Raw genomic sequence first — 51287 nt, 5'->3', positions numbered from 1 at the left:
GTCAACAACGATGTCGGCAGCGGCGCGGTCGACGTGATCGACGCGCACGGCACGGTGGTCGCCGCGAGCAACTGGAATCAGCCGGTCAGCTTCGTCGGCACCAACGTGTCGTATCGCCCGTACTTCAAGGACGCGCTCGCGCAGGGCCGCGGCCGCTTCTTCGGCATCGGCACGAACACCGGCATTCCCGGGCTCTACTTCGCCAGTGCGATTCACGACGGCGACACGGCGATCGGCGCGGCAGCCGTGAAGGTCAGCGTCGACGCGCTCGAATCCGCGTGGCGCACGCCTGGCGAGGCGGCCATCGTCGTCGACGGCAACGGCGTGATCGTGATCTCGACCCAGCCCGAATGGAAATTCACCGCGATGCGCGCGATGACCGAGCCGCAGCAGCGCGATATCCAGGCATCGCGCCAATACGCGGGGCGCATCGTCGAGGCGCTCCGATACCGGCGCGTGGGCGACTGGAATGACAGCGCGTGGATCGGCATCTTCCCCGACCTGCGCCGCGCGGGCCGCACGGCCCGCTTTCTCGTGATGTCGCGCCCCGCGCCGCAAGGGCAGGACACGATCATGGTGCTGCTCGACACGGCGGGCGCGCGGCGCCAGCAACGGCTTGCGTTCGCGTTCGTGACGGGCGTGTTTCTGATCGCCGCGCTCTACGCGCTGTATGCGGTGCAGCGCCGCCGTGTGATCGTGGAGAAGCTCAAGGCGCAAGAAGCCTTGCGGCGCGCGAACGATCAGCTGGAAACGACCGTGGCGCAGCGGACCGCCGCGCTCACGCAAGCGAACGCGCAGATGCAGCGCGAGATCGCCGAGCGCGAACGCACCGAGCAGCGTCTGCGCGCCACGCAGCAGGAAGTCGTCCATGCCGGCAAGCTTGCGGTGATCGGCCAGATGGCGGCGGGGCTCACACACGAACTGAACCAGCCGCTCGTCGCGATCCGCACGCTCTGCGACAATGCGCGTACCTTCTTCGAGCGCAATCAGGGCGCACAAGCGATCGCCAATCTCGAGCGCGTCGGCCGTCTCGTGGACAGCATGGCGGTGCTCACGAGCGAGCTGAAGGCGTTCGCGCGCAAGCCGGAAGTGGAGCGCGTGGCGGTGTCGCTCGGCGAAGCGGTCGCACATGCGCGGCTCATCTACGAGTCGCGAATCCGCGACGAAGCGGTGCGGCTCGATGTGCGGATCGCGCCGGGTACGACGGTGTATGCGGAGTCGAGTCAGCTGCAGCAGGTGATCGTCAATCTGCTCGGCAATGCGCTCGACGCCGTGCGCGCCGCGAGCACGCGCGTGATCGCGATCGAGGCGAGTGAGCCTGACGCGCAAGGCCGTGTGCGCTTCACGATCGAGGATAGCGGCCCCGGCATCGCGCCGGATGTGCTGGCGCACCTGTTCGAGCCGTTCGTGACGACCAAGCCGCGCGGGCAAGGACTCGGGCTCGGGCTCGCGATCACGTCGCGCATCGTCGAAGGCTTTGGCGCGAAAATCACCGCAACGAATCGCGACGAAGGCGGAGCCCGCTTCACGATCGAATTCGCGGCCGCCGAGCCGCAAAGGACAGAACATGGCAGATGAGATTCGGGTGCTGGTCGTCGAGGATGACGAGAATGTCCGCATCGGCGTCGAGCAGGCGGTGGCGCTGGCGGGCTTTCCGGTGAGCGCCTATGCGTCGGCGGCCGATGCGTATGCCGACATCGCGCCGGGCGCGCCGATCGTGATCGTCTCCGACGTACGCATGCCCGGCATCGACGGCCTGCAACTGCTCGATCACGTGATGGCGATCGACCCGCAAATTCCGGTGCTGCTGATCAGCGGGCATGCGGACATTTCGACGGCGGTCAGCGCGATGCGCGTGGGCGCCTACGACTTCATCGAAAAACCCTTCTCCTCCGATGTCATCGCGGGCCGCGTGGCGCGCGCGGTCGAGAAACGGCGGCTCACGCTCGAAGTCGAGGGCTTGCGCGCTTCGCTGCACAACTGGCAGGGGATCGAGGCGCTGGTGCTAGGCAAGTCGCCGGCCATGGCGGAGGTCCGCAAGAAAATTCTGCGTCTGGCGGATACCTCCGTGTCGGTGCTGATCACTGGTGAAACCGGCACGGGCAAGGAGCTGATCGCACGCAGCCTGCATGACTTCAGCGCGCGGCGCGACGCGCATTTCGTGGCGCTGAATTGCGGCGGTTTGCCCGAGCAGGTGTTCGAGAGCGAACTGTTCGGGCATGAGGCGGGCGCGTTCACGGGCGCGATCAAGAAGCGCGTCGGCAAGATCGAATGGGCGAACGGCGGCACGCTCTTTCTCGACGAGATCGAAACGATGTCGATGGCGCTGCAGATCAAGATGCTGCGCGTGCTGCAGGAGCGCGTGGTCGAGCGCCTCGGCGCAAACGAGCTGATTCCGGTGGATTGCCGGATCGTTGCCGCTTCGAAGGCCGACCTCGCGGAAGTGTCTGCGCAAGGAGGCTTTCGAGCCGACCTGCTGTACCGGCTGAACGTCGCGCAGATCGAATTGCCGCCGCTGCGCGAGCGGCGCGAGGACGTTCCCCTGCTGTTCGAGCATTTCGTGCTCGCGGCCGCGCGGCGTTTCGGCACGCCGGCGCCGGTCGTGACGGCTGCGCAAGTGTCCGAGCTCATGACGCACGCATGGCCCGGCAACGTCCGCGAGCTGCAGAACGTCGCTGACCGCTTCGTGCTCGGGCTGACTGGCGACAGCCTGCTCTCAGCGGGCGCGGCTACCGTGAAAGGGGAGACGCTGGCGGACCAGCTGGCGTATTTCGAGCGGATGCTGATCGAGAACACGCTGCGCCGCCATCAAGGCAACGTCGCCCAGGCGAGCGAGGAGCTTGGGATGCCGAAGAAAACGCTGTATCACAAGCTGCGTCAGCTGAAGATCGCGGATCGCGACACGCAGGGCGACGAGAAGGACGACAAAGACCTCTGACCGGATTAATTGGTGCGGTACGTGGTCGTCGACGATTGCAGCCTGGTGAGCGCGCCGTTCTTGAGCCGGAACCAGCCCTCCGAGCCTTGCATCACGACTTCGTCGGGTTGCCAGAACACGCGCTTGATCGTCATGCGCGTGTTCACGTGCTGCACGAGCGGCGGATTGTGGCGAAAGTCGTACAGCACCGGGCCGTATGCGGTTTGCACGAGCATGCGCGTAATCGTGCTGTTGTCGTGGCCCACTTCGTCGAAATGCGCGAGCGTCTTCGCGTCGAAGCGGTCGAAGATATCCTTGCCGAGGACCGCCACGAAGTCGCGGTCGTCGCGCACGAATTGCACCGTGCCTGCGGCGGTGGCGAACGAGCCGGTCGCGTCGCTTTGCGCATGAGCGCAGGTCACGAACGAGGCGGCGGTGAGTGCGGCGAGTAACAGTCGTTTCATGTTGCTTTCCAGTGGCTTCGCAGGATTTTCGTTCATTTCTGTCGCTGCGTCGAAAATTCAAGGGTTCGAGAGTGCCGCGAGCAGGCGTCGCGATCACGTACGCCGTGCAGAGCGATGCCCTCGACAATCACTAACCGATGAGGCCGTGAAGGATCTGTGCAGCCGGATGTCGACGTCGAATTCTCCATGTTCCGGCTCGCGGATGGACAGAGCGCAAGTCTACCGCGGCAAGCATGCCTCGCCGACGGTAAACGGAAGAGGCGCCCGGCCCGCAGAACAATGTCCGCGGGCCGGGCGCCTCGGGGTACAGCTTGTTTCGCGCGACCAGGTGGCCGCCCGGTTCGATTAGTTCGCCACGTAGCCCGTGGGCAGCGTCGCATTGGCGCTCGCCACCGAAGCGTTCTGCGAAATCACATACACCGGCGACTCGGTCAGGCTCAGCGCGACCTTGCCGTTGGTGTAGCTCTTCGTGGTCGGATTGCCCATTTCATCGAGCACGGTGACCGTGCCGCTCGTGCCGGGTGCATCCACCGCGAGGCTGTAGCCCACGCTATAGGTCGAGCTGTAGCCGGCGCTCGCGCTCCACACACTGTTGTTGTGCGTCCACAAGGCCGTGATGACCGCGCCGTTGTTGAGCTGCTGGAACGCGTAGGCGTAGACGCCCGAGGGGGTCTTCTTCACCGGACCGAGCGTGTTGGTGCCGTCGAGAATACGCGTCATGGCCGCGACGGACATGGCCGCGGGCTTCGGGCTGATGTTCTGCGCGCCATACTGACCCTGTGCGTCGGCGAGATCGAAGAACGTGCCGTAGCCCACGAGGCCCGGGAAGTCGGCACCGTAGAAGATCCAGGTTTGATCGGCGCCTTCGCCCAGAATGATCAGGTGGCTGCGCGCCACCACTGCGCCTTGCGCGTACAGGATATTGCCGGTCGGATAGTTGGGACCGTACGACGAACCGTTGTCGTAGCTGATGCCAAGCTCCGTGCTGAACAGCTTCGTGCCCGGCTTGTAGTCAGCCGCCATTTCGCTGCGCAGCGCGCGCATTTGTCCCATCAGCGAGCCGGACGCGTTGGCCGGATCGGTTTCCTGACGCTCGGGCGGGAACGAAGGCGAGCTGCCGTTGATGTCGTAGTAGCCGTGCGTCGTCACGCCGTCGATGTCCTGCGCGTAGCCGAGCGGCGCGAGGGCCTTGAGGTGATCGGCCGTGCCGGACGGCGCCGTATCGGTCGGCCCCATCACGACTGCGTGCGGGTCGGTCGAGTGAATACCTTGATAGACGGCCTGATAGAGCTGCACGAATTGCGTGTTGTTGCCTTGCCATTGGGCGTCCGGCTCCCAGGTGAGCTGGTAGTAGTTCGACGCCTGCTTCGGAAAATAAGCCGTCCGAATGAGGTTCGACTCCGTACCGATCCGGCTCATGTAGTTCTGGTAGTACGAGAGGTTACTCGGCGGAAGGGCTTCGTCCTCGAACGCGCCGGTCGGGCTCGCCCAGGCGGGAATGCCGTCCAGACGCACGAGCCGCATCACGTTGCCCGTGTTGTAGAACGGGTCGAGATTGTTGACGTTCGGGTTGAAGGTGTTGGGGCCGTTCGGCTCCATGTTGTACAGCTCGCGGTGGTCGTACGTCCACGAGATGCCGAGCGAGGAGAGCACCGAAGTGTTGTCGTCTTCGCCTTGCATGCCGAAGCGGTGCAGGTCCTGATGCGAATACGTCACAGTCGGCACGATGCCGGCCAGATTGGGCAGCACGCCGAAGGTCGCGGTACCGGCGGGGCGGGTGCCCAGTTCGGGGAGTTGACCGCCGGCGGTCGCGAGCTTGGCGGTCACGGCAAAGTAGCCCGCGAGCGTCGACGAGCAGCTCAGCGTGGTCGTCACCGGGCCTGCCGTCACGCGCAGGCTGCCGCTCGTGACCACCTTGCCGAGATGGTCGCTGATCGACCAGTTCACGGTGTCGGCCGCGGGCGCGTTGGTGGTGAACGCGAGGGGAAATGCCGCGCCCGAGGCGAAGACACGGCCGCTCTGCGTGGTCGGCGTATCGACGCTCACCAGTTCGCTGCTGGAGCCCGCGCTCGATTTCACGGCGGAGCCGCAGTGCAGTGTGCCGCGCGTGGTGGTGGCCGCATTTGCGGTGGCGTCCATGGCAGTCGCGTCACTCGCGCTTTGTGCCGTGGCCGAGGCATTGGTTGCATTCGCACCGGAGCTTCCGGAGCCGCCGCCGCACGCCGCGAGGAACAACGACGACGACAGCAAGAGATAGAAGAGTTTCATCGATCGAAGAAAAAAAAGACAAAACGACGCCCAGCCGGCGACGGCGCGCGATAGCGCTCGGATGCTGGCTAAGGTCTGAAGAATGAGATTTAACGGACGCTGCACAACGGCTCGATGAGCCCTGCGCCCGCTACGTGCGCCGCGCGGCTCGCGCTATTGCGCGAACGTGCGTATCTGTCCTTGCTTTCACGTGGGTAAATCTTGCACCCTCGCTACGGCTGCCCCGTCGGGAATTCGGCCCTGCGCTGGATCCCTGAAGGAGGGGAGACGTGCGCAATTTTTTCGGACGAAGATTACGAAGTCACTGCTTGAAGTCAGACGCGCGGCGGATATTACCGATAATTCCCCCTGCCATGTGAAAATCAGACGTAACAAAATGTCACACGAATTGGCTCGAGTTTCAATTACCGAAACTTAGTCAATTTTCGCCAATAGCAAGGTATTAATTACCTCAAATGCAGAAGGTAATGCTTACTGCATGGATCGCGTGTTTCGCCTGCTATTGCCGGCTATATCGGCAGTTCTGGGATGGTCTGAAGTGTATCGATGTAATTTATTCTTTCGTCTATATTTCCCTTTTAAATTGCTTTCTGTTTTATTCGGGTCGGATTTTAATTGACTCTATTGGTATTATTGCGAGCACGTAGGGCGTCGAGTTGACCGAGGCGGGTCGTCACGCGTTTTCAAGCGCGGTGGCGGTGCACGACCAGTTGCAGTCGCTGGCGCGGGAAGTCCGGTCGCTCAGCGGCGAGGTGGCGGGCGTGGTGCGCCTGTTCGCTAACGCGTCCGCAATCATTGGTTTTCTGCCGGAACGGCTCAAGGACTTTCAGGCGCGCTACCCGCTCGTGCAGATCGCCCTGACCGAACAGATCAGCGACGGTGTAGTGCGGGCCTGTATGGAAGACCGCGCGGACGTGGGGATATCCTCGAGCGCCAGGTGCCGATCGAGCACTTCATCGCGCCGCACGCCGCCGTCTAGATTTCCCCTCAAGGAGAAATTGGATGGCAACACTGGAATTGACCGGCCGCGTACTGTTTCTTTGCAATGACCCGGTGCAGGTCGAGCGGCAACTGAACGGCGCCGATCTGCCGGGCGTCACGCCGGACGCATTGAAAGACACGTGTCGACCGATGAGATTGCGCCGATGAGCGTGCTCACGCGCTTCGACGACCGCCTCGGCCGCGTGCCTTATCTCGGCTTTCAGACCGGCGAGCGCAATCCTGTTGGTATGGATTCCGTACGAAATGGCGGATTCAGCGTGACCGTGGCCGGCAATCGCTACGGCAAGGGATCCCCGAAACAACTCATGCTGGCATTTGCGCTCAATAAATCGAGGCTCGTTCGCCTGATCGAGCATCGATATCCTCTACTCGTCAACGAGCGGATCACACTGGCAGCCACCGATCTCTGAGTGCGTTCCGGACCGCTCGCCAATATTTACCCGACTAGCGCGAAGCCCCCGAGACCTTTCGTCAACGGGGGCTTCGCTTTTGCCAGGCGCATCGATGGCGGGCGTTTCCACGAGGTGACCCTTGCACGCGGCGATAGAACACGCCTCTGCCTTCGCGCTTCGCCGCGGGTCGGATTCTCGACTCGCGTAGTAGCTGCCAGGTTCTATCAGTTCCGAGGAATAGCGAGGAATGTCGAACCGGCGGATCTGTAGCCGGCCCATTGCCGACGGACATGGCACGTGCGCGCAGGCTCAGCGATCCACCCGCTGCTGCCACTGGGCCGGATAGCGGTCGCCCACGACCTGGATCTCGTTGAGCGCCGCTTCGATCGCGGCGAGATCGCCGGCGCTCAACTCGACACTGGCCGCGCCCACGTTCTCGTCGAGCCGGGAAAGCTTCGTGGTGCCAGGAATCGGCACGATCCACGGCTTTTGCGCGAGCAGCCAGGCCAGCGCGATCTGCGCGCGCGTCGCGCCTTTGCCGTCGGCGAGGCGGCCGAGCACGTCGACCAGCCCCGCGTTCGCCTTGCGGTTCTCCCGCGTAAAGCGCGGCACCATGGCGCGGAAGTCGCTCTGGTCGAACGACGTGCGCTCGTCGATCGCGCCGGTCAGAAAGCCCTTGCCGAGCGGGCTGAACGGCACGAAACCGATGCCCAGCTCCTCGAGAACCGGCATCACCTTGTGCTCCGGCTCGCGCCACCAGAGCGAATACTCGCTCTGCAGCGCCGCGACGGGCTGCACGGCGTGGGCGCGGCGGATCGACTGCTCACCCGCTTCGGAAAGGCCGAAGTGCTTGACCTTGCCCTCGCGGATCAGGTCCTTCACCGTGCCGGCCACGTCTTCCATCGGCACGTTCGGATCGACGCGATGCTGATAGAACAGGTCGATGCGGTCGGTCTTCAGGCGCTTGAGCGATGCTTCGGCCACGGCGCGGATGCGCTCGGGGCGGCTATCCATGGGCTTCTTCGAATCGCCGTCCTGAAAGCCGAACTTCGTGGCGATCACCACCTGATCGCGAATCGGCGCGAGCGCCTCCCCAACCAGTTCCTCGTTGACGAAGGGCCCGTAGACTTCGGCCGTGTCGAAGAACGTGACGCCGCGCTCGAACGCCGTGCGGATCAGGCGGATCGCGTCGTTCTTTTCGGTGGCGGGGCCGTAGCCGAAGCTTAAGCCCATGCAGCCGAGGCCCAACGCGGAAACTTCGAGGCCGTTCTTGCCGAGTGTGCGCTTTTGCATGTCTTGCTCCTTTTTGCGTGAACTGAAATGACCGGCGCTCCAGTTCGCACGGGAGCGGCCTTCTACCCGACCGAGTGTAGGTTCCTGCAGGTCACTCAACAATGCCGCTAAACTTGCATGGGGTATTGAAGGAAATTCACAGATGGTGCGCACCGGCTTATCCGAACTGACGGCCTTCGTGACGATCGCCGAGCAGCACAGCTTCAGCGGCGCGGCGCGCGTGCTCGGCGTTTCGCCTTCCGCGCTCAGCCACACCGTGCGCAACCTGGAGGCGAAGCTCGGCGTGCGCCTCCTGAACCGCACCACGCGCTCCGTGGCGCTGACCGAGGCGGGCGAGCGGCTGCTTAGCCGCGTTCGGCCTGCCATGGCCGATCTCGAAGACGCCGTCAACGACGTCGCGACCGCGAGCAACCGGCCTTCGGGATCGATCCGCATCAGCGCCTCGGAATCGGGGGCGCGCCCGCTGATTCGCCATATGCTGCCGGGGTTCCTCGCCCGCTATCCGGACATCCGCGTGGAGTTCGTGACGGACTCGCGGCTCGTGGATATCGTGGCCGGTGGATTCGACGCCGGTGTGCGCGTGCTCGAAGACGTGCCGCGCGACATGATCGCCGTGCGCTTCACGCAGGACATGCGCTTTGGCGCGGTGGCCTCGCCCGCGTATCTGGCGCAGCATGCGCCGCCGCGCGCGCCGCACGACCTCGAGCAGCACCGCTGTATCCGCTTTCGCTTCGAGAGCGGCGCGCTGTTCCGCTGGGATTTCGCGCACCGCGGCAAGAGCGCCAGCATCGACGTGGACGGGCCGCTCACGCTCGGCAACCTCAACCTGATGGTCGAGGCGGCGCTCGCCGGGGTGGGCGTGGCCTGGGTGCCGGAAACGCTCGTGGCCGAGCATGTGGCTGGCGGGCGGCTCGTCCACCTGCTACCCGAGTGGGGGCCGGTGTTTTCGGGGCTCTGTCTTTACTATCCGGCCAATCGCCATCCGCCCGCGGCGCTGCGCCTGTTCGCGCAGGCCGTGCGCGAATGGGCCGATGCCGCACCGCAGCGCAAGCCGCAAACATGAAAGGACGCGGTGAAATGAACCGACCTGCAATGTATTGTGTCCCGTGCCCGCGCCGATACAGTGGGATACAAAGCCGCTCGCGGCATGGGGTATAAACGCATCATTCCCTGCACACGGAGTCCGAACATGCACGCCGATGGACTTGCGGCCCGCCGCACACCGCCGGTTTTAGCGGGCGGCGCGGCAATGCGCGCGCTGCACTGGCCGCGCACGCTGTTCGCGCGCCTCGCCCTGATCCTTTGCGTCGGCCTCGCGCTCGCGCAGGGGCTGTCGTTCAAGCTCACGATGACCGAGCGCAACGACGCCACCGCGAACATGATGACCAATTACATCTCGCGCGAAGTCGCCATCTCCGTGGCGCTGCTCGACCATCTGCCCGCCGCCGAACGTGCCGCGTGGCTGCCGCAGCTCGCGCGGCGCACTTATAGCTTCATCCTCGGTCCCGGCACGCCGGGCGAGCCGCCCGAAGCGAGCCGCTCGAAGAGCGTGGCCTCGGCCATCGCGGCGGGCCTGGGTGACAAGTACGCGCTCACGACCAATTCGGTGCCCGGCAAGCACGAACGCCTGCAGATCCACCTGCAGCTGTCGGACGGCTCGCCGCTCACGATCGATTACCGCCCGGGTCCCGCGCTGCCCCTGTCGGGCTGGCTGCCGGCCGTGCTCATCGCCCAGCTCGTCGTGCTGGCGGCGTGCTGCTGGTTCGCGGTGCGCACCGCCACGCGGCCGCTGCACGAACTCGCGCGTGTGGCCGACGCGCTCGGCCCGGACCTGAAGGCGGAGCGTCTGGAGGAAGAAGGGCCCTCCGAAGTGGCGCGCGCGGCGCGAGCGTTTAACGCGATGCAGGAGCGCATCTCGGCGCACGTGGCCGAACGCATGCAGATTCTCGCGGCCATCTCCCACGATTTGCAGACGCCGATCACGCGCATGCGCCTGCGCGTGGACCAGATGGACGACGAAGCGCAAGCGGGCAAGCTCGCGCAGGACCTGCACGAGATGGAGCAGTTGGTGAAGGAGGGCGTGGCCTACGCGCGTACGCTGCACGGCACCGGCGAAGCGCCCGCCCGCGTCGACCTGGATGCGCTGCTCGACAGCCTCGTATGCGACTACGTGGATGCGGGCTCGCCCGTGACCTTCGAGCGCCGCCTGAACGTGGCGATCGTCACGCGCGTGCAGGCTCTGCGTCGCATCGTCGGCAATCTCGTCGATAACGCGCTGAAGTACGGGAGCACGGCGGCCATCGAGGTGAGCGCGTCGCCGCAGGACAAGACCGTCACGATCTCGGTGCTCGACAGCGGTCCCGGCATTCCGGAGGAAGCGCTCGAGAAGGTGTTCGAGCCGTTCTACCGGCTCGAGACCTCGCGCAACCGGGGCACGGGCGGCACGGGTCTCGGTCTCGCAATCTCGCGCCAGCTCGCCGTGGCGATGGGCGCGGAGCTCACGCTGCGCAACCGGCCCGAAGGCGGCCTGGAAGGGCGGCTCGTGCTGCGCGGCGCGCAGGCGTGAATGGCGGCGCGCCACGAGCGCCCGGTCGTGCGAATCAAGCGGTTACTCAGGCGAGCGGAATGAACACGTTGAACTGGCCTTCCTCGGGATGGCGCGAGCGATGGCCCTTGCCAATGGTGTCTTCGCACAGCACGACCGTGCCCGGCTCGCAGTGGCGCGTGTCGCCGTCGCTCGTTTCGAACTCGACCCAGCCGGTCATCCAGATCACGAACTGACGAACCGGCGTGGTGTGCCAGTCCGCCTCCTTGAGGCCGGCCGGCACCCAGCCGAAGCGCACCGCCTTCGCCGGCTCCCACGTCGACAGGTAAATGGGCGGGATGTTCGGAAAGAGCTCGAGTGGCGTGAGCGGGATATCGATGTCCTCGAAATGGGACTCACCCTGGGCGTCGGCGTAGATGCGCAGACATTTCATGGGGACCTCCTGGAGCCGTTCTCTGCGTTTCGCTCGCTATCAGCTTGCGAGCATAAACAATGCCGGTTTGTGGCTGGCCCGGCTGTGGTCATCGCCGGCCATTTCAGGTCGATATGCGTCGCGCCGGATGGGCGCTAGCGGTCATTGTCGTCCCGAATCGGGCGGGGCGGTTCCAGGTTGTACGCGGCGGGTGGCGCGCTATCCATCACCCATCGAAATAATGGAGAGCAAGATGAGCACGTCGACGAGCACGACCCGCTGGAAGGGTTCCTGTCATTGCGGTGCGGTAAAGTTCGAAGTCCACACGCCGATCGAGCCGGCCGGGCGTTGCAACTGCAGCCTGTGCCGCCGCAAGGGCGCGCTGATGAGCCCGCCGTTCGAGGGCCGTGAGCTGACGATCCTCGCGGGCGAAGACGCGCTCACGCTGTACCAGTTCAATACGCGCGTGGCGAAGCACTTTTTCTGCAGGCACTGCGGCATTTATCCGTTTCATCAGACGCGCAGGGACCCGGCGCGCTGGCGCGTCAATCTCGGCTGCCTGGAGGGCGTGGACGTCTACGCGCTCGAACCGTCGGTTGCCGACGGTGCGAGTCTTTCCCTGGTGGAGGACGCATGAAACGCCTGCTCGCCATCCTGTTCTTCGCGGCGAGCGGCCTGGCTGCGGAGATTGCGCATCCGGTGTACTGTTCGTGCATCGCAGAAACCCGTTCACGCCTCGCGCGCAAGGAGAAAAATACCAATGACGGAAAAGATGGATCACGTTCTGATCGTCGATGACGATCGCGGCATACGTGAACTGGTCGGAGCCTACCTCGAAAAGAACGGCATGCGCGTGTCGCTGGCCGCGAACGGGCGCGAAATGCGCTCGGTGCTGGAGGGCGGCGCGCCAGACCTGATCGTGCTCGACCTCATGATGCCCGGCGACGACGGGCTCGTGCTATGCCGCGAGCTGCGTGCGGGCAAGTTCCGCGCCGTGCCCGTGGTGATGCTCACCGCGCGCAACGAAGAGACGGACCGCATCGTGGGCCTCGAAATGGGCGCCGACGACTATCTACCCAAGCCGTTCGCCGTGCGCGAACTGTTCGCGCGCATCCGCTCGGTGCTGCGCCGCACACGCATGCTGCCGCCGGGCATGGAAGTGAGCGAGGCGGCGCAACTGCTCGCGTTCGGCGACTGGCGACTCGACACCACGGCGCGGCATCTGCTCGACGCCGAGGGCACGATCGTCGCGCTGAGCGGCGCGGAATACCGGCTGTTGCGCGTGTTTCTCGACCATCCGCAGCGCGTGCTCACGCGCGACCAGCTGCTGAGCCTCACGCAAGGCCGCCAGGCCGACGCGTTCGACCGCTCGATCGACCTGCTCGTGAGCCGGTTGCGCCAGCGCCTGCGCGACGAGGCGCGCGAGCCGCGTTACATCAAGACGCTGCGCAGCGAGGGGTATGTGTTCTCCTCGGCGGTGACCACGGTCGAAGCGCCGGAGTAACGCCGGCCCGAGTCAGGTCCGGCCGAAGAAATGCAGCAGTGCTTCGGCCACGGCCGCGGGCTGCTCCTCCGGCAGGAAATGGCCGCAGTGGGCCAGCGTCGCGCCTTGCACTTCATCGGCGTAAGGGCGCAGCGGACCGGCCATGTCGGCAATCGAGCCCTGATCGGCGCTCAGCGCGAGAACGGGCATCCGCAATTTGCCGCGCGTGCTCAACTCGCGATTCTGACGCGCCGAAACATCGGCCGCTCGGTAGTAGGCCAGCCCCGCGCGCAATCCGCCTTCCTTCGTGAACACGCGCAGATATTCGTCGATATCGGCATCCGTGAAGGTCTGCGGATTCGCCGTTTTGCGGCGCAGAAACCACTCCAGATACGCGCGCTCCTTGCCCGCTATCAGCAGCTCCGGCAGATCGGGCACCGCATGGAAGGCGAAGTGCCAGGTGCGCCACGAGCGCTCGGGCGCGACTGGCAGCGCTTCCGGCAGCGTGATGCCGGGAATGCCGGCGTCGAGCAATGCGAGGCTCGACACTTCATCGCCGAAAAGCGCCGCATAGGGATAAGCGACCCATGCGCCGACGTCGTGGGCGGCGAGGTGGTAACGGGGCGCTCCGAGCTTGCCGATCAACGCGTGCAGGGCGGTTGCGAGCGATTGCGTGTCGTAGCCACCTTGTGGGCGGTCGGAATCGCCCTGGCCGGGCAGGTCCGGTGCGATCACGCGATAACGCCCGGCGAGCAGCGGCATGACCTTGCGCCACGCGAACCAGCTTTCTGGATAGCCTGCCAGCAGCACGACTGTTTCGCCATCCTTATTTCCGCCGATTACGTAATGGAGCCGTGTGCCTTCGACAGTTTCGAAGCGATGCGCGAAGCCGGGCAGGACGGGGTCGGCCAGCGACGGTGGACCGTGGTCGATGATGCGTGAGAGCGTACTCATGACGTGAAGCTCCGTTGGTTTTGAGGAACACAGGCATAGATTGGAAATATTTGTTTCCAAATTAACCAAAAAAATTTCAACGCAGCAAGCGCATGGCTTCGTCGGCCGCGGCAAGCATGTCGCGCTGCGTGCGCCCGGATTTGCCGATCAAACGAAAGCCGTGGAGCAGGGCGAGCAACGTGCGCGCCATCGCCGGGACATGGACTTCCGCTGCAACCGAGCCGTCTCGCTGGCCTTGCTGGAGGAGTTCGCGCAGCATCTCTTCGGTGCGCCGCATGGCGGCTTCGATGCGCGTGGCGACTTCGTCGTCGAAAGTGGCGAGCGCCGTTGCGCTGGAAACCACGAGGCATCCGCGCCGACCCTCGCTGCCATGGGAAGATTCGGCGTAGAAAAGGAAGATGACGCGGATCTTCTCGCTTGCTTTGGACTGCTTGTCGAGGCGATGACGCAGTTCGGCGTGGCGCGTAGTGACGTAATGGTCGAACGCGGCGAGAAAGACACCGCGCTTGTCGCCGAATGCCTTGTAGAGGCTCCCTGCTGTCAGGCCCGTTGCTTCGCTGAGATCGCCTACTGAGGTGGCGTGGTAACCGCGCTCGCGGAAAACGCGCACGGCGCCGTCCACGACAGTTGCCATGTCGAACTCGCGTGGGCGGCCGGGGGAGCGGGCCAGGGGTTGGGATGGGTGCTCGGATGCCATGGGGAAGATTATAGGAAATGTTTATTTCCTAATCAACAGCCTCATTTCAAACACCTCACTCCACACTCTCCCCCCGCCCCTTATGCTGCGCCGCGAGCCTTTCCTGATGCGTCGGCGGCACCGGATCGTAGTGGCTCAGCTGAATGCTGTAATTCCCATGCCCGCCCGCGAGTGAATTCAGCCGCGACTGATAATCGTTGAGCTCGGCAAGCGGCACCTTCCCCGCAATGACCATGGCCTGCCCGCCCATCGTGCGCGTGCCATGCACCTGCCCACGCCGCGCCGAAAGATCGCCGATGATGTCGCCCATCGCGGCCTCGGGCGTCATCACCTCGATATCGACAATCGGTTCGAGCACGATAGGCTGCGCTTTCAATACCGCATCGATAAACGCCTTGCGCCCCGCGGTAACGAACGCCACTTCCTTCGAATCCACCGGATGGTGCTTGCCGTCGTACACGATCACGCGCACGTCCTGCATGGGAAAGCCCGCGAGCGGCCCGCTGTCGATCACCTGCAAGATGCCTTTTTCCACGGCAGGCATGAACTGCGAAGGAATCGCGCCGCCTTTCACTGCATCCACGAACTCGAAGCCCGCACCGCGCGGCAAGGGCTCGACGCGCAACATGACTTCGCCGAACTGGCCCGCGCCGCCGGTCTGCTTCTTGTGGCGGCAATGGCCTTCGGCTTTGCTGCCGATCGTCTCGCGCCACGCAATCGTCGGCGGACGCGTCACGACGTCGAGTTTGTACTGATCGGTGAGCCGCTCCAGCATGTAGCGCAAGTGCAGTTCGCCCAGGCCGCGGACCACGGTTTCATTGGTCCCTTCGGGGTGATCGATCTGCAGGCAAGGATCTTCTGCCGCGAGCTTTTGCAGCACTTCCCACACGCGTTGCTCGTTGCCGGGTCGCGCCGGCTCGATAGCGAGACCGTAAATCGGATTGGGAAACGCAGGCGGCGTAAGGTGGATGTTGCCGTCTTCGGGCGCGTCGTGCAGCACGGCGTCGAAGCCGATATCGTCAGCCTTCGCCACCGCGCAGATATTGCCGGGCCCCGCGCGCTGCACCTCCGTATGCTCCTTGCCCTGCAGCATCAGCAGATGCGCGACCTTGAACGGCTGTCGCGCGTTGCCGATATAAAGCTGGCTGTCGCGCGTCACCGTGCCCTGATGAATGCGAAACACCGCCACCTTGCCGATATACGGGTCCATCACGATCTTGAACACATGCGCGAGCACGTGCTTGTCGGCATCCGGCTCGGCGCGCACGGGCTCCTTGCCTTCCTTGCCCTCCACTTCGCGGTAGAACAGCGGTGGATTGCCTTCGGTGACATTGGGCAGGAGCCGCACGAACACGTCGAGCAGTTGCGCGATGCCCGCACCCGTCGCCGTAGAAGTGAAGCACACCGGGACGAGATGGCCTTCGCGCAACGCGCGTTCGAACGGCTCGTGTAGTTGCTCGGGGCTGATGGCTTCGCCTTGTTCGAGGTACAACTCCATCAACTCGGGATCGAGTTCGATCACCTGGTCGACGAGCGCATTGTGCGCTGCCTCCACGGAATAGAAATCGGCCTCGCCAGCCGGGTTGAAAAAGCAGTCCACCACTTCGCGGCCGCCTTGCGCAGGCAGATTGATCGGCAGGCAGGTCTTGCCGAAGGTCTCCTGGATCTGCTCGAGCAGCCCCGGCAAATCGACCTTTTCCGCGTCGATGCCGTTCACGATGATCATCCGGCACAGCTTGCGCTGCTGCGCGTACGCCATCATGCGGGTCGTCGTCATCTCGATGCCGGTGCGCGCATTGATGACGATGGCCGCCGTTTCCACCGCAGGCAGCGCGCTCATCGACATGCCGGCGAAGTCGGGGTAGCCGGGTGTGTCGAGCAGGTAGATGCGCGTGTCCTGGTGGTCGAGGTGGGCGATGGCGGAGTTGAGGGAGTGGTGGTATTTGCGTTCGAGGGGATCGAAATCGCAGAGGGCGGTGCCGCGATTCACGCTGCCTGGCGCGTGCAGCGCGCCGCCCTGGTGCAGGAGCGCTTCGGCAAGCGAGGTCTTGCCGCAGCCGGCATGGCCGACCAGAGCGATCGTGCGGATGGCTTCGGGACTGTAATCCATTTGTCGATCCATTGTTGTACAGATTTATCCGGTATGACCCACGAGCGTTTCCAAATTTCACTGTATAATCAATAGGTTGCCAACATAATGAGTCCGGTTCGATCCATTTTGTTCCGACTGCTGCCATGTGTCCAGTGGTGGGCTAGATGGTGGGTCAAAATCCTGGGAAATACCCTATGCCGATGCTGACCGACCGCGCGCTGCGCAACCTGAAACCCGGCGACATGCCGCTCAGTGATAGTCAGGTACCCGGACTGATGATTCGACCCAATGCTAACGGCGGCAAGTGGGCGCTACGTCTACGTCGCTGCGCGACGCCCGAGCGCGTGCGCTGGCAATGCGCAGCCAGATCGATGGTGGCCATGACCCCATCCAGGAGCGCAGACGCGAGCAGGTGATTATCGAGCGGGATGCGAAGGTGCCCACGTTCTTGCAGGCCGCCGAGAAAAAGCATGAGAAGGCTAAGAGTGCCTGGAAGCAAGCCGACGGCAGAAACGTGCGGCGGTGGCTCAGTAGCGTGAAAGCGCACCTGGCGCCGCTGCTGGAGCGCCGGGTCGATACGCTCAAGCCGTGTGACTTTTTCGATGCGCTCACGTCCGCATGGATCGAGTGCCCGCGTGTCGCGGATAACGTCTTTCAGCGTGCTAGCGCAATCATGGAATGGGCGTTCGCGGCGTACCGTTCATTCGCAACGCCGCGGGCCAACGATCTCGCTCCGCATGCTGTCCATTACAAAAGCCTCGCCGTCTTTCAAGGTCCTATATGACATTTGGTGGCGCTCATAGAATGCGACCTCCTCACCGACCGCCTCCGACTCGGGATGATCGGATTGAAAGTGCACGACGAGGGAAAACGGTAAAATTCCGAGCCCGTCCCAGACCACAGCCGGATCGTATCCCGGAGGAACTTCCGTGGGATCGCTGACGTGATCGAGTGCGCGCAGCGTGCTCGACGCAACGACCGCTGCCGCACTGAATCCCGAGTAGACGATTCTGTCACGTTCGAGCAAATCCGCTATAGCGACATCGAATCCGCTCTGCTTCATCGCCCTGCGAAGTATGAATGCGTTTCCACCGTTGATCCATACCGCGTCGAACTGCTCGAGTGTCTCATCTACGCGATCAGTTGTTCCGAAGAACTGCCGAAGATCAAGTTCCTGCACAGTGAAGCCAAGTGCTCGAAGTTTGATTGTTTGATTCTCCAGCCATTGGGCGCGCGCCGCTTCGCGATGGTCAAGTGCGTTGACGACAATTGCCGCTCGCAATTGACCACCGACCAAGCCGACGAGTTGTTCTGGTCTGGCGCCCACATCGAAGGAAGAAAGGTACACTCGCACAGCGAAGTCTCCGGCGAACTTAAGATGTTTTGGAATCGTCCATGAAAAAGAATACTTTGTCGGATGTGACTTGCTCGCCGCCCGATGCCAGACACGTTTCCGGTATTGTTCGCATCGCTAAATAAGTTCGGCGATGCGAACAATGATCAATGCCGCTGGAACGAGCGCTGCCTGAGCGCACAGCGTCCCGAGCACACGCGCACCCGCGAGGGTTGTAATGGCCCGCCGGAAGCTGTTTTCCGAAATCCGGCCTTCGATTACGTCGTCAGTCATCACTGAAACTTGCGGATCGATGACGAGTGCCAACACCACCGTCGCAAAACCATTGATAACGGATGACAGATTCGCACATGTAACCCGCAGATCAGGATTGAGGTATCCAGCGTAGAGCGACGCGAAAACGCCGACTGTCCAGATCGCCATTGCGACGACGTTTAGCCCGATGACTTTCCAGGAAACGCCCGCCCCAGTCGCTAGTTGGATGACGTTGTGGCGGGACGGGAGCCGCGCTCCAAGCCGAATGTAGCTGATGCCTCCGCGACTGAAGATATGGAGTAGCAGACGAGGGATCGAGCGATTTGCCTGGAAGTGGTCGACAGCGCGGCTGAAATAACGTTGAAACGTGGGAATCAGAAACGCACCGACAGTGCTTGCCGCCGTGGCGGTTAGCAGAAAGAGCCGAAAGTCCCCGAGCAAACCGTGCTCCAGGTGACGCGCGATATCCAGCTCAACCCGCTTCGCGATGAATGGCCCCTGAAAGGAATTTGCCGTCCGGGAAACAAGGGCGATGATTCCGAATAGGGAAAATGACACGGCGATACGGCGCGTGCGAACGCCGGCAATCCGAACCGCATATGCTAGCGTCGCAATCACATGGATTACGAATGTAAGCCCGCATATCATCAACAGCTGAATGTCCATGTCGTCGGCATACGGTTGGCATGAATCGAAGCCTCCAACTGTACACTGCCGCTCCGATTGTTGACGACGTTGGTTCACTCGTCGTGTGACGGGAATTGGCCGAGCCGAACCGAACCTCGCAGAGGGGCTTGCGCCGGCGCAGCCGGTACAATTAGGCAACAACCCTGCCGATGCGCGAACCGATGACTGACCTCGACCGATTTCTGGCGGAAGCGACTGCCGGCGGCAAAATTCCCGGCGTATCGCTAGCCGTTCTTCACGCGGGGACAATAAGCGCCGAGCATTACTTCGGCGTTCGTGGTGCGCACGACCGCGCAGGTGTCGATGCAGCGACCGTCTTTGAGGCTGCGTCTCTCACCAAACCGCTCGTCGCCTACGTTGCGCTTCAGCTTGCCGAAGAAGGGCTGCTGGATCTGCACAAACCCCTGTTCGACATCTGTGGAGAGTACGTACCCGGAGACTCGAATGCTCGGCGAATAACAGCCTTTCATGTGCTGACTCACACGAGTGGTCTTCCGAATATTGTCCGCGACCAAGCTCCACTCCGTACGTATTTCGTCCCCGGCGAGCGATTCAGCTATGGCAGCAGTGCGTTTGCATGGCTTCAGCGCGCGATGGAGGCCGTAAGCACACGCCCACTAGAAATGTTGGCGCGAGAGCGCGTATTCGAGCCGTTGGGCATGCGTCATTCGAGCCTTGAGTGGCAGGAGCGCTTCGCGGTCAACCATGCGCAGGGCCAGGGATGGGAAGGCGAGCCAGTGCCTAAGCGTCGCGTGCAAACGGCGCAGGCCTCCTGGTCACTTCTGACGACGGCATCTGACTATGTCAGCTTCATTCAGCATGTACTGGCTCGCCGAGGCTTGGCGGCCACGAGCTACGATCAATGGTTCGTGCCGCGCATCAATACGCGCCAAGGCGACGACACCGAAGACCTTATCGGTCAGAACCCGCCCGATCTGAACGTTGCCTGGGGATTGGGCTGGGGGCTCGAACCCTTTGAAGATTGCTTCTTTCACTGGGGAAACAACCCGGGATTCCGGGCACTTGTTCTCGCCAATCGTGCGACGCAGGATGCAGTCGTCTGGTTCGCCAATTCGGCCCGAGGCATGAGGCTGGTACATACGGTCCTACCAGAAGCCGTTCCCGGCGAGCACCCCGCCATCGAATGGCTTCGGATCGGTAGCTTGTGACCCATCGTCACGGGCGTTGAGCGACCGAAACCGGCAATCCCATACTGACACGATTGGTTCACAGACACGGGCGACTAAAGTCCCCCTGAGCGGCCCCTCCGCAAATTTCCACTACCGCCATTGGATCGTTGGCGTTAGCGGCCAATTCGCTTGACCGGCAACGCGGTCTCGATCACCGTCTCGTGTTCGCGATAGACTTGATATGCGGTTGATCCCTCTCGCCAGGAAAACACGCTATCGACAGAAGTGCTCAAGTACAGAGCGGCCGCAAAATCATCGATGGCAATGGAAGGTGGGACCGTATATGCTTTTTGCGCAGCATGCAGCATGCAGCGTCTCGCGTCTCTTTGGATCGCTGCTGTAGTGAACGGCGCAACCACCGGGCAGCAAGCCAAGGCAGTCGAGCGGACGATAAGCTGCCCCCCAAAACGAATCGGTCAGACCGGCCTCGTACCAACACATTGCGCCCGCACTCATGCCCGCGAGCAGCACGCCGCTCTCCCACGCCTCCCGAAGAACTGTGTCAAGCCCCCACTCGCGCCAGACAGCTAGTGCTGATTTTGTATTTCCACCGCCGACATAAATGGCGTCCTGCTCAAGCAGCCTTGTGCGGAAATCGGTGGTAAGGATCGACTTCGAGTCGGGTTTCCGAAAGAACGCAAGATGAGAAGTCTCACAGTCCATGTCGCCGTAGGCGGCGTGGAACTTGCCAAGATGCTCAGGCAAGTCTCCGCTTGGTGTGGCCAGGTAGCAGATACGTGGTCGCGCCTTTCCTGTGAGACTAACGATATGCTGGTCGATGGGCGAGGGTGCGTCTTCCATCATGAAGCCGCCACCACCTATGGCAAGGATACGCCGCATGGATGCTCCGTTCGTTGATCGTCTGTCGTGGCGCCAACCCGGTAGGCGGTTGGTTTTGCGATTGTCGACGATCCAGATGAGGTTGTCGAACGTCCGCAAGAGGCGGTCCCAGCCCGTGGACGGCGGGGCAGTCGATCCGTCTGGCGACCCTGCTCGACACCATCGCCGCCTCACCAGACGTCCGCTGAGGTCGCCACCCCTGTGTCGCGCATCTGCGCGGCATTCCGGCGACCGTATCGTAGTGCCGGTGCTCTTCGAGGTGGCTCAGGGTTTGGTGAAGGCGTAGCCGTCAAGGGTCGCTCCGCCGAAGTAGGTGCCGGGGAACTCGCCGAACTCCGTGAAGCACTCGCCGTTGACCGGATCGAGGATCAGCAGCCCCTCGCCCTGGATGCCGGCAATCACGACGAAGTGGGTCCCGCCGCTGAGCCAGGTGATCGAGGCGACAACAGGTCGCCCGGCGTCGATCTCGGCTCTGAGATCGGCGAGAGTCAGATCCGGTCCGTGATAGCTGGCGTAGTTGCCGACCGTCTTCAACGCGTCGGTCACCCCGCCGGATTTCAGATAGCGGGTGTCGATCCCCAGGCGGGCGTCGTCGAGCACGTAGCGGGCGCCGATGGCGTAGGGGTTGGCGTAGCGAGCGGCCAGGTCGGGGTTCTGGATCAGTGCCTGCGCCGACGGGCAGGCAGTGGTGTTCGTCGGGAACCCGTTGATCTCCTGTCCTATCTGCGTCATCACCTCGCATTGCTTCCAGGTGCTTGCCGGGTCGTAGAAGTGATCGACGGTGGCGCCGCAGGCGATCCAGCACCACTGGTCACTCTGCTGGTACTGCAACCGCACCGCGAGGCGGTTGGTCACGTCCGGTACGTACGTCTGCACCTCGATCGGCTTGGCGTCGAGGACGGTGATGTCGGTGACGACGTTCAGCGGCGAGTTCCAGTCCACATTGACGACGAAGGTGACGCCGTGGTTGGGGTCGTAGGGTGGTCCGTGGGGGCAGACGTTGTCGGCGGAGATCGTCGCCGCACCGATGAACCGGACCTTGTTGTCGGCGTACTCCGACGCCGTGACGATGACCGTCGAGTCGTGGTCGATGGCGTCCCAGTTGAAGTTGAGGGTCGTGCGGCCGAGGAACTTCCCCCAGTACTTGCGGATGGTCAGCGGCATGATCCCAGCCTCAGTACTGGATCTCGATCGGCGCATCGTCGAGAACGGTGACGTCCGTGACGATGTTCAGCGGCGCCCCCCAATTGACGTTGACGACGAAGGTGACGCCGTGGTTGGAGTCGAATGGCGGCCCGTGGGGGCAGACGTTGTCGACGGTGATGGTGGCCGCGCCGATGAAACGGTGCTCGCTGTCGGCGGGCGTCGTCACCTTGTACTCGGCGGCGGTGACGATGACCGTTGAGTCGTGGTTGATGGCGTCCCAGTTGAAATTGAGCGTCGTGCGCCCCTGGAAGGGGCCCCAATACTTTCGGACGGTTTGCGGCATGTCGGCACCCCTGTCGCGTTGGAGAGTAGTAACCTCAAGCGCCCTCTGGGTCGACCTGTGATGGTCTGAGGTGCCTGGATATGGCAACCGTGACGTCGCGCAATCCTCGTTTCGGACAGAAAAAGGCTAGATGATTTGACGTAGATGACCAGGGGCGACGAAGCGTATATGTAGGGCAACGCACATAAGCGGCAGGCGGACACATAAACCCCATCCCAGGGCAAGCGATACAGGCTCGCGCATGTGAACGGCCGCTGGAAGGGGTGTGTGAGTCATCCGAACATCGGCGACGGCCCGAGAGCGAGTGGCCCTTCATGGGCCGCCTGCGGCCCGACGCGGATGCCCGCAGGCGACCCGATAGCGGACCAAAGCGCTGTTGGACATCTATGGCCGCTCCGCTTCGGTTCAGAGGTCATTTGAGCGGACAGCCAGATTCGACGGGGCGCACGTTCTGCGGCGGATTCTCTAGTTATCCAAAATAGCTGATCCCCGAGACAATCAACAGCAGATTCACAAGCCGTACGAAATGATTGTCGGACAGCCGTTTATAGAGCGTCATGCCGATCGCGGTTCCGAGCAGCGACCCGGGTATGCAGAGCAGAATGGCTGGGGTGAAACCGGTTTTGCCGGCGGAGTGTCGCAAGAGACTAATTGCAGCGAGCGCAGCGACCTGCGTGATCAGGATAAACGGCTGATACATGGCACGCTGGCGGTCCTTGTTCCACCCCTTGAACCCGCACCAGATGGTCACGAATGCTCCGGGAAAGCCGGCCGCGCCACCCGTGACGCCGCCGAGAAATCCCGCCAAGACATCGAGTGCCTTCGCCTGGCGCCGGATGACGAGCGGCCGCCTGGCGAGCATGTAGCACCCGTAGAGAACCAGGAACACACCAAGCACGTGGGTGTAGACGTGACGATCCAGCGTGAGCAGTACGGCGATGCCCAGGGGCAGTCCGACCCCGCCGCCGACCAGGAAAACAGCCAGCGGCCGCCACTGGATATCCCGTTTGAGTGACCAGACCATTGCTGTCTGGTTCGCGATACTGCAGACAATCATGATCTGGACGACCTGCACCGGGTCGGCGGAGAGATGGAACAGCATTGCGCCGCAGACTGCGGAGAAGGCGAAGCCCGCGATGCTGGATATGCCAGACGCCAGAAAAACGGCACCGATGACAAAGACTTCGACGCCTTCGTGCACGGACAAGGCCAGGCAAAGTGCCGTGGCGAGCACGAGCACCGCCCACTGAAGTTTGACCTGCCAGGGGTACCATCCCGTTGCCGGGGGCAATGACCGGGCTGGTCCCGCGGCGCTCTCGGGCGCGGGCTGAGGTTCGCTATCCATTTGCCGTGTCTCTCCGTGTTGGACATTACAGGAAAGGCCAGTATTTCCCGCCCGTTGTGGCGGGAAGCGCGCGTTCAAGGATTGATTACATCGGTGCGGCGGGTGCGCTGGCTCGCCAAGTCGCGCGCGGCAGCCTTGTCCCGCGTCCGCTGGGTGTCGTCGCACCATGAAACATCGAGTGCCCAGTGCTGTTTAGTTCCAGTTGATGACGGTCGCGGCTGTGAGCGGCACATCAGTATCGAGCACCGTGATACGCGTCGGTACTACCTGAAAAGGTGATACCCTCATGCTCACCGAAGATCGGTGATCCGCACATTCTTCTTGAGGACGACATGCTTCCATTCGCGGATTCCACCAATCCACCGGTGCACGATGACGTCTATGCACTCTGGGATCGGCTGGCCGAGTTCTCAGCAGGTGATGGCGATGTCGCGCTGTCCCATCTGCTAACCAAGCTCTGTGCCATGGTCAAAGCACAGAATGCGCTTTGGGCCGTTGTCGTGCGATTGCCTTCGCTCGCGCCAAAGGATCCTTTGTTCGGCTGGCGTCCACGACTGGTTCGGCTTCTGCATCCGGTACCGGCGATGGTCGCTTCGGTGCAGGAGCAGTACGACACGCTCTGGTCCGGCCACGTCGACTCGTCACATGTCGTGGCCGCCTCAGGGAACGAGCCGTTCTGCGCCAACCTGCTCTTCGAGGCGATGCCCGCCGAATGGTTTGAAGGTGAGCACTATCGGCGCCACTACCTCGAAGTCGGCCACGGCGACAGCATCCAGGTGCGTTGCTCGCTCAATGACGATGTGCGGATTCATCTCTTCGTGTTTCGCGATGTGCGGGCACCCCGATTCTCTGCGCCGGATCTCGAGCGTCTGGGTTTCGTGATGCACGGGCTGAGATGGTTCAACCGGCAGCAACTGCTCAGCCACGGCCTGCTCATCGCCGACGCGCCCCTGACGACGGCCGAGCGAAGGGTGCTGCTGTGGCTGCTCGACGGACTCACGGAAAAGCAGATCGCGCAGAAGCTCGACCAAAGTCCGAACACGACGCATGTCCATATCAAGGCGATCTACGCCAAATTCAACGTCCGGAATCGCTCAACGCTCACCGCGCTGTGGCTCGGCAAGCTGAGATAGCAAACTGCAGGCGCTGGCGTTGCAGGCGACGATGGCGAGCCACCCGCGCAAGGCGAGGCCGAAAGGCTTCTTGTCCGTGGATGCAAATCGCGGAGCCTCCGCGCTGCGCGAGATAAAGATGTGCACGCGGACATCCTCGTTGAGGTCGCAACGCATTGACATGCTGTCTGCGTGGCCGACGGCCAGGTCGGCCAGAGGGCTCATCCCGGAGCGCGAACATCGAGTCGTCAGGCTGGCTGTCCGAAGTGGACTGGACAGGTCGCACCGGCACGGGCCGAGAGAGAGTCACGCGATCACCTATTCAGGTTATGTTCGGGTGTCAGCGAATCATCTACGATTAGACCCATGCCGCTATTGCATTGCAGCGTGCCCGCCTTGAACGTGCCGCTGTCGACAGCACAGCTGGATGCCATTGAGTGCCGCACAGTCCGAGGCCCGCAGACGCCCAAGGTATCGCCTGCGTCGCGATTTGTGACGCGGAACTAGCGCTTCGATCAGTAACTACAGCTGGCGATCGATGATAGCAGCTGGCACTCCTTGCTCCATTGCTCAGGCATCCCAGGTTAACCGCTTGCCGGAAAAGTAGACTGCCGTTACGAGCTCTTTTTGAACTGGCCTTTTAAGGAACCTCGACATGAGATGCGCGAGCCGGGTCAACATTGTTCGAACCTGCTGCCTGCTCACGGCGATGGCCACCGCCGGGGTCCAATGCTGTATTGCCGCGACCGGTAACGACGATTTCGATTCTGGGCTAGAAGACTCCGCCGTATTTTCCCGTGCTTCGGGAAACACTCCGTTTCCGCGCTTCGACGCATCGCAGATTCCGTTTGCTCCGCAGCCCGCACTGGATGACTCAATTGCCCTTTGTATTCCGGACCTCTACTGTTCACTCGCAGTGCGATAGCGCAGTCGGCGCGATCGCGCTCAACGATAAGAAAAGTCTATTCAAGGCGGGTGTTTGCCCAATGAGCACCGACCCCTCCGGGAATTGAATCAGGTTGTGGAATCAAGGCGCCTCAGCACCGAGCGATCGGCTCGGGACGGTCTGCCAAAGCCACGTGATGGGAGCACCAGACGAGGACCCGTCGCAAACAAGCAGGAGGAGCAACTATGCGCGCGCAAGACATCATGACTGCGTCCGTCATCACTGCCACACCGGACATGACGATCCACGAAGCGGCAACACTTTTGGTCGAAAACCATATCGGAAGCATGCCGGTCGTCGACGAGAACGGACAAGTTGTCGGTATCGTCGGCGAACGCGATCTTCTGCATCGAGTGGAGAACAGCACCTGCCACAGAAAGCGCCAGTGGTGGCTCGAACTCCTGTTGTCGTCCCCCCGCGCTCAGGCCGCGAGGTATCTGAAGGAGCACGGGCGCGTCGTCGGCGACGTGATGTGCGAAGAGGTGATTTCGATCTCGGAGGACATGCCGCTCCAGCGGATCGCGGACCTCATGGAGCGTCGACGTCTCGACAGCGTGCCAGTGTTGAAGAGTGGCACGCTGATCGGAAATCTAAGTCGCTCGAACCTGATTCGCGCACTCGCGCGGATTGCTCCGGTCGTGGAATTAGTTTCGCGCGATGACGCGAGCCTGCGCGAAGAGATAGTCCGGACGATGCACGGGCAGAGCTGGGGATTGCCCAAAAACTGCGTGCGCGTCAAGGATGGTGTCGCGCATCTATGCGGGGTGATCGAATCTGTAGAGGAAAAGCGGGCCATCCGCGTTGCGGCGGAGAGCGTGCCGGGCGTCAAGCGTGTGGAGTACCATCTTGAATATCCAAACGTGATTCCGGCCCTGTAGCTCACGATCGCAAGACGCGTGTCGATCGTCCGGGCTGAACGACGAATCACTGCGATCGTGACGGTCACGTCAAACCGGGGGGCGAAATATCGACGGGTTTCGATCGCGGGCTTCAAATCAGGCAAGCGCTCGACGTAGGCAATCACACCACTGACGCCATGTCACGGCTCAATCTGCCGACTGATCTGCGCGTCCGTGGTGCGGCTTGCAGCGCCGGATTCTCGATTCGATCTTTTTAGAGAAGGTCCGCTGTTCGCTGCCGAACAGCCACTCGAATGACTGAGTGGCTGCGATCGTAAAAGGCAGCTTCTGGGCCGACCACCGTCGCATGCCGTACACAGTGCCATCGACGGAAAGCGAGCCAGAGCGGTCCAGCAGGCAGGCGCTCGGTGGACGGCGAATTGGCAGTGCAAGCGGTATATCAGGAGGTAACCGCTCGTTCATCACGGAGCGTCGCCGTGAGTATCATCGCCACGCATGCAATCGCCGACGCGGTGATAAAAACGTCCTTGAGCGAACCAAACCAGGCTACGAAATTGCCCCCCATCACGTTGCCCAATGTCGTTCCAAGACCGAGAAAGACGTTGGCAACACCAAACACCGTGGTTGCCGAGCAAGGGTCCATAGTCTTGCTGATATACGCGGGAATCAGTCCGTAAATCGCATAGAACGAGAGACCGAAACACACGGCGGCCGCTCGCAATTGCCATGCTTCGGAATGGAAAGCGATCAGGAGACCGGAGCCGGCGAGTGCAGTGAAGGAGAATGCGAGCGCAATCCGTGCCCCTGCCTTGTCGGCAGCCATCCCCGCGGCAAATCCGCTGAACAGTCCCACCGCGCCAATCGTCGACCAGACTTGCCCGATAGTTGCCAGGGAATGTCCCTCATCGGCCAGAAAGCTTGACAGGTAGTTTTGCCACGGCCCGCAAGCCATTCCGCTCAACGCAAGCAGTATCCAGACCGTCAGGTTGGTGCGAGTCATCAATTGCCACCGGCCGCCGGACGCGCGACGACTTACGGCGCGCTTTGGCGCCTTGCGGCTGAAAACCTGTGGAGCGAAGCGGCGAAGCGCAAGCAGTCCCACAAGCGCGATGACGAGCGAGACCGACCCCGCCACAATCCATATGGAGTGCCAACTGTGTGCTGGTAAGCCCCGCGACACAAGAAGACCATTCGCGAATTGCCCATAGGCCGTGCCGCTCGAAACCAGACCATTGACGCGGGAACGGTACCCGAAGGGAACTGTACCGGAGATTGCACCGACGCTCGGGACCATCATGAAAGCCGCCGTCGCCCCAAGTCCGGCGAGAACGAGTCCGACCGACATTACGCTCTGGACTTTCGCGAACAGTAGCAAAAGCAAGGCTGCCGCAGTGACAGCGCCCACAATGACCTGCCCCTCGCCGAAGCGGGTTGTGAGGCGCGGAGAAACTAACGCCGCAACGAGGTACGCCGTCTGGGTCCCACCAGTTACGATGCCAATCGCCGTATAGTCGATTCCGAGACTTTGCCGCATCACTGGCACGACCAGCACAAAAAGATAGAGCCCAAAGCCGAACACGACCGCCACGAACAGCGTGAAGACGACAGCAACGCTGATCGTGCGTACGATCGACTGGGTTCTCGTGGAAGTCATTGCGTGCGTCGCCATAGTCGACCTATATCGATAAGTAGCTATATAGAAAGAGTACAATATAGGTTGGTCCCGTCAAGGAAAATCTGAGCAATGTCGAAAATGGACAATGTCGATGAGAACCAGCTGCAGGAGGCGCTGCATGCACTCTCGAATCGCCACCGGCTGACGATACTCATTTGGCTTACCGAGCCGGAAAAGCACTTTCCACCGCAGCGGGACGCGGACCTTGTGAAGGATGGGGTCTGTGTCAGCTTCATCACCGAGAAGACTGGCCTCAGTCAGCCCACTGTCACCACGCATATGCAGGCGCTGGCAGCGGCAGACCTGGTGACTTCGAAGAAAATCAAAAACTGGGTGTACTACAAGCCCAATAGCGTGGCGATCCAACGCTTGCTCGACGACTTGGATCGCGCGCTACGCCACACTTGACCGATACGCTTTCCACAACTGGAGTGGGGCTCCGCATCAGACATCGCGTATGTGCCGAGAGGGGCGTTTGTTGGGGGGCGGAACGACGCTTTGGTGACCAAATGCAGCGGTTGCTACTGACTGTTCGTGGCCCGACCTCTCCACCGATGCGGTCGGCCTCAGCCGACCCATCTTAGTCCTTCGGCGGTGCGAGAGTGACTGGCCGCTCTGGACGCGATCGCGCCATTGGGAACATACCGGGTTAGCGAGCCCGTGGTTCGCCGTCTGTCCTTCTCACGACTGCGGACGACTGGTGCTTAATGCTTAACTCGTTCTCGTTGATCGATGCTCGCGCTTCCCGACGAAAATGGTACAGATCAGACAGCAATCTTTCGCCCACATCGAGAAGGCTGATACCAGCGGCGGTCAGTGTGATGGGATACGTAGCCCGGTCAACCAAGGGGGCGCCATACCAGGCCTCCAGGGCCTTCACCCTGCGACACACAGCCGTCGGCGTTGCATGACGCACCTCTGCAGCCTTTGAGAAACTGCAAAGCTTTCCTACAGCGACGAAATCTTCCAGCCAGGTAAGTTCCACAAGCCTGCTCCCCGCCGCCATGCTGCCCTGATGGGACGCGTTCGCGGCCCAAAAAACTACCCGGGTTTGATGTTCGCTGCCTGTTTTCCCTTGGGGCCCTGCTTGACTTCAAAGCTCACCTTCTGGCCTTCCTGAAGGCTCTTGAAGCCGGAGCCCTGAACCTCGGAGAAATGCGCGAACAAGTCATCGCCGCCGTCGTCCGGGGTGATAAACCCAAACCCCTTTGCATCGTTAAACCACTTGACAGTACCGGTTGCCATACTCTGGATGTTCCTTGGAAGATGGGGGCTAGTTGATGCCACTGGCCTGCGCCAAACGTCCTGCCAGCAGTTGTTCCGTCGCCGACACATTTACGGACGCCTACTGGCAGCTGCAGTGTGACGTCTCGCACGATCCGTACCTGCAGTCATTCGCCCGTCGAGACGGGTGCGTGGACACAATCCGCTTTGTCACGTATGGCGCGGGAAAGGTCTTTCGGCGGGGCATTTACGTCGGTTCGAATTTGGCTGTAATTTTTGGAGCGGCTGATGCGCCGCGGCCTAATGCACCGGGCAGGCCGGTGTACCTATGCATGGCCAGCGCAAGCACGCGAAACGAATTCCAACGCGCGGAGTTCGACGTCACTAGGGGCAGCGCCGGTAGCGCTCTAGCATTCCAGCATTCCGAGGCCCGGCTAGCGGATGACCGTTCATCAGCGCGGTGTGGGCGCTTATCGACCCATCTGAGACGGTTGCCGGTTCTCGTCCCAGCCTCGGCTTTCCCCTAAATAGCTGCCACTGGTCGCTCGCCATTCATTCATTCGGCACTCACCTACATTTCCAAAAATGTTGAAATATCGAATCGACTGTCGTATCCTTGCGCCATGAACTCGAACCTTGCCGTCCGCCTGCTTGGCGCGCTTGCCCACGATTCCCGACTCGCGATCTTTCGAGCCCTCGTTGTCGCGGGTCCGCAAGGCATGGCTGCGGGTGAAATCGCACAGCAGCTTGGCCTTGCCCCGTCGAGCCTGTCGTTTCATCTGAAAGACCTGTCTCATGCTGATCTCGTGAAGTCGCGGCAGGACGGACGATTCGTGATCTACACGGCGAATTTCGATGCGATGACCGGGCTGATCGGTTTCCTCACGGAGAACTGCTGCGCCGGTGCAACCTGCGTTGCGGGCGGTCTTCCCGGGGCATGCGGCGACGAGCAGTGACGCGCGAGCCCTTGTCAAAGAATCCGCTGTAATCGTATTTCCGGAGACGTCCATGAGCAGCAAAACGTACAACGTCCTGTTCATTTGCACCGGCAACTCGGCACGGTCCATCCTGGCCGAAGGCCTCATGAACCACTACGGCGCTGGTCGCTTCAACGCTTATTCCGCCGGCAGTCACCCGGCGGGACAGGTCAATCCGCTTGCGTTGCAGGCGCTGCAGAAATTCGGCGTTGGAGCGGAGGGTTTTCGCAGCAAGAACTGGGAAGAATTTGCGACGGACGGTGCGCCCGAAATGGACTTCGTGTTTACCGTCTGCGACGCAGCGGCCGGCGAAGTGTGCCCGGTCTGGCCGGGGCAGCCGATTACGGCCCACTGGGGCGTCACCGATCCGGCAACTGTGGAGGGCAGCGAGGAAGTCAGGAAGCAGGCGATGTGGGATACCGCCGTCACCCTGAAGCGCCGCATCGAGCTGTTCCTTTCGCTTCCGCACGAAAAACTGGACGCGGTCGCGCTGCACCATGCTGTGCGCGACATCGGCAAGCAATGACTGAGATCCAACCATGACCACTAACATTCTCATCCTCTGTACCCACAACTCGGCGCGCAGCGTGCTCGATGAAGGCATGCTCAATCACTGGGCACAAAAGCTCGGCAAGGATGTGCGCGCCTATAGCGCGGGCAGCACGCCGAGCGGTCGCATCAACCCATTCGCGCTGGAAGCGCTGTCGAACGCGGGCATCGCTACGGAAGGCTATCGCAGCAAAAACTGGGACGAGTTCGCCGCGGACGGCGCTCCCCAAATGCGCGTGGTCATTACCGTATGCGACAGCGCCGCCGCGGAGGAATGCCCGTACTGGCCGGGCAGCCCTGTCCAGATGCATTGGGGATATGCCGACCCGTCCAATGCACCGGGAGGTGACGAGGGCAAGCGGCAGGCGTTCGAACTGACGCGTCAGGCGATCGGTTATCGCATGCTGCAGCTGCTGGCGCTTCCGCTCGATACGCTGAGCAATGCGGAACTACAGCAAGCCCTGATCAGCATCCAGCAAAGTTGATTTCCATCGGGCAGTCCAATGAACACCCCTAACGTCACGTCGCCGGCAAAAGCCACATCGAAGCCGGCCATCAGTTTCTTCGAGCGGTATCTGACCGTCTGGGTTGCGCTGTGCATCTTGGTCGGCATCGTGCTGGGCCAGTTGCTGCCAGGCGTCTTCCAGACCATCGGACGGATGGAATACGCGCATGTGAATCTCCCTGTCGGGCTGCTGATCTGGGTGATGATCATCCCGATGCTCGTGCGGGTCGATTTCGGCATGCTGCACGAAGTGCGTCAGCACGTCAGAGGAATCGGCGTCACGCTGTTCGTGAACTGGCTCGTCAAGCCGTTTTCGATGGCGTTTCTCGGCTGGGTCTTCATCAAGCACGTCTTCGCGCCGCTGTTGCCCGCCGACCAGCTCGACAGCTATGTGGCCGGTTTGATTCTCCTGGCTGCCGCGCCGTGCACGGCGATGGTGTTCGTATGGAGCCGGCTGACCGGCGGCGATCCGCTGTTCACGCTGTCGCAGGTCGCATTGAATGACAGCATCATGGTCATCACGTTCGCGCCGCTGGTCGGGCTGCTGCTCGGCATGTCGGCAATTACGGTGCCGTGGGCGACGCTGCTGACATCCGTTGTGCTCTATATCGTTATTCCAGTCATCCTCGCGCAGATTCTGCGCAAGGTGCTGCTGGCAAAGGGGCAGCCTACGTTCGACGCTGTCATGGCGAAGATCGGCCCGTGGTCGATCACGGCGCTGCTCGTGACGCTCGTGCTGCTGTTCGCATTCCAGGGCGAGGCAATCATCCGTCAGCCGCTCGTCATTGTGCTGCTGGCTGTTCCGATCCTGATCCAGGTGTTTTTCAACTCGTCGCTCGCGTACTGGCTCAATCGTGCAGTCGGCGAGAAGCACAACATCGCCTGCCCGTCCGCGCTGATCGGCGCCTCCAATTTTTTTGAACTGGCGGTTGCCACTGCCATCGGCCTGTTTGGTTTCGAGTCGGGCGCGGCGCTCGCGACGGTGGTTGGTGTGCTCGTCGAAGTGCCGGTGATGCTGCTCGTGGTGCGCGTCGTCAATCGTTCGAGAAACTGGTACGAATGCGCATGAACGCTATCGCCGTCTATCTCGCACAGGTCATCGATGTGGAGCGTGAGCATGTCTGAACGCATCGCGGATCTTCCGCAACTCGACACTGCGCTGTTTTGCGTGCCCGATATCGGCCAGTTGCGACCCGCCACCGTATCAACGCATCCACCGCGGTTCCTGCTGCTCTATGGCTCCCTGCGTGAGCGTTCGTTCAGCCGGTTGCTGACTGAGGAGGCCGCGCGCCTGCTCGTTGCAATGGGTGCCGAGGTCCGCACCTTCAACCCGAGCGGCTTGCCGCTGCCCGACGATGCGCCGGAAAGCCACCCAAAGGTCGCCGAACTGCGCGAACTCGTGCAATGGTCGGAGGGCATGGTCTGGTGTTCGCCCGAGCGTCACGGGGCGATGACCGGAATCATGAAGTCGCAGATCGACTGGATTCCGCTGTCGATGGGCGCCGTGCGTCCAACGCAGGGAAAAACGCTGGCCGTCATGCAGGTGAGCGGTGGATCGCAGTCGTTTAACGCTGTGAATCAGATGCGCGTGCTAGGCCGCTGGATGCGCATGCTGACCATTCCGAACCAGTCGTCCGTTGCAAAGGCATTTCTGGAGTTCGACGAGGCGGGACGCATGAAACCTTCCGCCTATTTCGACCGTGTCGTGGACGTGATGGAGGAACTGGTCAAGTTCACCCTGCTCACGCGTGACATCGGCCCTTATCTGGTCGACAGGTACAGCGAGCGCAAGGAAAGTGCCGAGGAACTGTCGAAGCGCGTGAATCAGCCCAAGCTCTGAGCCCGTCCCGCACCATTCAATTGTTTGCTTCCAACTTCACCCCTACAACCCGCAGGAGTTGACCGTGAGTTCATGCTGCAGCCCGAAAAGCGCGCCCGCGCGTGAGGCGTCCCGACCATCGTCTGGTTCATCGCTGCCTGTCGCCATCATTGGTGGCGGTCCCGTGGGCCTTGCTGCAGCGGCTCACCTGATCCAGTACGGTTTGAATCCGGTCATCTTCGAGGCGGCTGATAGCGTGGGCTCCGCGCCGCTGGCCTGGGGGCACGTCCATATGTTTTCCCCATGGCAGTACAACGTTGACCGTGCTTCCCGCGCGCTGCTTGAACGACAGGGATGGACGGCGCCCGACGCCGACGGTTACCCGACCGGCCGCGAGCTGGCCGAGCAGTATCTGCTGCCGCTGGCGCAGACGCCGGAGATCGCCAGGTGCCTGCGCCTGAATACACGCGTCACGGGCATCGCGCGTTTTCGCACCGGTAAGGTCAAGAACGCATTGCGCGAGCAGCAGCCGTTCGAGATTCGTTTCGAGGAACAGGGCGGAAGCGAAGCGCGCCTTCTCGCCGGTGCGGTGATCGTTGCGACGGGCACTTGGGGCCAGTCGGCGCCGGCTGGCGCATCCGGTCTGCCGGCCATCGGCGAACGTGCAGCGCATAGGCAGATTCGTTATGGTATGCCCGATGTTCTCGGGGCGGAGCGCAGCCGTTATGCCGGCAAGAAGGTGCTCGTTATTGGCACCGGACACTCGGCAATCGGCACGCTCGTCGATCTCGCTTCGCTGGCTGCGCAGGAGCCCGGCACGACCGTCGTGTGGGCGATGCGTCGTGCGCAACCGGGCCACGTCTATGGCGGAGGCAGCGCGGATCAGTTGCCGGAGCGAGGCGCACTGGGTCAACGGCTGAAGCAGCTCGTCATCGCCGGCCGCGTCGAATTGCTGACGCCGTTTGCCGTCGACGAAATCCGGGCGGAAGGTGAGATGCTCGACGTCCGCGATGCTGACGGTCACGCTGTCCAGGTCGACGAAATGATCGTCGCGACGGGGCTTCGCCCGGACCTGCAGATCCTGCGCGAGTTGCGTCTGGATCTGGATTCCTCTCTGGAGTGTCCCCGCGAACTTGCGCCACTGATCGACCCAAATCTTCATTCGTGCGGCACGGTACGGCCGCATGGCGCGGAGATCCTGGCGCAACCCGACACTGGCCTTTACATCGCCGGGATGGCCAGCTATGGCCGTGCGCCTACGTTCCTGATGGCGACCGGCTACGAGCAGGTGCGCTCCATCGCGGCGTGGCTTGCTGGTGACATCGAAGCCGCTCGTCGCGTTGAACTGGAATTGCCGGAAACCGGCGTGTGCAGCGCGGACCGCGGCGTGAGCGGACAATCCGCGAGCGGTAGCTCGTGTTGCGCACCGGCAGAGGTCGTCGAGACGTCGAACTGCTGCACGCCGGCAGCCCCCGCCGAAAAGGCAAGCTGTTGCACGCCGTCGTAACAGGCCTCTCGCATTTAACCCAGACCCGAGAGCGTAGAACAGGGAGATCAGAAAGTGACAGCGTCCACGCCGCAGGACCATGGCACGACAGCGACGTGGGCACTGGCCACTGCGCAACTCGTTTCGTGGGGGGCGATCTATTACGCGTTCTCGCTCTTTGTCGTACCGATGGAACACGCCCTCGGTTGGGACCGCACGTCGACCAATGCGGCGCTGTCTGTCGGCCTGCTCGTCTCCGGGTTGGCCGCATATCCGGTCGGCACGTGGATCGACCACGGGCACGGCCGTGCCGTCATGGTCGCGGGATCGCTGCTCGCTTCGGCGATGCTCGTGGTCTGGTCACAGGCACACAGTCTGGCGACCCTGTTCGTCGTATGGGTGGGCCTCGGCATTTCGATGGCCGCCACGCTGTACGACCCGGTTTTCGCCGTCATCACGCGAAGCTATCCCGACAGCTTCCGCACGAAGATTACGCTGATTACCCTCGTCGCCGGATTCGCGAGCACGGCTTTCATCCCGCTCACGCAATGGCTGATTGATCTGCTTGCGTGGCGTCACGCGCTGCTCGCGCTCGCGGGTATCAATTTATGCGTCTGCGCACCAATTCACGTCCTGGCGATCCGAAGGAACAGAACGAGCCCGACTGCGACAATCGATCGGGCCGCGGTCAAGGCAGCGAACGCCGCGTCCACGCGGCGCGCGCTTCGCTCCCCGGTGTTCTGGGCGCTCGCCGTGTGCTTCACGACGTACTACGTGACGTTCGCCGCGCTGACGTTTCACCTCGTCCCGCTGATGACCGAACGCCATGTTCAGCAGTCCACCATCCTCGTGACGATGGCAGTCATCGGCCCTGCGCAGGTGCTTGCCCGGATTCTGTGGTTCGCGTTTGGGCGGAACGTTTCGCCGAAGCTCGTCGGCATTTTGATCACGACAGCGTTTCCGGTGTCTGTGGTCATTCTACTGATTGCTGGTGCGTCGCCCGTGCTGCTGGTTCTGTTTGCCGTCGTCTACGGCGGCGCGAACGGCATGATGACGATTCTGCGAGGGACGATCGTGCAGGACGTGATGTGGGTTGAAGGGTTCGGCGCGATCAACGGACTGCTGTCGACTCCGTCGAACATCGCAAAAGGCATTGCGCCAATCTCGGCGGCAACTATTTGGGCGATCGGACACAGCTACCGCCCCGTAGAGTGGGCCGTGCTGACCGTGTCACTGGTATCACTGGCGGCGTTCTGTATAGCGATGGCTTTCCCGCTTCGAGCTGATACTCCGGAGCAGGCCGTGGCGAGTCGGGCCACGAAGGTATAGCCAAGCGTTACCTCGTAGCCCAATGACTGAAAGCGGGGTTGGTTCGGTCAGATCCGCGTAATAGGCGAGTGACGGCTTTTGGCCGACCAGAGCCCGACGACCGAGCGCAAGGATGATCGCCCGCGTGCGTTCGATGCAAAAGGCATAACCGACCCCACAGAGACGTTCGGGGTCGCCGAAAGCGGTTCTTCAAAAAAGCGTGCGGCGCGCCCGCATGCTTCAGCTATTCGATGCGCCAAGCCGTTCTAGATCGGCAATCAGCCCGGGCCCGGTCGGAGTCCAGCCGAGCGTCCTCCGCGTCTTTTCGCTTGATGCCACAAGGTCGCGGCTAGCGAACATTGCCAGCCAACCAAAGTGCGTCGAAGCTTCTCCCGCGGATATGGATCTTGTGGGCAGTTTCAGCCCGCGGCCGATTGCTTCGGCAATATTCAGCATCAGCACGCCTTCTTCAGCCACCGCATGATATTTCGCGCCCGCTTCGTTCTTTTCCAGCGCCAACCGGTAAAGACGGGCGACATCCGAGATGTGTGCCGCCGCCCAGCGGTTGCGTCCTTCCCCGACATAGGCTGACACGCCTTTCTCGCGCGCCACAGCAACGGCGTAAGTCAGAAGCCCTTGCCGCATTGTGTTGTGAACTTGGGGAAGCCGCACCACCGAGGCGCGCACGCCCCTCAGTGATAGCGCCGTCTGCTCCGAGACGCGGGGAAAGGGGAAATCTGGCGGCACGTCATGGTCCTCGGTCGCGATCTGGCCCGGCCCGGCTAGTCCTGCCGTCCCCGACGTGGCGATCAGAAGCCGATCTGAGCCAGCGAGGACTGAGCCCAAAGCTTCGATTGCGATGCGATCGACCTCGCAAGACCTTGCAAAGTTGGACCAGTCGTGAATAAAGCCCAGGTGAATCACGGCATCGGCCGCCGCTGCGCCCCTCCGAAGGCTTTCGAGGTCTTCAAGCGAACCGCGATGCACGTCCGCTCCAATAGTTGCCAGGGCTTTTTCTCCCTCGTCTGAACGAGCCATGCCGAGAACCTTATGTCCCGCAGCAATCAGTTCCTTAACGGTGGGAATGCCGATAAATCCGGTAGCGCCGGTGATGAAAACGCGCATGAACTTGTCTCCAGGTTTCGCTGGAGACAAGTGTCAGCTTTGCGAGTATTCCGGTAAAGTAGTGACCTTATCATGGTAATACTACTAACAGCATGAAGTCGCGCCAGGACAACGAAAACCTCCTCGCCGCCTATTTGCGGGACCGGCGAATGAAGCTTGATCCCGCAGTACTCGGCTTTCCCGCAGAGCGCCGGCGGACGCCTGGGCTGCGCCGTGAGGAAGTGGCGCAGCGCGCCAATATCAGCCCCACCTGGTACACGTGGCTTGAACAAGGTCGCGGCGGTGCCCCCTCGGCGGATGTGCTCGATCGAATATCGCGGGCCCTGATGCTGACGGATGTCGAGCGCGAGCACCTTTTTCTAGTTGGCCTCGGGCGACCGCCCGAAGCCCGCTACCAAGAGAAGGAAGGTGTCACGCCTCGGCTGCAGCGTGTCCTCGACGCTTTGGACCCCAGCCCCGCCCTCATTCGCACTGCCACCTGGAACGTCCTTGCCTGGAATCGGGCGGCCACTGTCATGTTGGGCGACTATGGCTCCCTGCCGCCAAACCAACGCAATGTGCTGCGCACTATCTTCCTTGATCCGCGTGCGCGCGCCGTGCAGTATGACTGGGAGAGCGTGGCGCGCCACATCATCGGTGCATTCCGCGTCGATGCAGCGCGTGCGGGAGCGGCAACGGAGGTGGCGCCTCTCGTTGATGAGCTATGCCGGCTCAGTCCCGAGTTCAAGGTGATGTGGCGCGACAACGAGGTTCGAGAGATCCACGGCGAGGCCATCAAGCGCATCCGCCATCCGGTACTCGGCCCGCTCGCCTTCGAATATTCGACCTTCTCCGTCGACGGCCGGACTGATCTCAGCATGTGTGTCTACAATCCCGCGACGCCGGAGGATGCGAAGAAGATAGCGTCCCAGATCAGCTTGCTCTCGAACCGACTACCGACGGCCGACATGCAAGGGCCGTAGTGGCACTCGCAATAACGCAGGTTCAGGCATTCGAAGCTCGATTCCCAAGAGTCTCTCAGGGCCCCGCAGGCACCGAATATGGCAAGCGGCTGTGGGCACTAACGCTCGGCTTGTGAACGGCCGTTCGTGGCCGAACGCGGCTCTCTGCCGCAAACGCACGTCCGAACGACCGCGCAGTACCTGATCCAGCAGCGCTAGCGCGTCCAACAAGCATTCTGCAGGACCACGCGGTAGCCATCGGGATCTTCGAACGTCAGACCCCGTCGATCCCAGTACGGATTCTCTGCTGGCACTGGTTCATTTCCCAATTCGCGGAACCTTTCGACGGCGATTTCCCACTCCTCAGGCATCGGCAAATAGATGACCAAGAGATGCTCCTTAGTGGGTGCATTCGGGACCGTCACATGGTGCTGGTGAGTCAGTTCAATATGCCACGCGTACTCTCGATGGCCGAGAACGATGCCATCAAATCCTTGGTGATCGACAAATTGCGCCAATACCTCGAAACCAAGGCCTTGAATATAAAACGCAGCCGCGCGAGCGACATCATTCGTTGGACGAGCGACACGTAGTACGTGAACTGGCATTAGGGGTTCCAATCGAAGAAGTGGATGTGGCAACCAATCGTCGGCGAAGAACCAATTGTCAACCATCTTCATGCCCGTGTCGAACGACCGGTTGTGGCCGAGGCCGCCGGCCGTGGACGGCTCAGCTCGACCCGCTTCCGCCGTTGGGCGTACTTAAAGTCACATGACCGCTTTGGAGCGCACCAGCCGCCATCGAGCGCGCGCGGTGTCGCCTGTGTTCACCCATGGCCGCCATGGATGAAGTTGCACCCAGGCTCCGCCAGCGATGAGGTTCGCTGCTTCGGGACCGTAACGCGCTAACGTAGATCGGTAGTCATGCTTTCCCAATATCCCCAGCTCCGGAGCCATGCTTCGCAGGCATGCCGGTCAGCCTGGAAAGTCTTTTTCCGTTGCGAGCTGAAACGCTACTCTGCATGCACGAGTTAGAGCATTCCACACGCGCCGGACGACGTCACCGTCGCTGTCGCGTAACTCGCGTCCAGTGACGGGAGCTGCATATCAATCAATAGATATTGCGCGCTTCCCTGGAATCGAAGCTCTCTCCGCGTTGCGTTTGACATGAACTTACCTAACTGGAGCCGCAAAATGAACCAACCCGTCGTCCTGATCACCGGCGCCCTCACGGGCATCGGCCGCGCCACCGCTTTCGCATTCGCCCGCTTGGGCGCACGTCTCGTCGTGTCGGGCCGCCGTGCCGCGGAAGGTTCGGCGCTCGAGGCCGAATTGCGCGAAGCAGGCGCACAAGCTTTCTTCGTGCAGGCTGACGTACGCCGCGACGAAGACGTCCGTCACCTCGTCGATGAAACCGTTGCTCGCTTCGGCCGGCTCGACGTTGCAGTCAACAATGCTGGCACGGAAGGCAAACCGGGACCTGTGGTCGATCAGACTGCCGAGAGCTACGCTGATACCTTCGACACCAACGTGCTCGGCACGTTGCTGAGCCTCAAGCACGAACTGCGCGTGATGACCGCACAGCAAGCTGGCAGCATCGTCAACATATCATCGACTTATGGTCATGAGGGTGCGGCCTTCGCTTCGGTGTATGCGGGCAGCAAGCATGCTGTGGAAGGGATCACGAAATCGGCTGCACTCGAGGCCGCTTCGGCGCGCGTTCGCGTCAACGCCGTAGCGCCTGGTCCCACCGACACGGGCATGTTGGACCGTTTCACCGGCACGCCGGAGAACAAGGCCTCGCTCGCGGCAACGGTTCCGCTCGCACGAATCGGTAGGCCTGACGACATCGCGGCGGCGGTGCTCTACCTGGCCAATGACGGTGCTGCGTTTGTCACAGGGCAGATCCTCACCGTCGACGGCGGCAAGACAGCGGGTTGAGCTTTCAACGCGGTTTGGGCTTCCTGCTGAACCGGCGAAGCCCTATACAAGCGACACTTCTGGATGGAACCATCAATGAACACCGATCTCACCTTCTTCGAATCGAAGGCTTCCCCGAACTCTCGCCGTGTTCGCATCTTCCTTGCCGAGAAGGGCATCGAATTTCCTGCCAAGGCGGTGGACCTCGGCGCCAAAGAGCAATTCTCCGATGCCTACGTTGCGATCAACCCTCGCCGCCAGGTTCCCACGCTCGTGCTGCGAGACGGCACAGCGATTGGCGAAGTCCCGGCAATCTGGCGTTACATCGAGGAGGCCTACCCCGAGAAGCCCGCATTGCTAGGCACGACGCCAACTACGAAGGCGCTCGTCACGATGTGGGAACGACGTGCCGAGCTGGACGGATTCTCGGCGGTAATGGAGGGCGTCAGGAACGCCGTTGCCGGGCTGAAAGGTCGGGCGCTCTCAGGCCCGCATGCGTACGAGCAGATCCCCGAAATCGTCGAGCGCAGCAAGCTGCGCGTCGGGCACTTCTTTGCCGATTTCAACGACCGTCTCAAGACAGTGCCATTCGTCGCGGGCGACGCATTCTCGGTGGCTGACATTACTACGCTGGTTGCGATCGACTTCGCGGCGGGCGGCATGAAGCTGAGCATTCCTACGGGCTTCGACGCACTGCAAGCGTGGTACGACAAAGTCAACGCACGTCCGTCGTCGAAGGCATGACGGCCCGCAAGGTAGCCTGTCGTGACCGATGCCGTGCGCTCAGTATCTGCGCGGCCGGCTTCTGCGATTCGCCTCACGGCCGGTAAGCGTCGGACCTGCCGCGCCAATGTCACCCGCACCCGCGGACTGCTGCGTCACGGGAAAGATGGCATTGAGCGCGGCTTTCGCGTCGCCTTTCATGTGTCGGAGCCGGGCAAGACTCAACGAGCAACGCGACTGCGACGCAAGGAATCCGTGTTTCTGGGCCGTCTCAAGAGCATCGATCAAAATCGATTCGGCCGCCGGTATCGCTTCGTCGCCCCGGATCGCGACCAGCACCTCCGCCTTCGCTCTCCATAGCTCAGGCAGAGCTGGAAGCGATTCCCGAGCCGGTCGGCCACGCCCTGTAGCCCAAACGCCGGCACACAAACCGCAGCAAGTTCCAGCGCCAGCGGAATTCCATCGAGCCGGCGGCAGATTTGCGACTTCAGCCTCAACGCTGTCCGTGAATCCACGCTGAGCCCGGCATGCGGTCCGACACGCTTTTCGAAGAGACGTACCGCACTGTAGTCGAGCGCGACATCGCAATTTTCGTCCGGGGGAACCTCGAGCGACGGAACACGATAGATCAGCTCCCCTGCAACGCGCAGCGTTTCGCGGCTTGTTGCAAGTACGACTGCTCGCGGAGCGATCCGAAGCAGCCTTTCGGCAATCCTGGCGGCCCCGTGCGCGGCTTCGAGCGCCAACCGCGTCTTTCCCACACCGCCGGTACCCACGAGCGTGACCATACGATGCGTTTGCAGGCCACGGCAAATCTCGCGTATGGAAATTTCCTGGCCGATGAGAGGACTGACCTCTGCAGGTAGCGGCAGCCCCGAAAAAGCCGGTCCGTCTGCAGGTGCAGCAGGGGGCCTATCCGAATTCGTGACTTGCGGGAGCACTTCTGCGATGAACTGGTATCCGCGCCCGGTCACCGTACGTATTGCCGCCCGGTCGTCTCCGAGAGCGCGGCGAAGTGCGGAAATCTGAGCTTCGACAGTATTGCCCGGCCTCACGAGTGTCGTCAGAATTTTGTCTGCCGCCCGAACGGCGCGAACACCGGTAAGCATCAGCTTCTTTCAGCGCGTTTCAGCACTTTCAACGCGTGCGGGACTGCACCCCGCACAGGCCACACCGCGTCGTGCATCTTATTGCTTGATCTGGTCGATGCGCGACAGAAACGTCGACAGAATCGCTGAGCGGTTATTCCGGTTATAGCCCACCACAAGCTCGATTCTCGGCGGTTCGCCCTTGAGTGGTCGGCTTGTTACCGACCAGGGCAGCAGTTTCTCGGCATAGGAGGGCAGTAGTGCGACGCCTCTCGTCGAGGCGATTAGCGACATTGCCATCGTCAGGTTGTGCACGCGATGCGCGGGCTCGATGACGACGTCGTTTGTCGCCAGATAGTTTTCGATCGCGCCGCGCATGGGACCGGCTATGTCTGAACCACCTATGAATAATTCACCCGCCAGTTCGTGCACGTCGATCTCATCCAAGGCCGCAAGGCGATGATCGCTTGGCATCAGCACGACGAAAGGCTCGCGTGCGACTGTCACGTAATCGAGGTCGGGTCGGTTGGCTTCGGCACGCATGAAGGCGACGTCCAGCCGTCCCGTCGACAATCCCTCTGCGAGTTCAGGGGAGTGCTCGCTCGATACCGTCATTTCGATGCTCTGCAGATCGCTCGCGAGCACGCGAGTCGCTTCCGCGAGCCAGGTCACTTCCTGTCCGCTCAGGAAGCCAACCGCAAACGTCGGCTTGGACGGTCGCGCCGCCCGCCGCGCTGCCTCGCACGCCGCATCGACTTGTGCAAGGGCGAGACGCGTGTGGACCAGAAATGCCTTGCCGGCGTCGGTCAGTTCAATGCCACGCGCGCTACGCACGAACAGTTGCGCACCTACTTCGTATTCAAGGTCTCTGATCTGCCGGCTCAGAGACGGCTGGGACGTGTACAGCCGACGTTCCGCCGCGACGGTCAGGCTGCCCTCTTCGGCCACGGCGAGGAAATAACGAAGATGACGCAGTTCCATTCACGCGTTCCTTTTAGTCATGCATGACAGGTATGGGGATCAGCTTACAAAGTCTTTTTCGCGCGGACAAGTGGCGGCTATCGTTCGATCACATCAGCCGGACGAAACCCTACCTCGCCCCAATGTCAGTTATCTGCTGGAAGGACGATCATGAACACCCTGACAGGAAAGACCGCGCTCGTCACCGGCGCTTCCCGTGGCATCGGACGCGCCACTGCGCTTGCGCTCGCGCAGGCAGGCGCTCAGATCATCGTTCACTATGGCCGCGGTGCGCGTGAGGCCAAGGCCGTCGTCGCCGAAATCACTGCGACGGGCACTCGTGCCCATGCCCTCCAGGCCGATCTAGCCGAATCCGACGGGCCGCACAGGCTCGCGCGCCATGTCCGGGCAATCGTCGGTGAACGGCTCGACATCCTCGTTTCCAACGCTGGCATCGTGAAGGCAGCCACGCTCGAGGAAACAGGCGTCGAAGATTTCGACGAACTGTTCGCAGTCAACGTCCGCGCTCCGTATTTTCTCGTTCAGCAATTGCTGCCGATCATGTGCAAGGGCAGCAGCGTCACGCTGCTTTCGTCGCTCGCGGCCCATGCGGCCGTCGGCGAACTATCGGCCTACTCGGCCACGAAAGGCGCCGTGGACACCCTTGTGCGCCACTTCGCGGTTGGCCTGGGACCGCGCGGCATCCGCGTGAACGCAGTCGCGCCCGGCGTGGTGCAAACCGACATGTCGAGCTTCACCCGCACCGACGAAGGCCGCGACATGACACTCAGCCTTCAGGCCATCAAACGGCTCGCCGAACCCGATGACATCGCCGCTGCGATCACCTTTCTCGCCTCCGACCAGGCCAGATGGACAACCGGCGCGACGCTCAATGTGGATGGCGGCTCGAAGCTCTGAGCGAGTCGAGCGCGACGCCGCCATTTCGGCCATCCAATTCGATTCACGCACCCGGATATATCAATGTCGCTAACTACCTCAATACAGCCCCCGCGCACGCGAAACTGGCTCGCGGTTCTTTCGGTCGCACTCAGCGCGACCGTGTTCTGCACCACGGAATTCCTTCCCGTCGGGCTACTGCGTTACATCAGCCAGGGACTGGGCGTAAGCGTTGGAGCCGCCGGCATCATGGTCACGGCGCCCGGGCTGCTGGCCGCCATCGCCGCGCCGTTTCTTACGGTAGCGGTCGGACGTTTCGACCGTCGGCGCGTGCTACTAGGCCTGGGCCTGCTGCTCGTAATCTCGAATCTGACGGCCATGCTGGCGCCGAACTTTACGATTCTCGTCGCGGCCCGTGCGCTGTTCGGATTCGGAATCGGCGGATTCTGGGCAATCAGTGTGGGGCTCGGCGCCCGACTCGTGCCGGAGAAAAATGTCGGTCGGGCCACATCGCTGATTTTCGCGGGCGTCTCGCTCGGCATGCTGATCGGCGGGCCGGCCGGGGCACTGATCGGAGACCTGGCTGGTTGGCGTACCGCATTTGGCGCAGCGCTCGCGCTGTCCGTTGCCGCGCTGCTGGCCCAGTGGGTTTCGTTGCCGTCGCTACACGTAGAGCATCGGGTAAGCACACGCGATCTGCTCGGCATCTTCGGTACGCGACCGGCACGCATCGGGCTGATCGCGATGACGCTGGCCCTATGCGGACAGTTTGCGACCTATACGTATATCACTCCGTTCCTCGCAACGGTGTCGGGATTTGGCGGCAAGGTCATCTCGTTGCTGCTGCTCGGCTACACGTTCATCGGGCTGCTCGGTAATTTCATCGGTGGTTCATTCGCGCAACGGAACGTCAGGACCACGCTCATCGCGAGCATCCTGTTTATCGCATTGCCGCTCGCCATGCTTCCCGCACTCGGCACCAGTCGGCCGTCGGTGCTGGTCGCGCTGGCCGCGTGGGGAACCGCATACGGCGCCATGCCCGTCGCACTGCAGATGTGGATGGCGCAGGCAACCCGCGAAGTCCGCGAAGGTGGCATGGCGCTGTTCGTAGCCAATTTCCAGATCTCGATTGCACTGGGTTCGTTCGTCGGCGGCCGGATCGTCGACGGGTTGGGTCTCTTCAATGCAATGTACTTCGGTGCCGGACTCGCCTTGGTTTCGATCCTGACGCTCGCGCTGACCGGCGGGCATCCTCGCAGGATTGACGAGCCCGCGTCCACCTGAACTATTCCAGCGGGCTGCGACCGCGCAGTCATGCACGCGCCATATCTTTCAGGCATGGCCACTTGCCTACAAAGTCTTTTTCCTCTTGCCAGCCACCGCATACAGTACCCATCAGCAGGCACCGCCCCACGAGATTTCCAGGCGCGTGACTGGATTGCCAAAGCAGCACCCCATGCATTTCAAACATACCGGCAAAACAACTGCTGCACTTACTTCTGAAAGGATCGCAATCATGAGCCACCAGACGCACCAGACCGCACCAACGCAGTACGTTGAAGCAAACGGTATCCGCTTCGCCTATCGCCGCTTCGGCAATCGCGCGGGCGTACCGCTTGTGATGAACATCCACTTCACCGGCACCATGGATCACTGGGACCCCGCCGTGACCGACGGCCTGGCCGCCGGACGTGAGGTCATCCTGTTCAACAACGCCGGCATTTCGAGCAGTTCAGGCAGCGTTCCCGAATCGATCGAGGAAATGGCGGCCAACGCTGCCGCATTCATTCGTGCGCTCGGTCTCGAACAGGTCGATGTACTGGGATTCTCGATGGGTGGCCTGATTGCGCAGACGCTCGCCATTGCGGAGCCCACGCTGGTTCGCCGCCTGATCCTCGTCGGCACGGGCCCGCGCAGCGGAGAAGGCATGGCCTCGCTGACGCCCGAAGCGCAGGAAATCTTCGGCGCGAGCTATGCCGAACCGGACCATCTCTGGCTGCGCGTCCATTTCTCGCCGACAGGGGCCAGCCAGACGGCCGGGCGTGCGTTCCTCGAACGCTTCCGCCTTCGCACGGAGAACCGTGATCCGGTGGCCAACGAAGCCGTGGCACCGGCCCAGCTCGCGGCACTCGCGAAATGGGGCGCGCCGCAAGACAACCCGTACGCCTACCTGTCTGCACTCAGCCAGCCGACCCTGGTCGTCAATGGTGACGACGACGTCATCATCTATACGGTCAATTCGCTGATTCTGCGCCAGCACATCCCGAATGCCCAACTGATCATCTATCCGGACGCCAATCACGGCTCGCTCTATCAATACCCCGAGCGTTTCGTGGAAGACGTTTCCAGGTTCCTTTCCTGAGTCGCCAGTTACACCCACATTTGATCCCGAATTCAACAGGAGTTAATCGTGACTACTAATCTTCACGGCAAAACTGCACTCGTCACGGGCGCTTCGCGCGGCATCGGCCGCGCAGCCGCTCAGGCTCTGGCAGCAGCAGGCGCGCGCGTGATCGTGCACTTCGGCAGCGACGAGAAGGCTGCGAATTCCGTCGTCGACGGGATCCGTGCGTCGGGTGGTTCGGCCGACAAGGTCGCGGCAGACCTGAGCGCGGCGAACGGCCCTCACGAACTGGCCCGTCAGGTACGCGGGCTGATTGGCGAGCGTCTCAACATTCTCGTTGCGAATGCTGGCATCTCGAAGGCCTCGTCGATCGCGGAAACGACGGTAGAGGACTTCGACCGGTTGTTCGCCGTCAATGTGCGCGCCCCATACTTCCTCGTCCAGCAACTGCTGCCCGTGCTGGGCGAGGGCAGTAGCGTAGTCCTGCTGTCCTCACTTGCAGCCCGCGCTTCGGTTGGCAATCTGTCAGCCTACGCCGCGAGTAAGGGAGCAATCGACACCCTGGTCAAGCATTTCGCCGCAGCGCTCGGCGAGCGCGGCATTCGCGTGAACGCCGTCGCGCCGGGCGTCGTTGAAACTGACATGTCGAACTTCGCCAAAACCGATGCCGGGCGGGACTTCACCCTCGGCATGCAGGCCCTCAAGCGCGTGGCGCAACCCGACGACATCGCAGGCGCTGCCCTGTTCCTCGCCTCCGATGCGGCACGCTGGGTGACGGGTGACACGCTGCGTGTCGATGGCGGCTCCAAGCTCTGATACCGGGGGAGACGGGCATGACCCATACAGCCTGCCCGACTGCCCCCGCGATTTCATCAACCGCGCGACCCCCGGCGATGGACGAGGCGGCACCCTGTCGGCGCTGTATCTCCTCGGTTATCTGGCCGCCGGCATACTCGCGCCGATTCTGGGACGCGTGGCGACGGTTCACGGACTGGGCTTCGCCGTGTATCTGGGCGCCGGCGTCATCGCCGCCTTGAGCTTCGCCACGCTCACACTCGCGCTCGGCCTGCGTCGCATTGCGAAGGACGAGCGACGCTGATTCCCAACTGAAACGCCGAATCTGCTCGTTTTTCTGCTCGAAGCCGTCGCACGGGAATGAGCGCAGTAATTTCAGTTCAGCCGGTTCGACGGCAAGCGCAATAGCAGCCGACGCATCACGGTGTTAGCAGATCGAACGGCCGCTTTCAGGCCGGCTACCGACTGATGCGGTGGCCGGAAGTCGAGACGAACGCGTCCTATTAGTGACCTGTCCGGGCCTTTTCGACAAATCGTCGGCAGGCCCGGACACTGCAGAACGTCAGGGCATCAGAACGTCACGACCGTTCGCAGTCCGGCTACGGCCTCGTTGCCGATGCGTGCGCCGCTGTTATTCGGGTCGGGGATGCCGCCACCCGGATGGAAGATGTACTGGAGTTCGCCCTGCAGCAACCACCACGGCGCAACCTGATACTGGTAGGTCGCCTCGATCACCGTCTCCGCCGAACGCACAGGGTAGCCCGGCGTCCGGAGCGTTGCGATGTCACGGTCGAGTGCGCTCGCGCTCGAGCTGACGTTCGCGTAGCTCACCGCGAGCCCGACCGAGTCGCTGTCCCGGCCCTTGAACGGAGCTTTCAGTACGACGCCCGCGTTGAGATTGAAGTCGAGCAGGTTACGGTCGCCCGGCGCGCCCATCACACGCGTGAACACGCCAACCGATTGCGGGCTGTCGGCGCTCGGGCGCCACACCATCTGGTCTGCAACGGCATAAATGCTGAAGTTGCCGCGATGCGTGGCCGGCACGCCGTTCGACGCCGGGCTCGCGAGCGAGATGCCGTTCGTGTCGAGGTGCTGATCCGCGAAGTGATTGTTGTTGTACCAGAAGCCCAGCTTGTAGGTGCCCGGCAGCCCGCCCGGCTGTGCCGAACCAGATCCGCCTGCCGGCGGCTGGTTGATCGCGTACTGGACCTCGCCGATCATCATGACGCCGTTGTGCAGGTTGAACCGCGTGCCGCTGGCGTTGAGTTGCTGCGGGTCGCCATTGCCCGGCGCGGGGTTGCCGTCGAAGATGCCGCCGAGAATCGTCATCGAGTCACTCGGCTTGAACCGCAGGCGCACGCCGAGTGACGAGAGCGGATAGGCAGGGCCGCCCGCAGGCATGTCAGTGGCGGCCAGTACGGGCCAGCCGAAAGTCGCGTTCGCGAACGTGCTGCCGTACTGGCTGATGATGAATTCCTGATCAAGGCTCTGCTGGCCGATCCTGACGTCGAATTTGTCACCTATCGCCTGCTGGTACCAGAGTTCCCACAAACGCGTCGACGCTTCGGCTTCAACGCCGCTCACGGCTTGCAGCGCATTCAGGCGTGCCGCCGTGATGCCGTGTCCGTGAATCTGCAGGGCATCGACGAAGAAGGTGCCGCCCTTCAGGCCGAGCGCCTTGTCAGTATCGACGCTAAGGCCGAACTGAGTGGCGCCGTTGTATGAAGCGCCCTTCGAGATACCGCCGGAGAAGTTGCCGTAGAGCTCGCTGGTTTCTTGCGCGTTGAACGTGATGCCGTGATCGCCCAGTAGCGTGCGCAGTCCGCCCATGTCGCCGAGCAGGTTAGAGCGCTCCCAGAATCCGGTGGGCGCGGCGGCGGCCCCGGCCGGTGCCGCGCTTGTGTCGGTGTTTGTGGTTGCGGAAGAGCCCTGGTCCGCCGATGTGGGCGCGGCTGACTCCGACTGTGCATAAGCCGGCATGTTGATGCTGGCGCCCAGTACCACCAACAGCGCTGCGGCGGCGCAGACTGGCTTCAGGCGCGAGGGCGGAGCGAGCATACATCGGCTGTCAATGCTGTTGTCGTTATGTGTGGGCGTACCAAAGGAGATCATTTTGTGTTCTTCTGGGAAGCGAACTGATGAATAAGCGATGCCAACGCAGGAGGGTGTCCGGCGCCGACTCGCCGTGGGGGCTGCAGTCTTGCAAAGCCTATTTGCGACGATGACCCGGTCAGGCGGGCCACGAAGTACCGCTAACGTTTCGTCCTGGCATCTTCCAGAGGGCTGCAACCGAGGTGCCGCGTTGCACTGACTGGACTCTGTTGGCACCTGTGTGCCGCCAGAGCTGGCTGTGCCCGTCAGGTTCGCGTTGCGGTGCGACTGCTGGCGTTGCACGCAGGTAATCGCGTGAGGCGAGGAGAAAGCGTTCGATATGCATGATTCAACTCCCGTCGAGCCCGGCTGGCCGGGCAACGTTCGATAAGTGGCACACCGTCAGCGAAGTCGGGCGCTGTCGGCGTACTTAAGCAAAAAGGGAGCGAGCTACAGACAGACCGCACGGGCGGTCCGGAAGAAGCGCGCTGACCCGTCAATCGGGGTCAGCGGCAGGAGGGAAAGTCCGGCGTCGCTAACGCGCGATTGCAGTCTGGTTGCCGGCACACGCCGGCATACAAGATCGACAACTAGAGCTTGCGTCCACGAAGGACTCTCCTGTTTCTAAGACAGGGCGGATTCTATGCGCGCCATCTGCGAGCGCGCAAGTAAAAATTGTCATGCAGTGCAGAGCAGTTCGAAGAGGGACGCCAAACGCACCGGACTGTGCCAGCTCAATGGCATTCTGGGAGGCTCACGAGCGTGCGCGGCGCAGCACGTTGCAACACAAACGCACGGGCAATAGTTCTATTGTGGAGTGCATAACAAAACGGAACGCAAATGAATTTCGTCAAATGGAAGTAACAGATTCGAAAGAAAAATCTTTGAAATAGTCGTTGACTCGGCTCACGCGTCGTCACTAGAATTCGCCTGTTTCCACGAAAGGGGCATATGCCTTGGACAGTTGTAGTTGTCGACCTTCGAATCGTTTTTCTGCCTGACCGGCACGACGCCCGCCTGGATTCTTCCTTAGCCGCCGTCCTGCCAGCAGGCAGACGGTGCGCGCCGCAGTAGCTTCCGCAGTCTCTCCCGCGCATCTCTTCGATTGGCCGCCGTCGTTGGCGTGTGTGCTGTCACGCACGTTCGTCAACGCGACCCTGGGTGTCGAGCCATTGGCTCGCGACGCCGCTCGTTCACGCCGTTTTCGCGCGCGCAACACCGCGCCGGAACGGGCGTGCGGTTAAACACGTCCGTCAAACATGAACCGGACCCAAATGAAAGAGGAGCTCACGATGCCCGACCCTGAGCCTAAACCCTGCACATCTCGCCTTGCGTTCTCGCAGAACGCGGGCCACTTCGCCTGACATCAGTCCGCACACGTTCCTCCCACACGCCCGGGCATATCGCCCCCGCGTGAAGCGAAACGAAGGCACGCCTGATCGATGGCGCCACGTTTCAGGCATCTGGAGGAATCACCATGCACTTCGCTCTGCTCGTTTCGCAGCTCCCGCACGTCGAAGAAGCTCGCACGCACTACAACGGCATGCTCGGGCTCGACTCACATTCGCACGGTTCAACCGGCGTAGTCGCTGCCGTCTGGACGGCATTCAAAAAGCTCGTTCGCTGACACGGCCTGGCATCGCCGACTTCTGCCCCTGCTCCCGCATCAGCAGTCGGCGGGGCAGCGCCACGTCTCAATCATTAAGTTCAAAAAAGTACTACTAAGGAATAAATAACGATGTCCACCACTCCTGCAAACATCACGCAACGTCGGAGTGCCGTGCTCGACGACGCGCACGTGGGCGATATCAAAGGCGCCCTCGGCACCATCGCCCGCCACGACACCGCTCCGCGCAGCAACTGGATGGCGCGCCTGCGCACACTGCTTGCCATCCTCGGCCCCGGCCTCATCGTCATGGTCGGCGATAATGACGCCGGCGCGTTCGGCACGTATACCCAGGCCGGCCAGAACTACGGCACGTCGCTGCTCTGGACGCTCGCGCTGCTGATTCCGGTTCTCTATGTGAACCAGGAAATGGTCCTGCGCCTGGGCGCCGTGACCGGCGTCGGCCACGCACGCCTCATCTTCGAACGCTTCGGCAAGTTTTGGGGCGCCTTCAGCGTCATCGATCTTTTCCTGCTCAATGCGCTCACGATCGTCACCGAGTTCATCGGCATTACGTTTGCGCTCGACTTTCTCGGCGTCTCGAAGGTTCTCGGTGTCTGCATCGCCGCGGTACTGACGATGGCGGCGGTCAGTACGG

52 protein-coding genes are annotated in these 51287 nt (G+C 62.1%); 31 read left to right on the top strand and 21 right to left on the bottom strand.

Going from position 1 to position 51287, the window contains the following annotated elements:
* Positions 1–1578: ATP-binding protein (locus tag AB4Y43_RS34460; protein WP_368729821.1), on the top strand; the 1578-nt coding region annotated here is incomplete at its 5' end.
* Positions 1568–2938, top strand: coding sequence for a sigma-54 dependent transcriptional regulator (locus AB4Y43_RS34455; protein ID WP_069266950.1), 1371 nt, complete (start codon positions 1568–1570; stop codon positions 2936–2938). The genes AB4Y43_RS34460 and AB4Y43_RS34455, both read left to right, overlap by 11 nt.
* A 5-nt stretch (positions 2939–2943) precedes the next feature.
* Here AB4Y43_RS34455 and AB4Y43_RS34450 read toward each other — a convergent pair whose 3' ends face one another.
* A complete protein-coding gene (locus AB4Y43_RS34450) occupies positions 2944–3381 on the bottom strand; it encodes a hypothetical protein (protein ID WP_069267048.1) in 438 nt (145 codons plus the stop codon).
* A 345-nt stretch (positions 3382–3726) separates the two neighbouring features.
* Complete coding sequence (locus tag AB4Y43_RS34445; RefSeq protein ID WP_368683635.1) at positions 3727–5520, bottom strand: hypothetical protein; 1794 nt, start codon at positions 5518–5520, stop codon at positions 3727–3729.
* 785 nt (positions 5521–6305) lie between these two features.
* Here AB4Y43_RS34445 and AB4Y43_RS34440 point away from each other — a divergent pair.
* Both AB4Y43_RS34440 and AB4Y43_RS34435 read left to right on the top strand, forming a co-directional pair.
* Positions 6306–6698 (top strand): LysR substrate-binding domain-containing protein, encoded by a 393-nt coding sequence (locus AB4Y43_RS34440; RefSeq protein ID WP_069266948.1) that lies wholly within the window; start codon positions 6306–6308, stop codon positions 6696–6698.
* Between the two features lie 96 nt (positions 6699–6794).
* Positions 6795–7061, top strand: a complete 267-nt coding sequence (locus tag AB4Y43_RS34435; RefSeq protein WP_368619216.1) for a hypothetical protein — start codon at positions 6795–6797, stop codon at positions 7059–7061.
* A gap of 291 nt (positions 7062–7352) precedes the next feature.
* Here the strand turns inward: AB4Y43_RS34435 and AB4Y43_RS34430 are convergent, their stop codons facing one another.
* A complete protein-coding gene (locus AB4Y43_RS34430) occupies positions 7353–8336 on the bottom strand; it encodes an aldo/keto reductase (RefSeq protein ID WP_368619217.1) in 984 nt (327 codons plus the stop codon).
* Positions 8337–8478: 142 nt separating this feature from the next.
* Here AB4Y43_RS34430 and AB4Y43_RS34425 point away from each other — a divergent pair, with 142 nt between their 5' ends.
* Together AB4Y43_RS34425 and AB4Y43_RS34420 are read left to right on the top strand one after the other, a co-directional pair.
* Positions 8479–9399 carry a LysR family transcriptional regulator gene (locus AB4Y43_RS34425; protein ID WP_368619218.1) on the top strand — a complete coding sequence of 307 codons (921 nt, stop codon included), beginning with the start codon at positions 8479–8481 and terminating at the stop codon, positions 9397–9399.
* Positions 9400–9585: 186 nt separating this feature from the next.
* Positions 9586–10902, top strand: coding sequence for an ATP-binding protein (locus tag AB4Y43_RS34420; RefSeq protein WP_368619249.1), 1317 nt, complete (start codon positions 9586–9588; stop codon positions 10900–10902).
* A gap of 46 nt (positions 10903–10948) precedes the next feature.
* Here AB4Y43_RS34420 and AB4Y43_RS34415 read toward each other — a convergent pair whose 3' ends face one another.
* The gene (locus AB4Y43_RS34415) at positions 10949–11314 is read right to left on the bottom strand and encodes a hypothetical protein (RefSeq protein ID WP_133181087.1); all 366 of its coding nucleotides are present in this window, start codon (positions 11312–11314) and stop codon (positions 10949–10951) included.
* 232 nt (positions 11315–11546) lie between these two features.
* On the opposite strand from AB4Y43_RS34415, the gene AB4Y43_RS34410 reads away from it, so the two are divergent.
* The 3 genes from AB4Y43_RS34410 to AB4Y43_RS34400 are packed head-to-tail and all read left to right on the top strand — an operon-like array spanning position 11547 to position 12797.
* A complete protein-coding gene (locus tag AB4Y43_RS34410) occupies positions 11547–11930 on the top strand; it encodes a GFA family protein (protein WP_368619219.1) in 384 nt (127 codons plus the stop codon).
* Positions 11927–12091 (top strand): hypothetical protein, encoded by a 165-nt coding sequence (locus tag AB4Y43_RS34405; RefSeq protein ID WP_165979342.1) that lies wholly within the window; start codon positions 11927–11929, stop codon positions 12089–12091. Before AB4Y43_RS34410 ends, AB4Y43_RS34405 begins: the two co-directional genes overlap by 4 nt.
* Positions 12054–12797: a response regulator gene (locus AB4Y43_RS34400; RefSeq protein WP_069266943.1), complete on the top strand. Its 744-nt coding sequence runs from the start codon at positions 12054–12056 to the stop codon at positions 12795–12797. Before AB4Y43_RS34405 ends, AB4Y43_RS34400 begins: the two co-directional genes overlap by 38 nt.
* Before the next feature lie 12 nt (positions 12798–12809).
* Here AB4Y43_RS34400 and AB4Y43_RS34395 read toward each other — a convergent pair whose 3' ends face one another.
* The 3 genes from AB4Y43_RS34395 to fusA all read right to left on the bottom strand — a co-directional run bounded on the left by AB4Y43_RS34395 (position 12810) and on the right by fusA (position 16537).
* Entirely contained in the window at positions 12810–13730 is a 921-nt protein-coding gene (locus AB4Y43_RS34395) for an alpha/beta fold hydrolase (RefSeq protein WP_368619220.1), read from the bottom strand.
* 76 nt (positions 13731–13806) lie between these two features.
* Entirely contained in the window at positions 13807–14364 is a 558-nt protein-coding gene (locus AB4Y43_RS34390; RefSeq protein ID WP_368619221.1) for a TetR/AcrR family transcriptional regulator, read from the bottom strand.
* Between the two features lie 118 nt (positions 14365–14482).
* Positions 14483–16537 carry an elongation factor G gene (gene fusA / locus AB4Y43_RS34385; protein ID WP_368619222.1) on the bottom strand — a complete coding sequence of 685 codons (2055 nt, stop codon included), beginning with the start codon at positions 16535–16537 and terminating at the stop codon, positions 14483–14485.
* A 176-nt stretch (positions 16538–16713) separates the two neighbouring features.
* On the opposite strand from fusA, the gene AB4Y43_RS34380 reads away from it, so the two are divergent.
* A complete protein-coding gene (locus AB4Y43_RS34380) occupies positions 16714–16935 on the top strand; it encodes a hypothetical protein (protein ID WP_368729820.1) in 222 nt (73 codons plus the stop codon).
* A gap of 284 nt (positions 16936–17219) precedes the next feature.
* Here the strand turns inward: AB4Y43_RS34380 and AB4Y43_RS34375 are convergent, their stop codons facing one another.
* Together AB4Y43_RS34375 and AB4Y43_RS34370 are read right to left on the bottom strand one after the other, a co-directional pair.
* A complete protein-coding gene (locus tag AB4Y43_RS34375) occupies positions 17220–17867 on the bottom strand; it encodes a Type 1 glutamine amidotransferase-like domain-containing protein (RefSeq protein ID WP_368729819.1) in 648 nt (215 codons plus the stop codon).
* A gap of 123 nt (positions 17868–17990) precedes the next feature.
* On the bottom strand, positions 17991–18794 hold the full coding sequence (locus AB4Y43_RS34370; RefSeq protein ID WP_368619225.1) for a lipid II flippase Amj family protein: 804 nt from the start codon (positions 18792–18794) through the stop codon (positions 17991–17993).
* Positions 18795–18976: 182 nt separating this feature from the next.
* Here AB4Y43_RS34370 and AB4Y43_RS34365 point away from each other — a divergent pair, with 182 nt between their 5' ends.
* Positions 18977–19984: a serine hydrolase domain-containing protein gene (locus AB4Y43_RS34365; protein WP_368619226.1), complete on the top strand. Its 1008-nt coding sequence runs from the start codon at positions 18977–18979 to the stop codon at positions 19982–19984.
* Positions 19985–20257: 273 nt separating this feature from the next.
* Here the strand turns inward: AB4Y43_RS34365 and AB4Y43_RS34360 are convergent, their stop codons facing one another.
* The 4 genes from AB4Y43_RS34360 to AB4Y43_RS34345 all read right to left on the bottom strand — a co-directional run bounded on the left by AB4Y43_RS34360 (position 20258) and on the right by AB4Y43_RS34345 (position 23679).
* Entirely contained in the window at positions 20258–20944 is a 687-nt protein-coding gene (locus AB4Y43_RS34360) for a Type 1 glutamine amidotransferase-like domain-containing protein (RefSeq protein WP_368729818.1), read from the bottom strand.
* A 165-nt stretch (positions 20945–21109) separates the two neighbouring features.
* Positions 21110–22009: a papain-like cysteine protease family protein gene (locus AB4Y43_RS34355; protein ID WP_368619228.1), complete on the bottom strand. Its 900-nt coding sequence runs from the start codon at positions 22007–22009 to the stop codon at positions 21110–21112.
* A gap of 10 nt (positions 22010–22019) precedes the next feature.
* Positions 22020–22334 (bottom strand): hypothetical protein, encoded by a 315-nt coding sequence (locus AB4Y43_RS34350; protein ID WP_342949458.1) that lies wholly within the window; start codon positions 22332–22334, stop codon positions 22020–22022.
* Positions 22335–22803: 469 nt separating this feature from the next.
* Positions 22804–23679, bottom strand: a complete 876-nt coding sequence (locus AB4Y43_RS34345; protein WP_368729817.1) for a sulfite exporter TauE/SafE family protein — start codon at positions 23677–23679, stop codon at positions 22804–22806.
* Positions 23680–24011: 332 nt separating this feature from the next.
* Between AB4Y43_RS34345 and AB4Y43_RS34340 the strand changes: the two genes are divergently transcribed.
* Both AB4Y43_RS34340 and AB4Y43_RS34335 read left to right on the top strand, forming a co-directional pair.
* Entirely contained in the window at positions 24012–24812 is an 801-nt protein-coding gene (locus tag AB4Y43_RS34340) for a helix-turn-helix transcriptional regulator (RefSeq protein ID WP_141710792.1), read from the top strand.
* 1110 nt (positions 24813–25922) lie between these two features.
* Positions 25923–26615: a CBS domain-containing protein gene (locus tag AB4Y43_RS34335; protein ID WP_069266918.1), complete on the top strand. Its 693-nt coding sequence runs from the start codon at positions 25923–25925 to the stop codon at positions 26613–26615.
* 421 nt (positions 26616–27036) lie between these two features.
* Here the strand turns inward: AB4Y43_RS34335 and AB4Y43_RS34330 are convergent, their stop codons facing one another.
* The gene (locus AB4Y43_RS34330) at positions 27037–28251 is read right to left on the bottom strand and encodes an MFS transporter (protein WP_069266917.1); all 1215 of its coding nucleotides are present in this window, start codon (positions 28249–28251) and stop codon (positions 27037–27039) included.
* A 90-nt stretch (positions 28252–28341) separates the two neighbouring features.
* Here AB4Y43_RS34330 and AB4Y43_RS34325 point away from each other — a divergent pair, with 90 nt between their 5' ends.
* Positions 28342–28680 (top strand): helix-turn-helix transcriptional regulator, encoded by a 339-nt coding sequence (locus AB4Y43_RS34325; RefSeq protein ID WP_083245449.1) that lies wholly within the window; start codon positions 28342–28344, stop codon positions 28678–28680.
* A 241-nt stretch (positions 28681–28921) separates the two neighbouring features.
* On the opposite strand, the gene AB4Y43_RS34320 is transcribed toward AB4Y43_RS34325, so the two are convergent.
* Positions 28922–29278, bottom strand: coding sequence for a LysR family transcriptional regulator (locus AB4Y43_RS34320; protein ID WP_368619230.1), 357 nt, complete (start codon positions 29276–29278; stop codon positions 28922–28924).
* A gap of 35 nt (positions 29279–29313) precedes the next feature.
* The gene (locus tag AB4Y43_RS34315; RefSeq protein WP_368619231.1) at positions 29314–29517 is read right to left on the bottom strand and encodes a cold-shock protein; all 204 of its coding nucleotides are present in this window, start codon (positions 29515–29517) and stop codon (positions 29314–29316) included.
* A 602-nt stretch (positions 29518–30119) separates the two neighbouring features.
* Between AB4Y43_RS34315 and AB4Y43_RS34310 the strand changes: the two genes are divergently transcribed.
* From AB4Y43_RS34310 to AB4Y43_RS34280, 7 genes are all read left to right on the top strand, one after another.
* Positions 30120–30452: an ArsR/SmtB family transcription factor gene (locus AB4Y43_RS34310; RefSeq protein ID WP_368619232.1), complete on the top strand. Its 333-nt coding sequence runs from the start codon at positions 30120–30122 to the stop codon at positions 30450–30452.
* Positions 30453–30504: 52 nt separating this feature from the next.
* A complete protein-coding gene (locus AB4Y43_RS34305) occupies positions 30505–30999 on the top strand; it encodes an arsenate reductase ArsC (protein WP_368619233.1) in 495 nt (164 codons plus the stop codon).
* A gap of 13 nt (positions 31000–31012) precedes the next feature.
* Positions 31013–31507 (top strand): arsenate reductase ArsC, encoded by a 495-nt coding sequence (locus AB4Y43_RS34300; RefSeq protein WP_368729816.1) that lies wholly within the window; start codon positions 31013–31015, stop codon positions 31505–31507.
* Positions 31508–31525: 18 nt separating this feature from the next.
* Positions 31526–32596, top strand: coding sequence for an ACR3 family arsenite efflux transporter (gene arsB, locus AB4Y43_RS34295; RefSeq protein ID WP_368619235.1), 1071 nt, complete (start codon positions 31526–31528; stop codon positions 32594–32596).
* A 48-nt stretch (positions 32597–32644) separates the two neighbouring features.
* Complete coding sequence (gene arsH / locus AB4Y43_RS34290; RefSeq protein WP_368619236.1) at positions 32645–33367, top strand: arsenical resistance protein ArsH; 723 nt, start codon at positions 32645–32647, stop codon at positions 33365–33367.
* A gap of 64 nt (positions 33368–33431) precedes the next feature.
* Positions 33432–34853, top strand: coding sequence for an NAD(P)-binding domain-containing protein (locus AB4Y43_RS34285; RefSeq protein ID WP_368619237.1), 1422 nt, complete (start codon positions 33432–33434; stop codon positions 34851–34853).
* A gap of 54 nt (positions 34854–34907) precedes the next feature.
* Entirely contained in the window at positions 34908–36161 is a 1254-nt protein-coding gene (locus tag AB4Y43_RS34280; protein WP_368619238.1) for an MFS transporter, read from the top strand.
* A 219-nt stretch (positions 36162–36380) separates the two neighbouring features.
* Here AB4Y43_RS34280 and AB4Y43_RS34275 read toward each other — a convergent pair whose 3' ends face one another.
* Entirely contained in the window at positions 36381–37265 is an 885-nt protein-coding gene (locus AB4Y43_RS34275; RefSeq protein WP_368729815.1) for an SDR family oxidoreductase, read from the bottom strand.
* 92 nt (positions 37266–37357) lie between these two features.
* On the opposite strand from AB4Y43_RS34275, the gene AB4Y43_RS34270 reads away from it, so the two are divergent.
* Positions 37358–38227, top strand: coding sequence for a helix-turn-helix transcriptional regulator (locus tag AB4Y43_RS34270; RefSeq protein ID WP_368729814.1), 870 nt, complete (start codon positions 37358–37360; stop codon positions 38225–38227).
* 194 nt (positions 38228–38421) lie between these two features.
* On the opposite strand, the gene AB4Y43_RS34265 is transcribed toward AB4Y43_RS34270, so the two are convergent.
* On the bottom strand, positions 38422–38814 hold the full coding sequence (locus AB4Y43_RS34265; RefSeq protein ID WP_368729822.1) for a VOC family protein: 393 nt from the start codon (positions 38812–38814) through the stop codon (positions 38422–38424).
* A gap of 585 nt (positions 38815–39399) precedes the next feature.
* Here AB4Y43_RS34265 and AB4Y43_RS34260 point away from each other — a divergent pair.
* A complete protein-coding gene (locus AB4Y43_RS34260; protein ID WP_368683650.1) occupies positions 39400–40146 on the top strand; it encodes an SDR family NAD(P)-dependent oxidoreductase in 747 nt (248 codons plus the stop codon).
* Between the two features lie 75 nt (positions 40147–40221).
* Positions 40222–40869 (top strand): glutathione S-transferase, encoded by a 648-nt coding sequence (locus tag AB4Y43_RS34255; protein WP_342948348.1) that lies wholly within the window; start codon positions 40222–40224, stop codon positions 40867–40869.
* Between the two features lie 263 nt (positions 40870–41132).
* Here the strand turns inward: AB4Y43_RS34255 and AB4Y43_RS34250 are convergent, their stop codons facing one another.
* Both AB4Y43_RS34250 and AB4Y43_RS34245 read right to left on the bottom strand, forming a co-directional pair.
* Complete coding sequence (locus AB4Y43_RS34250) at positions 41133–41636, bottom strand: hypothetical protein (RefSeq protein WP_368729813.1); 504 nt, start codon at positions 41634–41636, stop codon at positions 41133–41135.
* 399 nt (positions 41637–42035) lie between these two features.
* Entirely contained in the window at positions 42036–42917 is an 882-nt protein-coding gene (locus AB4Y43_RS34245) for a LysR family transcriptional regulator (protein ID WP_342948346.1), read from the bottom strand.
* A gap of 150 nt (positions 42918–43067) precedes the next feature.
* On the opposite strand from AB4Y43_RS34245, the gene AB4Y43_RS34240 reads away from it, so the two are divergent.
* The 5 genes from AB4Y43_RS34240 to AB4Y43_RS34220 all read left to right on the top strand — a co-directional run bounded on the left by AB4Y43_RS34240 (position 43068) and on the right by AB4Y43_RS34220 (position 47236).
* Complete coding sequence (locus tag AB4Y43_RS34240) at positions 43068–43814, top strand: SDR family oxidoreductase (RefSeq protein WP_342948345.1); 747 nt, start codon at positions 43068–43070, stop codon at positions 43812–43814.
* A 63-nt stretch (positions 43815–43877) separates the two neighbouring features.
* Entirely contained in the window at positions 43878–45077 is a 1200-nt protein-coding gene (locus tag AB4Y43_RS34235) for an MFS transporter (protein ID WP_342948344.1), read from the top strand.
* Positions 45078–45309: 232 nt separating this feature from the next.
* Positions 45310–46155: an alpha/beta hydrolase gene (locus tag AB4Y43_RS34230; RefSeq protein ID WP_342948372.1), complete on the top strand. Its 846-nt coding sequence runs from the start codon at positions 45310–45312 to the stop codon at positions 46153–46155.
* A gap of 48 nt (positions 46156–46203) precedes the next feature.
* Positions 46204–46953 carry an SDR family NAD(P)-dependent oxidoreductase gene (locus tag AB4Y43_RS34225; protein ID WP_368729812.1) on the top strand — a complete coding sequence of 250 codons (750 nt, stop codon included), beginning with the start codon at positions 46204–46206 and terminating at the stop codon, positions 46951–46953.
* On the top strand, positions 46934–47236 hold the full coding sequence (locus AB4Y43_RS34220; RefSeq protein ID WP_342948342.1) for a hypothetical protein: 303 nt from the start codon (positions 46934–46936) through the stop codon (positions 47234–47236). Before AB4Y43_RS34225 ends, AB4Y43_RS34220 begins: the two co-directional genes overlap by 20 nt.
* A gap of 266 nt (positions 47237–47502) precedes the next feature.
* Here the strand turns inward: AB4Y43_RS34220 and AB4Y43_RS34215 are convergent, their stop codons facing one another.
* Positions 47503–48990 (bottom strand): carbohydrate porin, encoded by a 1488-nt coding sequence (locus AB4Y43_RS34215; protein WP_342948341.1) that lies wholly within the window; start codon positions 48988–48990, stop codon positions 47503–47505.
* 1510 nt (positions 48991–50500) lie between these two features.
* Between AB4Y43_RS34215 and AB4Y43_RS34210 the strand changes: the two genes are divergently transcribed.
* Positions 50501–50650, top strand: coding sequence for a hypothetical protein (locus AB4Y43_RS34210; RefSeq protein WP_176732903.1), 150 nt, complete (start codon positions 50501–50503; stop codon positions 50648–50650).
* Between the two features lie 111 nt (positions 50651–50761).
* On the top strand, positions 50762–51287 hold a 526-nt coding region (locus tag AB4Y43_RS34205; RefSeq protein WP_368729811.1), incomplete at its 3' end, for a divalent metal cation transporter.

It is taken from the genome of Paraburkholderia sp. BR10872, from assembly GCF_040965835.1.
Lineage (GTDB): Bacteria > Pseudomonadota > Gammaproteobacteria > Burkholderiales > Burkholderiaceae > Paraburkholderia > Paraburkholderia nodosa_A.
Note: the sequence above shows the minus strand (reverse complement) of the source record. Positions and strands in the feature narration are given on the sequence as shown.

Coding starts and splice junctions, on each gene's coding strand:
- AB4Y43_RS34430 (WP_368619217.1), bottom strand. CDS start 8,336: ATGCAAAAGCGCACACTCGGCAAGAACGGCCTCGAAGTTTCCGCGTTG.
- AB4Y43_RS34215 (WP_342948341.1), bottom strand. CDS start 48,990: ATGCTCGCTCCGCCCTCGCGCCTGAAGCCAGTCTGCGCCGCCGCAGCG.
- AB4Y43_RS34255 (WP_342948348.1), top strand. CDS start 40,222: ATGAACACCGATCTCACCTTCTTCGAATCGAAGGCTTCCCCGAACTCT.
- AB4Y43_RS34410 (WP_368619219.1), top strand. CDS start 11,547: ATGAGCACGTCGACGAGCACGACCCGCTGGAAGGGTTCCTGTCATTGC.
- AB4Y43_RS34270 (WP_368729814.1), top strand. CDS start 37,358: ATGAAGTCGCGCCAGGACAACGAAAACCTCCTCGCCGCCTATTTGCGG.
- arsH (WP_368619236.1), top strand. CDS start 32,645: ATGTCTGAACGCATCGCGGATCTTCCGCAACTCGACACTGCGCTGTTT.
- AB4Y43_RS34245 (WP_342948346.1), bottom strand. CDS start 42,917: ATGGAACTGCGTCATCTTCGTTATTTCCTCGCCGTGGCCGAAGAGGGC.
- AB4Y43_RS34415 (WP_133181087.1), bottom strand. CDS start 11,314: ATGAAATGTCTGCGCATCTACGCCGACGCCCAGGGTGAGTCCCATTTC.
- AB4Y43_RS34315 (WP_368619231.1), bottom strand. CDS start 29,517: ATGGCAACCGGTACTGTCAAGTGGTTTAACGATGCAAAGGGGTTTGGG.
- AB4Y43_RS34220 (WP_342948342.1), top strand. CDS start 46,934: ATGGCGGCTCCAAGCTCTGATACCGGGGGAGACGGGCATGACCCATAC.
- AB4Y43_RS34260 (WP_368683650.1), top strand. CDS start 39,400: ATGAACCAACCCGTCGTCCTGATCACCGGCGCCCTCACGGGCATCGGC.
- AB4Y43_RS34250 (WP_368729813.1), bottom strand. CDS start 41,636: ATGGTCACGCTCGTGGGTACCGGCGGTGTGGGAAAGACGCGGTTGGCG.
- AB4Y43_RS34235 (WP_342948344.1), top strand. CDS start 43,878: ATGTCGCTAACTACCTCAATACAGCCCCCGCGCACGCGAAACTGGCTC.
- AB4Y43_RS34390 (WP_368619221.1), bottom strand. CDS start 14,364: ATGGCAACTGTCGTGGACGGCGCCGTGCGCGTTTTCCGCGAGCGCGGT.
- AB4Y43_RS34445 (WP_368683635.1), bottom strand. CDS start 5,520: ATGGACGCCACCGCAAATGCGGCCACCACCACGCGCGGCACACTGCAC.
- arsB (WP_368619235.1), top strand. CDS start 31,526: ATGAACACCCCTAACGTCACGTCGCCGGCAAAAGCCACATCGAAGCCG.
- AB4Y43_RS34330 (WP_069266917.1), bottom strand. CDS start 28,251: ATGACTTCCACGAGAACCCAGTCGATCGTACGCACGATCAGCGTTGCT.
- AB4Y43_RS34310 (WP_368619232.1), top strand. CDS start 30,120: ATGAACTCGAACCTTGCCGTCCGCCTGCTTGGCGCGCTTGCCCACGAT.
- AB4Y43_RS34425 (WP_368619218.1), top strand. CDS start 8,479: ATGGTGCGCACCGGCTTATCCGAACTGACGGCCTTCGTGACGATCGCC.
- AB4Y43_RS34230 (WP_342948372.1), top strand. CDS start 45,310: ATGAGCCACCAGACGCACCAGACCGCACCAACGCAGTACGTTGAAGCA.
- AB4Y43_RS34450 (WP_069267048.1), bottom strand. CDS start 3,381: ATGAAACGACTGTTACTCGCCGCACTCACCGCCGCCTCGTTCGTGACC.
- AB4Y43_RS34435 (WP_368619216.1), top strand. CDS start 6,795: ATGAGCGTGCTCACGCGCTTCGACGACCGCCTCGGCCGCGTGCCTTAT.
- AB4Y43_RS34345 (WP_368729817.1), bottom strand. CDS start 23,679: ATGGATAGCGAACCTCAGCCCGCGCCCGAGAGCGCCGCGGGACCAGCC.
- AB4Y43_RS34355 (WP_368619228.1), bottom strand. CDS start 22,009: ATGCCGCTGACCATCCGCAAGTACTGGGGGAAGTTCCTCGGCCGCACG.
- AB4Y43_RS34335 (WP_069266918.1), top strand. CDS start 25,923: ATGCGCGCGCAAGACATCATGACTGCGTCCGTCATCACTGCCACACCG.
- AB4Y43_RS34210 (WP_176732903.1), top strand. CDS start 50,501: ATGCACTTCGCTCTGCTCGTTTCGCAGCTCCCGCACGTCGAAGAAGCT.
- AB4Y43_RS34400 (WP_069266943.1), top strand. CDS start 12,054: ATGACGGAAAAGATGGATCACGTTCTGATCGTCGATGACGATCGCGGC.
- AB4Y43_RS34265 (WP_368729822.1), bottom strand. CDS start 38,814: ATGCCAGTTCACGTACTACGTGTCGCTCGTCCAACGAATGATGTCGCT.
- AB4Y43_RS34300 (WP_368729816.1), top strand. CDS start 31,013: ATGACCACTAACATTCTCATCCTCTGTACCCACAACTCGGCGCGCAGC.
- AB4Y43_RS34455 (WP_069266950.1), top strand. CDS start 1,568: ATGGCAGATGAGATTCGGGTGCTGGTCGTCGAGGATGACGAGAATGTC.
- AB4Y43_RS34365 (WP_368619226.1), top strand. CDS start 18,977: ATGACTGACCTCGACCGATTTCTGGCGGAAGCGACTGCCGGCGGCAAA.
- AB4Y43_RS34275 (WP_368729815.1), bottom strand. CDS start 37,265: ATGCGCGTTTTCATCACCGGCGCTACCGGATTTATCGGCATTCCCACC.
- AB4Y43_RS34320 (WP_368619230.1), bottom strand. CDS start 29,278: ATGGCGGCGGGGAGCAGGCTTGTGGAACTTACCTGGCTGGAAGATTTC.
- AB4Y43_RS34370 (WP_368619225.1), bottom strand. CDS start 18,794: ATGGACATTCAGCTGTTGATGATATGCGGGCTTACATTCGTAATCCAT.
- AB4Y43_RS34380 (WP_368729820.1), top strand. CDS start 16,714: ATGCCGATGCTGACCGACCGCGCGCTGCGCAACCTGAAACCCGGCGAC.
- AB4Y43_RS34420 (WP_368619249.1), top strand. CDS start 9,586: ATGCGCGCGCTGCACTGGCCGCGCACGCTGTTCGCGCGCCTCGCCCTG.
- AB4Y43_RS34305 (WP_368619233.1), top strand. CDS start 30,505: ATGAGCAGCAAAACGTACAACGTCCTGTTCATTTGCACCGGCAACTCG.
- AB4Y43_RS34325 (WP_083245449.1), top strand. CDS start 28,342: ATGTCGAAAATGGACAATGTCGATGAGAACCAGCTGCAGGAGGCGCTG.
- fusA (WP_368619222.1), bottom strand. CDS start 16,537: ATGGATTACAGTCCCGAAGCCATCCGCACGATCGCTCTGGTCGGCCAT.
- AB4Y43_RS34340 (WP_141710792.1), top strand. CDS start 24,012: ATGCTTCCATTCGCGGATTCCACCAATCCACCGGTGCACGATGACGTC.
- AB4Y43_RS34350 (WP_342949458.1), bottom strand. CDS start 22,334: ATGCCGCAAACCGTCCGAAAGTATTGGGGCCCCTTCCAGGGGCGCACG.
- AB4Y43_RS34240 (WP_342948345.1), top strand. CDS start 43,068: ATGAACACCCTGACAGGAAAGACCGCGCTCGTCACCGGCGCTTCCCGT.
- AB4Y43_RS34405 (WP_165979342.1), top strand. CDS start 11,927: ATGAAACGCCTGCTCGCCATCCTGTTCTTCGCGGCGAGCGGCCTGGCT.
- AB4Y43_RS34395 (WP_368619220.1), bottom strand. CDS start 13,730: ATGAGTACGCTCTCACGCATCATCGACCACGGTCCACCGTCGCTGGCC.